Below are 55,114 nucleotides of genomic sequence, written 5' to 3' on the forward strand. Positions count from 1 at the left end.
ATCGTTACTCGCGACACATAAGGAGMAGCCATGAGCATGAATGCCAACGCCGGGCTATACGAGCAGAAGCTGGGCTACAACCGCAGCGCGGGACCATACCAGTCCTTGTCCTTGCCGTGGTGGGTGCGCACGCCGGAGAAGGTCTATGTGCCGCGCCATGGCTGCGAACTGGAGCCGGTGATTTGCGGCGAGAACCTGTTTCGCAGGCTGGAGCAGGATATCCGCAATGCCAGGCRTTGCATCGACATTATCAGCTGGGGATTCGATCCGGGCATGGTGCTGGTGCGCGGCGCGGCTGCCCAGGCTGGGCAGCGCGCGGGTGAACTTCTGCGCGAAGTTGCCAGCCGCAAGGACCATCCGGTGCAGGTGCGGATAGTGATCTGGCACGACGATGTCGCGGCGCAGTTCCTGATGAAGAACGTGCCCGGATACTATGGCTTGCAATTCCCGGCGATAGGCTGCTTGCGCAGTGGGTATTACAGCGAAGACCACCAGTTCTACAACGCCGAATGGTTCGAGAAAGCWTGCGCTGGTGAGTTGGCCAACATCGAATTCCGGATCAGAAAGGTGCCCGCAAGTCTGCTCAAAAAGTCTCTCGCAGGAGAGTCTGCGCCAGGCGGATTCTCGGCGACGGCCGCGAAGCTCTATGCAAGCCACCATCAGAAGATGATGCTGATTGACTATCTGGAGCCATCCATTGCGGCAGGTTATGTGATGGGTCACAATTTCGTCACCGACTTCTGGGACACCGAGCAGCACCKSTTTCGCGATCCACGCCGCGAGCGCTTTCATAAAAAAGACCCGTCACATGCCTGGAAACAGGGGCAGGTCTTCGCTCCCGGCGCGCCCGGCTACCAGCCCACCGAAGACGAGATCATTAGAAAGCAGCGTGCGGTCCAGGCCTACCTGGAGCAGGACAGTTGGGTTGTGAAGCCGTATCAGGACGTCTCCTGCCGNCCCACCGAAGACGAGATCATTAGAAAGCAGCGTGCGGTCCAGGCCTACCTGGAGCAGGACAGTTGGGTTGTGAAGCCGTATCAGGACGTCTCCTGCCGWGTGCGCGGCCCTGTGCTATGGGACTTGAACCACAATTTCTGCCAGGCGTGGCARGAGTCGGAGCGGCCCAAGTCACTGCTGGGGGAGCTGGGCTCCWGGACACCGCCTGCGGTTCGGCTTGCGCAAAAGGCTACAAAAGTTGTGGTGGACGCTGTTGTTCCGCAGCGTGAACCCGAGTTCATCGCGCAGCGCAACGCGTTGCCGTCGTCCGCGTTCAAGCTGGCGCGAGGCCAGCACAGCGCCCAACTGCTGCGCACGCAGCCACTGCATGGCGAGAAGTCGATCAAGGAGTGCTACGCCAACATCGTCCGCGTTCAAGCTGGCGCGAGGCCAGCACAGCGCCCAACTGCTGCGCACGCAGCCACTGCATGGCGAGAAGTCGATCAAGGAGTGCTACGCCAACATGACGCGGCAGATCCAGCATTACATCTTCATTCAGAATCAGTACGTGCAGTACGAGCCGTGGGCCGAGCATTTGAAACAGTGCGTGCAGCGCTTGCGCGACGGCGGGTTTCTGAAGCCGATCTNCTTCATTCAGAATCAGTACGTGCAGTACGAGCCGTGGGCCGAGCATTTGAAACAGTGCGTGCAGCGCTTGCGCGACGGCGGGTTTCTGAAGCCGATCTATGTGTTCATTCTGACCTCGACGCCGGAGAGCGACGGCATGGATCTGCCGACCTATGACGTGGCCGAGAAGCTGGGACAGAGTGAGACCATGGAGTATGAGCATAACGAGGCGTTGGAGCGTGCGAAGAGCGGCAAAGCGCCGAGGCCCGCCACCCCCGAGGAGTTGGCTGAATCTGGCATTAACGTCGTCATGGGATCGCTCTGGACATGTGCTGCGCAGCCCAAGGTCGGCGTACTCAGGGCGACTGACTATGAAGAAATCTACATCCACACCAAAGTGGCGATAGTCGACGACGCTGCCTTCACTATCGGCTCCGCGAATCTTAATCTGCGCAGCATGGCGCTGGACAGCGAACTGAATGTGCTGAGTGACGCCATGGATGTCGCGTACAAGCTCCGCTGCGACCTCTTCGTACAGTGTACTGGAAAGCCAGGACCTCCGCAGTTTGCAAGCATGGCGCAGACCTTCTTGTCCTGGCGTGACGCAATGCAGGAAAATGAGGATAGTAAGGCAAGCGGTCGGGCGCTAAACGGACAATTGATGAGGTTTCATGTTGGCCGTAAGCCGGGAAAACCGGTGGTGTAGCCATGTATGCGAACTCAAAACGCTTAGGCTTGGTGGCGCTTGCAGGTGTTCTAACCGCCACAGCTATCTACTTTTATATTGACCATGTAAGGTACAAAGCCATGCATGCCTTCCCTCCTGGCCTTTTCCGATTTGATGTAACTGCGCCCGTTCCGACCTGTGATCGTTGGAAAGCACACATGCCGAAAATACGGGATCCTGAACCATACCAAATGTATATCGAGGCAAGGAATCGATGGCGCAGCAAGATTGCGTGGCAGTTCACCAAGGATGAATTGACGCAAATTCTTGCAGACGTGAGAGCTGCGTCTGATAAGGGGGACTGGGGAGCGCGGGCATTGCTGGCGCATTTCTACTTGTACGGGTTGGGGCCTCTGCCAAAGAACAAGGTCCTGGATCAAGATGAGTTCAAATCGGTCGCTATCGCGCGCATGGCGGTGGAAGCCGGGCAACCGTGGGGATACTACGACGTGGGAGTCGCCCATCAATATGGATATGGAGGGGCGTACTATGATTGGGATATTGCCTGGGCATACTATCTTAGAGCCGCTGAGTTGGGGAGCCCCGATGCGCAAATGGCATTGGCGGAAGCATATCGCGATGCCGGAAGGCATGATGCCGAGGATAAGATGATTCGATGCGCTTATCTGCAAGGGCATGGACCCGCCGCAACCCTTCTTGGCAGGAGGGCCCGCGGGCAATCGCACTACATGGAGGCTCTGCGCTTTCATCAAGATGCTGTTAAGTTCGGCAGTAAGGATAGCGCGGCACATCTGTATCTGGCTTTCGGGAGCGAGGCGGGTGAGAGTCAGCGGGAGGGGCTGCTGACTCCGTTGGGTCTTGGCATTGACATGGAACGATATCGGCGCTATTTGGAAATTGCGGAGGCCCTCGACCTCAATCCTGATCTGAGATTTGGCCGTTTGGATTTACTCCTCCCCCTACCGCCTGCTGAACTGCCGGAGTGGCGAGGAATTCAGGACGCGATGGATCCCGACCCTGCCGGGCCACCCAGTTACTGAAGGAGTCCCAAATGCCTTTAAAAATCATCGTCGTCGGGGACTGCACCGACCATGGCGGAAAAGTGATCAGTGGGTCGCCGACGCATGACATAGGCGGCAAGGCTATCGCGCGGTTGGGGGACCAGGTTAGCTGCCCCCAGATCTACCCGGGTGGCAAGCCGCACGGCATCAACAAGATCGTCACAGCACATGAGACGCTGACTGCGGGCGGCAAGCCGGTGGCTGTCCACGGCTGCAAGACCGAGTGTGGCTGCACGCTGATTGGCCGCGTCAACGCCAGCGTGGGATAGCGAAACAAATTGTAATTCTTCGCATTCGCGCCTATCGCGCGGCCTAAGATTAGCCATCGATTGCGCAAGGAGAGCATGATGGGCTACATACTGGACGGCACCGACTGGGACGACAACCTCGACGGCACTGCGGGCGACGACGACATCTACGGCTACGCCGGCTACGATTCCCTGTTCGGCGGCCGGGGCGACGACTATCTGAACGGCGGCACCGGCATCGACGAGGCCTTCTACAACGGCTACCGCGACGAGTATTCGGTGCTGGCCGACGGCGGGCAGTTCTGGGTGAAGGACCTGGTCGGCGACGACGGGCTGGACTTGCTGCTGAATGTCGAGCGCCTGAATTTCGCGGATGGCGCGGTGGCGCTGGACATCGACGGCAACGGCGGCGAAGCCTATCGCCTGTACCAGGCGGCGTTCAACCGCGAGCCCGACGAGGTGGGCCTGGGCTTCTGGATTTCGCACCTGGACCACGGCGACAGCCTGCGCGCGGTGGCGCAGGGCTTTGTCAACTCGGATGAGTTCCGCGCCACGTACGGCAGCAACGCCAGCGCGGTGGACATCGTGGTGCGGCTGTACGCCAACGTGCTGCACCGCGCGCCGGAGCCGGCCGGCTTGGAGCACTGGGTCAACATCCTCACCACCGGCAAGGATACTGTGGCTGGCGTGCTGGTCGGCTTCAGCGAGAGCGCAGAGAACTACGCCCAGCTGATCGGCAAGATGCAGGACGGCGTGGATTACCAGCCTTTCGTCTAACCCTTACTTGCTGAGCATGCGCATGGCCCGTTCCAGGCCTTCTATGGTGAGCGGGAACATGCGGTTGTTCATCAGCTGGCGGATGACGGCGATCGACTGCCGGTACTGCCACAGGCCTTCCGGTTCCGGATTGAGCCAGATGAACTTGGGGAAGGTGCTGGTGAAGCGCGCCAGCCATTCGGACCCGGCTTCCTCGTTGTTGTACTCCACCGATCCGCCCGGCTGCAGAATTTCGTAGGGGCTCATGGTGGCGTCGCCCACGAAGATCACCTTGGTGTCCGGCGTGTATTTGCGCAGCACGTCCCAGGTGGGGAAGCGCTCGGCGTTGCGGCGGCGGTTGTTCTTCCACAGGTAGTCATAGACGCAGTTGTGGAAGTAGAAGAACTCCATGTTCTTGAATTCGGTCTTGGCGGCCGAGAACAGCTCTTCGGTGCGTTCGATGTGGTCGTCCATGGTGCCGCCCACGTCGAGCAGCATCAGCACCTTGATGTTGTTCTTGCGCTCGGGCTGCATCTTGATGTCGAGGAAGCCGGCGTTGTTGGCGGTGGCGCGGATGGTCTGGTCCAGCGCCAGCTCGTCCTCGTGGCCTTCGCGCGCGAACTTGCGCAGGCGCCGCAGCGCCACCTTGATGTTGCGCGTGCCCAGCTCGCGCTCGGAGTCATAGTCCTTGTAGGCGCGCGCCTCCCATACTTTCACCGCCGTGCGGTTGCCGCCCTTGCCGCCGATGCGGATCCCTTCCGGGTTGGTGCCGCCGTTGCCGAACGGCGAAGTGCCGCCCGTGCCTATCCATTTGCTGCCGCCCTCGTGGCGCTCCTTCTGTTCCTTTAGCAGCTCGTTCAGGCGGTCCATCAGCTTGTCGTAGCCGAACTTCTCCAGCGCGGCCTTCTGCTCGTCGCTCAGCTCGCGCTCCATGCGCTTGATCAGCCAGTCCAGCGGAATGGCGCTGTTGGTGTCGAAGGCGCCGTTGATGCCCTTGAAGTACTGGGCGAAGGCGCGGTCGAACTTGTCGTAGTGAGCCTCGTCCTTCACCAGCGTCAGCCGCGACAGATAATAGAAGTCGTCCATCGAGGCGTCGATGACGTTCTTCTGCATCGCTTCCAGCAAGGTCAGGAACTCCTTGATGGAGACGGGGATCTTCGCGTCTTTCAGCGTGAAAAAAAAATCGATCAGCATGTCAGTCTCTGCTTAGCTTGTAGCGCAGGTGCGCTTTGATTTCCGGCCATTCGCCGCGCACGATGCTGTAGATGACGGTGTCGCGCACGGTGCCGTCGCGCCGCAGCGCGTGGTGGCGCAGCACGCCGTCCTTCTTCGCGCCCAGGCGTTCGATGGCGGCTTGCGAGGCGTGGTTGAAGTTATCGGTGCGGAAGCCCACCACGGCGCAGCCCAGCGTTTCGAAGGCGTGCGTGAGCAGCATCAGCTTGCAGCTGGTGTTGACGTAGCTGCGCTGGCGGCTGCGCGCGTACCAGGTGTAGCCGATTTCCACGCGGTCCAGCGCGGGCACGATGTCGTGGTAGCTGGTGGTGCCGATCACCTCGTCCGTCACGCTGTCGATGACGGCGAAGGCAAAGCGGCCGGGCCGCATCTCCAGCGCCGTGGCGATGTAGGCGTCCAATTGCTCCGGCTCGGGCACCGAGGTGATGCGCAGCTTCCACAGCTGGCCGTCGCTGGCGGCGGCCAGGAGGCCGGCCGCGTGCTGCGGGCCGAGCGGCTCCAGGCGCACGCCGTTCAGTTCCAGCGTGACGGCAGCGAAGTTGGCCAGGGCACCGTTCATCAGCGGTTGGTCCGGTTCATGAACACCAGGCGTTCGAACAGGTGCACGTCCTGTTCGTTCTTCAGCAGGGCGCCGTGCAGCGGCGGCACCGCGGCCTTGGCGTCCTTGCTGCGCAGCGCTTCGGGCGGAATGTCTTCGGCCAGCAGCAGCTTGAGCCAGTCCAGGAACTCGGAGGTGGACGGCTTTTTCTTCAGGCCGGGCACGTCGCGCACTTCGTAGAAGGTCTGCAGCGCAGTGGCCAGCAGTTCCTGTTTCAAGGTCGGGTAGTGCACCTTGACGATCTGCTCCATCGTGTCCTTGTCCGGGAATTTGATGTAGTGGAAGAAGCAGCGGCGCAGGAAGGCGTCCGGCAGTTCCTTCTCGTTGTTGGAGGTGATGATGACCAGCGGGCGGTGCCTGGCCTGCACCATTTCGCGCGTCTCGTAGACGTAGAACTCCATGCGGTCCAGCTCGCGCAGCAGGTCGTTGGGGAATTCGATGTCGGCCTTGTCGATCTCGTCGATCAAGAGCACCACCGGCTCGGGCGCGGTGAAGGCTTGCCACAGCACGCCCTTGACGATGTAGTTGTGGATGTCGCGCACGCGCTCGTCGCCCAGCTGCGAGTCGCGCAGGCGGGACACCGCGTCGTATTCGTACAGGCCCTGCTGCGCCTTGGTGGTGGACTTGATGTGCCACTGCATTAGCGGCATGTCCAGCGCGGCGGCCACTTCCTCGGCTAGCATGGTCTTGCCGGTGCCTGGCTCGCCCTTGATGAGCAACGGACGCTGCAGCGTCAGCGCGGCGTTCACCGCCAGTTTCAAGTCATTGGTGGCAACGTAGTTCTCGGAACCCTGGAAGCGTTGGCCTTGGCCCTGGTTTGCTTGCATAAAATGGCGTCTCTTAGTGGAAAATGAATGCCCCGAGTATATGCCAGAACGCTATACCACACTGTGGGCGGATGATGTGGACTCGCAACTTGTTATTGGGTTAGAATCGTTGGCTGGTAGTGTAAAAGTCAACTTTTGCGACTACTGTATCACGCAGTATCAATAAATATTACTGACGTTAACCTAGCCATCCACCATGAAAAAAATCTACGCAGTTCTCGTGCTCGCAGGCATCGCCAACGTTGCCGCAGCGGCGGACATCGTTGGAAACGCCAAGGCGGCTCCAGCCAAGATCGAAATGTGTATCGGTTGCCACGGCATCCCCGGCTACAAAGCCACCTTCCCGGAAGTGTTTCAGGTGCCCATGATTGGTGGCCAATCGGCTAAGTACATCGAGAACGCGTTGCAAGGCTACAAAAAAGGCGAGCGCAAGCATCCTTCCATGAAGGGCATCGCCGTCAGCCTGTCGGATCAGGACATCGCCGACATCGCTGCTTACTATTCGCAGCAGACCCAGAAAACCGCGCAGAAATGAGGCTTAACGACATGAAAAAACTGATCATCGCCCTGTTCTGCGCATCCGCTTCCTTCGCCGCCACCGCCGGCGGCAACGTCGACGCCGGCAAGGCGCTGGCCGAGAAATACAGCTGCGCGGCCTGCCACGGCAAGGACTACAATTCCCCGATCGACCCGTCGTATCCGAAGCTGGCGGGCCAGCACAAGGATTACCTGCAGCACGCGCTGACGGCCTACAAGCGCGGCGACGCCGCCAACGGCCGCAGCAACGCCATCATGACGGGCCAGGTGAAGCCGCTGACCAACCAGGACATCAAGGATCTGGCGGCTTATCTGAACAGCTTGCCGGGTACGCTGGCCGTGCATCGCTGATACGGCGCTGGAGCATGGACAAAGCCACGCATTGCGTGGCTTTTTTTACGCCGCGTGCGGCGGGTTACGCGCTGCCGCGCTAACCCGCCCTACGGGATGCCACGATGCCAGGATGCCAGGATGCCACGATGCCACGATGCCACGATGCCACGATGCCACGATGGCGGATGCCGCGTGGGGCGCATGGGGCGCATGGGACGCATGGGACGCATGGGACGCATGGGACGCATGGGACGCATGGGACGCACGGGGCGCGTGGGACGCATGGGGCGTGTAGGGCGGGTTAGCGCGCAGGCGCGTAACCCGCCGGCTCCGCCTGCACCGTCAGCCGCTTGATGCTGGCGTTCTTGCCGTAGGTGGCCAACACTTGCAGCGGGGCGGGGCAGCGCACCCGGTACAGATAGCTGCGCTCTTCGCCGTCCACGCTGCGGCGCAGCAGCTCCAGCTGCAGCGGCACCGGACAGGCGCGCAGCTGCGCCGCGTCCGCCGTGCCCGCTTCGGCGCTCTTGCGCGCCAGCGCGGCAGCCACTTCCTTCGTCACTTCCGGCTCCGCGTCCTCGATGGCTGCCGCAGGCGCGGCGGCGCGCTGGGCCTGGGCGGGCGGCAGGGCGCAGCCGGCGGCCAGCGCGCTGGCCAGGGTCAGGGAAATCAGTCGTCGCATAGGCCTTGCTCCTTGTCAGTTGGCCCATCTTAGCCCGCCCCGGCGCGTTCGCCAAATTGTCTCAAATTGAACAAAACGCAGCATTCTGTCTAAAAAGGCCCGCTTTTACAAAGGCGCAAAACGCGTGGCTATACTCGGCTGCACCATTCAACCGAACCGACAGGAGTCATTGCCGCATGCGCCACTTTGCCCGTCCCATCCTCGCTTCCCTGATCGTCCTCGCCTACGCCGGCGCCGCCCATGCGGACAGCCGCGCAGTGGACAACCTGACCCTGTTCTCCAATACCAAGGCCGGTTCGGCCGAGGACGCGCTGCGCCAGAACGCGGCCCGCTTCGGCCTGCCCGCCTCGCTCAACAACCTGGTGCTGGTGAAGGTGCAGGAGTCGCTGACCGGCAAGCATTACCACTACCAGCAGATGCTGCGCGGCTTGCCGGTGGACCGCGCGGTCATCATCGTGTCGATCAGCAAGGGCGGGCAACTGCAGAAGATCTTCAACGAAACCCGCCATATCTCGGACGAGGTGGACGCCAAGGCCGTGAACCAGCTGTACAACCAGTCGCAGATTTCGGAAGACCAGGCGCTGGACAAGGGCTGGAACAATATGAAGGTGCAGCATCCGCTGGTGGACGTGCCGCGCACCGAGCTGGTGTGGGTGCCCAGCAAGGACGGCGTGCAGCTGGCGCGCAAGGTGAGCATCGAAGCGCAAATGCCGACCGGCGGCTTCGTGCAATACCTGAACGCGCATGACGGCAGCCTGATCGATTCCTACTCCACCTCCATCCCGCGCAAGGGCGAGCGCTCGCTGGAAGCACGCGCCAAGGCTGGCGGTGCCGTGCTGGACCGCCGCAGCGCCACCAAGGCCGCAAGCGACGCCCAGTCCACCCGCACCGCGCTGCGCGCCACCGCACCGGCCGCCACGCTGGCCTCCGGCATCAACGGCTCGGGCTACGCCTTCGATCCAGACCCGCGCACCACGCTGAACACCGAGGCGCTGACCGACACCTCGGCCGCGTCCGCCTTTGACGCCGCCTATTCCAACAAGACCCTGCGCGACCTGACCGTGGTGGGCAGCAACTACACGCTGACCGGCCCGTACGTGAACATCAAGAACATCGAAGCGCCCAACACCGCGCCCTCGACCACCACCAACGGCGTGTGGACCGCCAAGCGCGGCAGCAATGCCTTCGACGACACCAACGTCTATTTCCACCTGGACCAGAACCAGCGCTACATCCAGTCGCTGGGCTTCACCGGCACCAAGTCCATCATCAACCGCCCGCTGGACGTGGACACCGACGGCCTGAACGGCGACGACAATTCGCACTACAGCTATAGCGGCAGCACCGACTACCTGGCCTTCGGCCACGGCTGCGTGAACGACAGCGAAGACGCGGACGTGATCCTGCACGAGTATGGCCACGGCATCCACCGCAACATCAACTCGGGCTGGAGCGGCGGCGACACGGGCGCCATGGGCGAAGGCTTCGGCGACTACTGGGCCGCCTCGTATTCCTACAGCACCCCGAACGGCAAGACCTTCCACCCGGAATGGGCCTTCAGCTGGGACGGCCACGGCGCCTGCTGGGCCGGCCGCATGCTCAACCGCACGGACGCCAAGTACAACAGCGGCAAGACCTACGGCGCGCACCAGTCGGTGACGGAAAACGGCGTCACCTTCCAGTCCGACGAGCTGTGGTCGGCGCCGCTGTACCAGTCCATGGTGGCGCTGATCGCGGCCGGCAAGCCGCGCGGCAATATCGACCAGATCATCCTGGAAGCGCACTTCGGCCTGGGCAGCAACATCAAGATGCCGGCCATGGCTACCGCCATCGTCAACGCCGCCAAGACCCTGTACCCGTCCGACCTGAGCTACGCCAACACCTTCCAGGCCAAGTTCGAGGCGCAGGGCATCCTGTCGTCCACACCGAGCGGCCCCACCATCGCTGAAACGGAGAGCAACGACAGCACCGGCACCGCGCAGGTGATCAGCACGGCCGGCACCACGGTGAACGGCACCATCAGCGCAAATGCGGACGTGGATTACTACAAGGTGACCCTGCCGACCGGCAAGACGCTGACGGTAACGCTGACCCCGAACGCCAGCTCGGACTACGACCTGGAGCTGTACAACAGCGCCGGCACCAAGCTCACCTCCAGCACCAAGGGCACCGGCCTGGTGGATACCGTGACCAGCACGGCGGCGGGCGTGCTGTACGCCAAGGTGATCCGCTACAGCGGCGGCACCGGCGCCACCAGCGGCAAGTACACGCTGTCGGCCAGCTGGTAAGGCCGCGTGCGGCGGGTTACGCGGGGCGCGCCCCGCTGTGCGCGGGAAACGGGAACGTAGGGCGGGTTAGCGCGTCAGCGCGTAACCCGCCGCTGCACCGCCTCAATATAGGCCAGCCCATCCAGCGGCTGGCCGCTGCGCTGGGCGTTCCAGATCATCTCCCCCAGGCACTCCATGATCTGGTGCTGCGCCTCGTGCGCCGAATCCAGCTTCAAGGTCAGCGCCGTGGCTGCCGCGCGGATGCCGGGCGGCTGGTCGATGGAAATCTGCTCGTCGATCGACAAGTGCATGGACAAGTGCAGGAAAGGATTGGTCTGGCCGGAGTCGACCGAATAGTCGCGCGCCAGGGCCGCATCCACGTCGCTGAGGACGTCTTCGTATTCGGGGTGGTGGCGGATCCAGTCGCCCGCCATGGTTTCCAGCGGCGTCAGGATCTCGTTGGCGCGCAGCTTCTGGTACACGGCGCAGAAGAAGCGGCGCACGTCGTCGGAGGACGGATTAAACATAAGAGGGAGGCAAGGCTGCGGATAAGCCGATATTGTACCTTGGCGCGGATTTGTGTACGCTGCACCGATCCGCCCTTGTACTTTTGACCATCTTTCCCGGAGGCCGCATGCTGGACCAAGACGCACTCGATACCCTTTTCCAACAAGCCCATACGCACCAGGGCTGGCAGCCGCGCGACGTCAGCGACGCCCAGCTGCACCAGCTGTACGACACGCTGAAATGGGCACCGACTGCCTTCAACGGTTCGCCGGCGCGTTTCGTGTTCGTCAAGTCGGCCGAGCAGCGCGCCCGGCTGGCCGCCTGCGCCTCGGCCGGCAATGCCCCCAAGATCGAGCAGGCGCCGGTGACGGTGATCGTGGCCATGGATCTGGCCTTCTACGAGCAGTTTCCGCTGCTGTCGCCGCATGTCGACGGCCAGGCTTTCTTTGCCGGCAAGAGCGCCGCGATCGACACCTTTGCCATGCGCAACTCATCGCTGCAGGGCGGCTACCTGATCCTGGCGGCGCGCGCGCTCGGTCTGGACTGCGGCCCCATGTCCGGTTTTGATGAGGGCAAGGTCAACGAAGCCTTCTTTGCCGGCACCACGCTCAAGGCCAATTTCCTGTGCAGCCTGGGCTATGGCGTGCCGGAAAAAGTGCGCCCGCGCGCGCCACGCCTGCCGTTCGACCAGGCGTGCAAGATCGTTTGAGCATAAAAAAACGGACGCCGAAGCGTCCGTTCTTGTCTGCTGACTTGCTGACTAGCTTATTCCTGGCCCGGCAGCACGATGCGGGGCGCATCGTCCGGGGTGCAACCGCAGGGATCGCCCCCCACCAGTTCCGGCGCACCCATCGCCGCTGCCGCGTTGGCGGCATTGGCTGCCACCGCGGCACTGGCCTTGCTGGCATTGTTGCCGGCATTGCCACCGCCGCCATTGTTGCCGCCGCTGCCATTCCTGGGAGCATGCGGCTGGCGCAGGTAGCGCGACGTATGGTGGCGGTTGCCATTGCCATGCGCCGGCCACGTGAGGAAGCGGGACAGCTCCTGCAGCGCGCGCTGGTACACGTCGCGCTTGAATTCGATCACCACATCCAGCGGCACCCAGTATTCATGCCAGCGCCAGGCGTCGAACTCGGGGTGGTCGGTCAGGCGCAGGTTGACGTCGTTGTCGCGCGCACACATGCGCAGCAGAAACCAGATCTGCTTCTGGCCACGGTAATGGCCGCGGATCTCGCGCTTGATGAAGTGGTCCGGCACTTCATAGCGCAGCCAGTCGCGGGTGCGGCCGACGATCTTGACGTGTTCCGCCCGTAATCCTATTTCTTCCTCAAGCTCCCTGTACATCGCCTGTTCAGGCGTTTCGCCGTACTTGATCCCGCCCTGCGGGAACTGCCAAGAGTGCTCGCGCACCCGCTTGCCCCACCACACCTCGTTATGGGCGTTCAGCAGGATGATGCCGACGTTGGGCCGAAACCCTTCACGGTCGAGCATGTTGCACCTCAAACTTTCTGCTTGCAGTACGTCCTTCTTATATTTTTGCCCACAAACCTGCGCGCCAGCCCGGTTTTCGGGGTACGAAAACCGTCGGCGGGCCATCTAATGAACGCATTTGTATAAAGTATGGACGCATCAGCCAGCTAATCCTTTAAAATTAGGTTGATTATAACTCTCTCTTTTTAAAAAAGAATTCACCGTATGCGTGCCTCCCGATTTTTTATTTCAACTCTCAAAGAAGCGCCTGCCGACGCGGAGATTGTCAGCCACAAACTGATGATGCGCGCGGGCATGATCAAACGCTTGGGCTCCGGTATCTACACCTACATGCCGATGGGCTTGAAGGTGATCCGCAAGGTCGAAGCCATCGTGCGCGAAGAGATGAACAATGCCGCCGCCATTGAGCTGCTGATGCCGCTGGTGCAGCCGGCCGAGCTGTGGCAGGAGACCGGCCGCTGGGACAAGATGGGGGCCGAACTGATGCGCGTCAAGGATCGCCATGGCCGCGAATTCGCCATCCAGCCGACGTCCGAGGAAGTGATCACCGATGTTGTTCGTTCGGAAATTAAATCCTACAAGCAGCTTCCGTTGAATTTTTACCACATTCAGACCAAGTTCCGCGACGAGCGCCGTCCGCGTTTCGGCCTGATGCGCGGCCGCGAGTTCACCATGAAGGACGCCTACTCCTTCGACCGCGACCTGGCCGGCATGCAACAGTCCTACCAGGTCATGTTCGACGCCTACACCCGCATCTTCACGCGCTTCGGCCTGAAGTTCCGCGCGGTGGCGGCCGACAACGGCGCCATCGGCGGCACCGGTTCGCATGAATTCCACGTGATCGCCTCCACCGGCGAGGACGCGCTGGTGTACTGCCCAACCTCGGACTACGCGGCCAATATGGAAGCGGCCGAGGCCCTGGCCAGCGGCACCCGTCCTGCGCCCGGCGCGGAACTGGTGAAGGCGTCCACGCCAAAGGCCGCCAAGTGCGAGGACGTGGCCAAGCTGCTGGGCACCGAACTGAGCAAGACGCTGAAGACCCTGGCGCTGACCGTGGAGCAAGAGGGTAAAAATGGCGACGTCAGGAAGGACTACTTCATGGTCCTGCTGCGCGGCGACCATGAGCTGAACGAAGTGAAGCTGGGCAAGGTGCCCGGCCTGGGCAACTACCGCTTCTCCACCGAGGCGGAAATCCTGGAAGTGTACGGCTGCGTACCGGGCTACCTGGGCCCGATTGGCACCAAGGCGCCGGTCACCGTGGTGGCCGACCGCACCGTGGCCAACATGGCCGACTTCATCACCGGCGCCAACGAGGAAGACTTCCACTACACCGGCGCCAACTGGGGCCGCGACGTGGCCGAGCCGGCCCTGGTGGCCGACCTGCGCAACGTGGTCGAAGGCGATCCTTCGCCGGACGGCAAGGGCGTGCTGGCAATCGAGCGCGGCATCGAAGTGGGCCACGTGTTCCAGCTGGGCACCGCCTACTCCGAGTCCATGAAGGCTACCTTCCTGGACGAGAACGGCAAGGCCGCGCCGCTGCAGATGGGCTGCTACGGCATCGGCGTGACCCGCATCCTGGGCGCCGCCATCGAGCAGAACTTCGACGACAAGGGTATCATCTGGCCGACCTCGCTGGCGCCGTTCGAGCTGGTGCTGTGCCCGATGGGTTACGACCGCAGCGAGCTGGTCAAGGAAGAGACCGACAAGCTGTACGCCGCCGCGCAGGCAGCCGGCATCGACGTGATCGTGGACGACCGCGGCCTGCGCCCGGGCGCCATGTTCGCCGACTGGGAACTGATCGGCGTGCCGCACCGCGTGGTGATCGGCGAGCGCGGCCTGAAGGAAGGCAACCTGGAATACCAGGGCCGCCGCGAAACCGAAGCGACCGCCGTGCCGCTGGCCGACGTGGTCGAGTTCATCAAAGGCAAAGTGCAGCAGTGAGCACCGCCGCCCATCAGCGCAGGGGCGCGGAACGGCGCCGGTTCTGGGCCCGCCCCCTGCGCTGGTGGCACGTGCTGGCCTTCTCGACCGGCGTGCTGAGCGCGCCGTTCGGCTTTGCCGGCAACCAGCAGGAAGAAGCGCTGGCCGACTCGGTGCGGCTGGCGCTGTCGAATGCCATCCTGGACGCCCGTCCGCCCAAGCCATCGTTTGCCAACGCGGCCGACCGCCAGCGCTACGAGCTGTGGCTGGGGCAGATGTCGGCGCGCCTGAAGCGCAAGCTGCCGGACGAGCAGCTGCGCACCGAGTTCCTGGAAACGGCGTGGTACGAAGCGCGCCGCGCCGGGCTGGAGCCGGGCCTGGTGCTGGGACTGATCCAGGTGGAGTCGGCCTACCGCAAGTACGCGGTGTCCGTGGTGGGCGCGCGCGGCTACATGCAGGTGATGCCGTTCTGGACCAATGTGATCGGCGACAGCGACCGCCGCAAGCTGTTCAACATGCAGACCAATCTGCGCTACGGCTGCGCCATCCTGCGCATGTACATCGACATGGAGAGCGGCAACCTGTTCCTGGCGCTGGGCCGCTACAACGGCTCGCGCGGCCGGCCGGACTACCCGAACGCGGTGCTGGCGGCCTGGAACAACTGGAAAGTCATCCCCCCGATCTGATTCTCCGCAGTGCCGAATTCAGATAAGATGGCTGCCTTTGCGATACGAGGGCAGGCCATGAAAAATCGGATTCAGCGCGCGCGGGCATTGGTTGCCGCGAGCGCCATTGCAGCGATTGCAGCGACCCTCGCCGGTTGCGCAGGCACCGGCTCGCCAAAGAGCCCGCAGGTACAGGCGCCCCAGCCGCCGGCCATGCCGCCAGAGTCCGCGGCGCTCAAGCACATCATCTTCCTGGTCGGCGACGGCATGGGCTTCAACACGCTCACGGCCGCGCGCAATTACGCGGTGGGCGAGTCGGGCGACTTGGCCATCGACACGCTGCCTGAATCGGCTTACGTGAAAACCTATTCCCACGACATGCAGGTGACCGATACGGCGGCTGCCATGTCGGCCTATATGACGGGCCTGAAGGCCAACAACGGCCAGCTTGCCGTCACCGGTTGCGCGCCGGCCGGCGGCGCCGCCGCGCCGCGTGCGCCGGCCACGCTGCTGGAGCTGGCGCGCAAGCGCGGCTGGGCGGCGGGCGTGGTCAACGCGGCCAGCGTCACCGACCCGCTCACGGCGGCGGGCTATGCGCACACTTGCCAGGCCTCGCGCAACGAGGAGATCGCGGCCGCGCTGGTGCCGGGCGGCGCAGGCTATAACGAGCAGCTGGCCGGCGGCCTGGACGTGGTGCTCGGCGGCGGCGCGCAGTACTTCCAGAAGCGCGCCGACGGCCGCGACCTGCTGGCCGAACTACGCGCCCAGGGCTACACGCAGGCGGCCGACGCGGCCGCGCTGGCGGCGCTCGCGGCGGCGCCGGGCGCTGGATCTGCCACATCCGTCGCATCGGCTGCACCGGCCACATCGGCTGCACCGGCCACATCGGCTGCCTCACCTGCTGCTGCGGCCGCGGCGAACAATCGGCGCGTGGTTGGCCTGTTCAACGGCGCGCTGCACGCGCCGTCCGCGACGGCGACGGCTGGCGCTGGCGTGTCCGCGAACGGCAAGGAGCCCTCGCTGCCGGGCATGACCTCGGCCGCCATCGACCTGCTGGCCAGGAGCGGCAAGGGTTTCTTCCTGGTGGTGGGCAACGGCCAGATCGGCCACGCCCAGCGCGCCTCGACCGCGCGCCGCGCCCTGGATGAAACCGTGGCACTGGACGCCGCGCTGAAGACGGCCATCGCCAAGATGCAGGCCATCGACCCAGGCCTGAAGCGCACCCTGATCGTCATGACCGCCAGCAGCGACAGCACCCTGATCCTGAACGGCTACTCCATCCGCACCGGCAAGACCACCGCCACCGAACCGGGCGTGCTGGGCCTGGTGCGCAAGTACACGGACGGCCAGTACTACAAGGACCTGGACGACGTCCCCTACACCATCATCGGCTACGGCAATGGCGTCAACCGCGTGCAGGGCAGCCGCGCCGGCGGCTCGCTGCTGAGCGACGCCATCGTCTCGGAAGCGGCCTACCGCCAGGAAGCCACGGTGCGCATGGCGCCCGGCGCGGCCACCAACGGCGGCACCGACGTCTACCTCGGCGCCATCGGCGCGCGCGCGGCGGACTTCCGGGGCACGCTGGAGAACACGCAGGTGCACACGCTGATCAAGAACGCAGCCGGCTGGTAAAAAGGATTTATATCATATGAAACGCAAGCTGATCATCCCGGCGCTGCTGGCCGCCACCGTTGCCACGGCCGCCGCCGGCGCCCACGCCGGCGAAGCGAAGAACATCATCTTCTTCCTCGGCGACGGCATGGGCCCGACCGCCATCACCGCCGCGCGCATCTACCAGTACAAGGAAGAGGGCCTGCTCAAGTTCGAGCGCATGGAGCGCGTGGCGCGCATCAAGACTTACTCGCAGGACGCACAGACCACCGACAGCGCGCCCTCCATGGGTTCCTACATGACCGGCGTTAAGATCCAGAACGAGGTGATCTCCATGTCGCCCGACACCAAGGCCAGCGCGCCGAAGAAGGATGCGCACGGCAACCTCACCATCGACACCTGCGCTGCCGCCAACGGCCGCCCGGCGGCGACGATACTGGAGCTGGCCAAGGCGCACGGCAAGGCGGTGGGCGCGGTCACCACCACCGAAGCGACGCACGCCACGCCGGCGTCGACCTACGCACACAGCTGCCACCGCAACAGCGGCTACGCCATCGCGGTGCAGGCGGTGCCGGGCGGCGCAGGCTACAACAGCGCGCTGGGCGACGGCCTGGACGTGCTGATGGGCGGCGGCCTCCACCACTTCACGCCCTACAGCGCCGACAATACCAAGGGCCGCGCCGACGGCCGCGACCTGCTGGCCGAACTGGCCGCGCGCGGCTACGCCGTGGCCACGGACCGCACGCAGATGGAGGCGGCCAAGCCGGGCCGCAAGTTCATCGGCCTGTACGCCAAGGAAGACCACCTGGCCTATGAGCTGGAACGCAGCGCCCGCAACGCGAAAGGCGAGGCGGCCACGCAGCCGTCGCTGTCGGAGATGACGTCCAAGGCCATCACGCTGCTGTCGGAGAAGCCCGAGGGCTTCTTCCTGATGGTCGAAGGCGGCAAGATCGACCACGGCCTGCACGACTCGAACGCCAAGCTGGCCCTGGTGGACCTGGTGGCGTTCGACGACGCCATCCAGACCGCCATCGACCGCATGCAGCTGCTCGACCCGGGCCTGCGCAACACGCTCATCGTGGTCACGGCGGACCATGACCATACGCTGGCCTTCAACGGCACGGCGCGGCGCGGCAATCCCATCCTGGACATCGTGCGCAACGCGGACGGCACGCCGGCGCGCGACGCGGATGGCCGCAGCTACACGGCGCTGGTGTTCGGCAACGGACCGAACCGGCCCAATGCGCGGGCGGATGTCGCCAGCGAGACTGCGCTGGGCGACCACTACCACCAGGAGACGGGCGTCCGCATCAAGGGCGAAACCCACGGCGGCGGCGACGTGAAGCTGTACGCGGCCGGCGCGGGCGCGCAGCGTTTCAAGGGGACGATGGAGAACACAAGGGTGTTCGAGCTGATGAAGCAGGCTTTCGGCTTTTGAAGCACGGCGGGTTACGGCGTTCCGCCTAACCCGCCCTACCGTGCGTGCGTAGGGCGGGTTAGCGAAGCGTAACCCGCCAAAGCTGCGGGCGAAAAAAAGGCCCCGGCCGCGCGTGCGACGGGGGCTTGATGTGCGCTGCGCACGCGCAGGCTCTTATTTCAAGTGATCGGAAATCAGCTTGGTCATTTCGAACATGGATACTTGGGCTTTGCCGCCGAAAACGGCTTTGAGCTTGTCGTCTGCGTTGATCATGCGGCGGTTGGCCGCGTCTTGCAGGTTCAGCTTCTTGATGTAGTCCCACACTTTCTTGGTCACTTCGGTGCGTGGCAGAGGGGAGGCGCCCACCACGGCGGCCAGCGAGGCCGATGGGGTCAGTTCCTTCATGAAGGCGGCGTTCGGCTTGCGAGGTGCTGCTGCTTTCTTGGCGGCGGCTGGTTTGGCGGCGGCGGTTTTGGCCGGTGCTGCCTTCTTGGCCGCAGGCTTTGCTGCTGCTTTCTTTGCTGGTGCTGCTGGGGTTTTCTTGGCTGTTGCCATATTCGAGCCTCCTTAACGAACACAGGGAAAAGTTGCGCAATTCAATCGCACGGCTAATATTGGTGGGGATTTGCCGACTATGCAAGTGTTTTTCGAGTTTTTTCTCGGAAACGCCACGTAAAGGCCGCCAGAGTGAAAAAAAGGGGTCAGGGTTAGTTTAAAACGGCTTCAAAACTAACCCTGACCCCTTTGTTCATGCGGCTTGCGCCGCCGCGCAAACCCTTAGCGCAGGCCCGGCATCATGCCCTTCATGGAGCGCATCATCTTCATCATGCCGCCGCCGGAGAGCTTTTTCATCATGGTCTGCATCTGCTCGAACTGGTTCAGCATGCGGTTCACTTCCTGCACCTGCACGCCGGCGCCGGCCGCGATGCGGCGCTTGCGGGTGGCCTTGATCAGCTCCGGCTTGGCGCGTTCGGCCGGGGTCATGGAGTCGATAATGCCGACCATGCGGCGCACCTGCTTGTCCGCCTGGTCCATATTGGCGCCGCCGGCGGCTTGCTGGAACTGGGCCGGCAGCTTGTCGACCAAGCTGGCCATGCCGCCCATTTTCTTCATCTGGCCCAGCTGCGCCTTGAAGTCGTTCATGTCGAACTTGCCGCCCGACTTGACCTTGGCGGCCAGGTCGGCAGCGGCCTTGGCGTCCACGCCTTTGCGCGCTTCTTCCACCAGCGCCATGATGTCGCCCATGCCCAGCACGCGGCTGGCCATGCGGGCCGCGTCGAACGCTTCCAGGCCGTCCAGCTTTTCGCTCACGCCGGCGAACTTGATCGGCTTGCCCGTCACGTGGCGCACCGACAGCGCGGCGCCGCCGCGCGAGTCGCCGTCCAGCTTGGTCAGCACGATGCCGGTCAGCGGCAGCGCGTCGTTGAAAGCCTTGGCGGTGTTGATGGCGTCCTGGCCCAGCATGGCGTCGACCACGAACAGGGTCTCGATCGGCTTGACCGCGTTGTGCACGGCGGCGATCTCTTTCATCATCTCTTCGTCGATACCGAGGCGGCCGGCGGTGTCGATGATGAGCACGTCGTGGTAGTGCTTTTTCGCCCAGTCCAGCGCGGCCAGCGCGATGTCGACCGGCTTGTCCTGCGCGGTGGAGGGGAAGAAGTCGGCGCCGACCTGGCCGGTCACCGATTGCAGCTGGGCGATCGCGGCGGGACGGTAGACGTCGGCCGAGACGGTCAGCACTTTCTTCTTCTTTTCTTCCTTGAGGTATTTGGCCAGCTTGCCGACCGTGGTGGTCTTACCCACACCCTGCAGGCCGGCCATCAGGATGATGGCGGGCGGCTGCTGGGCGAACGAGAGCTGCGACGCTTCCGGGCCCAGGTCGGCGCCCATCAGGGCGGCCAGCTCGCGCTGCACCACGCCCACCAGGGCCTGGCCCGGCGTGAGCGAGGAGATCACTTCCTCGCCCAGGGCTTTTTCCTTGACCTTGGCGATGAAGTCGCGCACGGCCGGCAGGGCCACGTCGGCCTCCAGCAGCGCCATGCGCACTTCGCGCAGCATCTCGGCGGTGTTGGCTTCGGTCAGGCGCGCCTCGCCGCGCATGGTCTTGACGACCTTGGCAAGGCGCTGGGTCAGATTGTCTAGCATGGTCAACCTACTAATTAATATGCATGGTCCGGCGGCAGGCCGGAAAGGCGCCATTTTACCTCATGCGCGCCTTTCTTTCGCTTAGTGCGGCAACGCTATTGCGGCAGCACCAGGCGCAGCACGGCGCCGCCGGAAATGAGCACCAGCACGCCGGGGCCGGCGCTGGCCACGGCCGGGGTGTAGTCCAGGCCGCCGGGCAGGGCGCCCAGCTTGGTGCCGGGCACGCCGTTCACGCCGGCCACCACGGCCTGGCTGCCGTCCGGCCTGGTGCGCAGCACGGTGTAGTTGCCTGGCGTGTAGCGGTTGCCGTCGGGCGCGTTCTGCAGGCCTGCCGGGAGCGCGGCAATGGTGGTGACGACGGCGGCCGGCGTGATCTTGCGGTACACGGGCACGGTGGGCGTGCTTTCCGAGAATTCCTGCACATACAGATTGCCGGCACCGTCGATGCCGGCCAGTGTCGGCGAATAGAAGCGCGCGACCGGGCCGGTACCGTCCACGCGTTCCGGATCGCCGCTGGTGTAGCTTTCCGCGCCGGCGAACAGCTCCAGCTTGCCGGCCGCGCCGATTTTATAGATGGCCCCTCCGCGCCCCGGCTGGTAGCGCACGCGCGCCGGATGCGTGGACAGGAAGAGGTTGCCGGCGCGGTCAACCGCGATCCCGGTGGCGCTGTGCAGCAGGCCGTCGTTGCGGTAGCCGGTGACGACCGTGCCGTCGGACGTGATCTTGCGCAGCGCCAGGCCGTAGGGCTCGGGGAAGTCGACGCTGACGTCGCCGGTCAGGTCGGCCACGTAGACATTGCCGACCGCGTCCACCGTCAGCAGCGACGGGTGCTTGAAGCGCGCCGCCGCGCCCTGGCCGTCGGCCAAGGCGCCGCTGTCGGCAGGGCTGCCGGCCAGTAGCGACAGCCCGGGCGTGCCGGGTGAAGGGAAGAGCTCGAAGCTGAGCACCTTGCCGGTGCCACCGGCGCGCACCAGGATGGATACGGTGGTGGCGTAGTCCACGCTGGCCGGCGGGATGTAGTTCACGCTGGGGCCGCTGGTGGCCGACAGGCTGCCGGGTGAGCCGCTCAGCAGCTGCCAGGTGGCGACGGCCGCGTGGCCCGCCTGCGCGCTCAGCGCCACCGGCGCACCGCCGGCCAGCACCGGCACGGCCGGCCCGGTCACCGACAGGGTGGGTGGGGCGTAGGGGATGCGCGGCACGGTCAGCTTGACGATGCGCTGTCCGGAGAACAGCGCGTAGGTGGCCGGTCCGGCGGGGATCAGGCCGACGGGGCCGCTGAGCAAGCCGGGCAGCTCGCCCAGCACTTCGCCGCCCTGGCCGCTGATGCCGGCGATCACCGTCTTGCTGCCGTCCGCATTCAGGCGCTGCACCACGCCCTCGGCAGGCACGGCGGCGTAGCGCTCGGTGCTGCCGTCGGGCAGGCCGGTGACGTCGGCGGGCGGCGCGCTCACGGTACTGACCTCGCCTGCCGGCGTGATCTTGCGGTAGGGCCAGCCGCTGGCGACGCGCGGGACGTCGAACAGATAGAGGTTGTTCTCGGCGTCGAAGCCGGCCAGCGCCGGGGCGTCGAAGCGGGCCGCAGCCAGCGGGCCGTCCACCAGCGCGTCGCTGGCGGTCTTGTCGTGCGGGGCCACGCCGGCCACCAGCACCGGCTTGCCGTCCGCGCCCAGTTTATACACGGCGCCGCCGTACGCGTTCAGGTGCATCAGCGAGTGGCGCGCGCCGGTGGTCAGGTAGACGGTGCCGTCGCGGTCGGCCATGATGCTGGTGACCGATACCGGGAAGCCGGGCGCCAGGTCGTTGCCGGTCGACAGGGTGGTGACCTGGCCGGCCGCGCTCACGCGGCGCACGCTGAAGCGGTTCTCCTGGGACGGCTGGCCGTCCTGGTCAATCACGTACAGCGAACCGTCCGGTGCGCTGGCCATCAACAGCGGACGGCTGAAGCGGGCCGCCTCACCCTGGCCGTCAATGGCGGGTGCGCCATCGGTGGGGCCGGTGCGGCCGGCCACCAGGGCCAGGCCGGGCTGGCCGGGGTCCGGGTACACGGTCAGCTTGATGGCCTTGCTCAGGCTGCCTACGGCAGCGTGCACGGTGACCTGGGTGATGGCGGCCACGTTAGCGGGCGGCACATAGGTGACAGCCGCGCCGCTGGCGGCCGACAGGCTGCCGGGACTGCCCGCAGCCAAGGTCCAGGCCGGCACGGTGCCGGTGGCGGTGCTGGCGGCCAGGCCGATGGACTTGCCGCCTGCGCTGGTCTGCCATACCGGCGCCGATACGGCCAGCGTTTCAGCGGTGGCGGGCGGCGTGGGGCCGGGGGCGGCCGGCGTGCCGCCGCCGCCACCGCAGGCGCCTAGCGCGAGCAGCGCGGCCAGGCCGGCCAGCTTGGCCGCGCTCGGCAGCCAGGAAATACGTACTGTCATTGATGTCTCCGTGGTGGCAGGTGAAGGAGTTGTCCCATGCGCCAGCATATTGAAAGAGAAATGCAGGCGGCGCGCTGACTGTACCGTGTCCCGGCGGCGCACAAACTCACGCAATGTCACACCGGTGCGGCGCTTTTGTAACGAAGCGTGACAGCGCGGCGCGGCGGCGTGAAAAAATTGTTCTGGATTGCGGGCAACGCTTGTACTATTAATGCAGAAGAAAAATTGGCGTAACAGCACGGTTTGTCATCCACAGGAGACCTTGATGAAATTCAAAGCAATCGCAACGGTAATGGCAATGGCGCTGCTGGTGGCGGGCCAGGGAGCGGCGCAGGCCCAGGAAGTGGTGCGGCTGGGTAACCTGAAGTTCGCCCACTACGGCGCCGTCTCCTATATAAAAGAGATCGCGCCCAAGTGCGGCATCAAGGTTGAGGAACACATGTTCGCCAAGGGGCTGGACGTGATGCAGGCCATTATCGCCGGCGAACTGGACGTGGGCACCACCGCGTCCGAGGCGGCTATTTCCGGGAGGGCCGGCGGCGCGCCCATCGTGGTGGTGGCCGGTTTCGCCAAGGGCGGCGCGCGCCTGGTGGGACGCAGCGACCTGAAGCTCAAATCGGTCAAGGACTTGAAGGGCAAGCGGGTGGGCGTGACGCGCGGGGGCATCCAGGAAGTGCTGCTGCTGGCCGAGCTGCAGCAGGCCGGGCTGACCGCCTCCGAGCAGCCGGGCAAGGATGTGCAGCTGGTGCTGCTGGCCTACGCGGACTTGAACCAGGCGCTGCTGGGCAAGAACATCGACGCCATGATGCAGTCCGAGCCGCAGTCCTCGCAGGCGCTCAACAAGGGCTTCGGCACGGAAATCCTGAAGCCCTACGACACCCCGATCGGCGAGCCGATCCGCACCATGGTGATGACGGAAAAATTCTACAAGGAACGCCGCCCGCTGGCCGAGAAGTTCATGCGCTGCTTCGTCGAGGCCACCAAGACCTTTATCGACCAGCCGGCCGTGGCCGAGAAATACGTGCGCGAGGTGGTGTTCAAGGGCCAGATCAGCAGCGACGACTTCCAGGACGCGATCAGCAATTCGCCGTATTCCTACGACATCACGCCCGAGCACATCCAGACCACCACCGACGTCATGGTGAAAACCGGGGTCGGCAAGATGGCCAAGCCGCCCGTGGCCAAGGACTGGGTCAAGACCGACTTGCTGGACGCGGCCAAGAAAAGCCTGAACGTGAAATAAGGAGGCGGCATGGGACGCATCGCGTGGCGAGAAGTGGGCGTGGGCCTGGTGGTGCCGGCGCTGGTGATCGCGCTATGGCAGGCGGTGGCCATGCTGGGCTGGGTCAACCCGCAGGTGCTGCCCTCGCCGCTGGCGGTGGTGGAGAAATGGATTGCCTATCTGCTGCCGATGCAGCCCTACACCGAAGGCAACTGGCTGCTGTGGGCGCTGTCGGGCGAACTGATCCACGATTCGCTGGGCAGCTTGTACCGCGTGGTGGTGGGTTTTGCCATCGGCGCCGGGCTGGCGCTGCCGCTCGGCCTGTCGATGGGCGCCAGCGCGCGCGTGTACGCCTGGCTCAATCCCCTGGTCCAGCTGCTGCGCCCGATTCCGCCCATCGCCTACATTCCGCTGTCCATCCTGTGGTTCGGGCTGGGCAACCCGCCGGCCGTGTTCCTGATTGCGCTGGGGGCGTTCTTTCCGGTGCTGATGAACACCATCGCCGGCGTGCGCCAGGTCGACAGCATCTATATCAGAGCGGCGCGCAACCTGGGCGCCTCGGGCAGCACCATGTTCCTGCGCGTGATGCTGCCGGCCGCCGTGCCCTATATCCTGTCGGGGGTGCGCATCGGCATCGGCACCGCCTTCATCGTGGTGATCGTGTCGGAGATGATCGCGGTGAACAACGGGCTGGGCTTCCGCATCCTGGAGGCGCGCGAATACTTCTGGTCCGACAAGATCATTGCCGGCATGATCACCATCGGCCTGCTGGGCCTGGCCATCGACGTGGGCATGAACCGCCTCAACAACCACCTGCTGCGCTGGCACCGGGGACTGGAGCATTGATGGACGACCATATCGTCATTTCCAAGGTCAGCAAGGTGTTCCAGACCGCCGAGCGCGACGTGGTGGCGCTCAAGGACATCGACCTGGCCATTCCGCCGGGCCAGTTCGTCTGCCTGCTGGGACCGTCCGGCTGCGGCAAGTCCACCCTGCTCAACGCGGTGGCCGGCTTCGCGCCGCCGAGCAGCGGCCGGATCGTGGCCGGCGGCAAGCCGGTGACAGGGCCGGGGCCCGAGCGCGGCATGGTATTCCAGGAGTACGCGCTGTTCCCGTGGATGACGGTGGCCGACAACATCGCTTTCGGGCTGCAGATCAAGGGCCTGGACAAGGCCGCCATCGAGGCCACCGTGGCGCGCCTGCTGGCCATGCTGTCGCTGAGCGACTTCCGCAACCGCTTTCCCAAGGACTTGTCGGGCGGCATGCGCCAGCGCGTGGCCATCGCGCGCGTGCTGGCGCTCGACTCGCCCATCATGCTCATGGACGAGCCCTTCGGCGCGCTGGACGCGCTCACGCGGCGCAACCTGCAGGACGAGCTGCTGCGCATCTGGTCCGAGCTGAAGAAGACCATCCTGTTCGTCACCCACAGCATCGAGGAAGCCATCTACCTGGCCGACCGCATCGTCGTCATGACCTACCGGCCCGGCACCGTCAAGCGCGACCTGCTAGTGGACTTGCCGCGCGGGCGCGACCCGGCCGCCGCCGGGTTCAACGCCCTCAAGCGCGAGCTGGGCCAGCTGGTGATGGAAGAGCAGCAGCGCCACCACAACGACGAACTGCGCATGGCGGCGGCAGATTAGCCGCCGCCGCAAGCAGCAGCCCCGTAGGGCGGGTTAGCGCAGAGCGCGTAACCCGCCGGACCGCCGCCGCAAGCAGCCAGCCCCGCCAGCCAGCCCCGCCAGCCAGCCGCCGCATGCAGCAGCCCCGCATAGTGTAAACTTAGCCCATGCAGACCTATTTTCTGATCGCAGCCGCGCTGCTGTACATCGTATGTGCCGTCCTGCCCTCGCGCCGGACCGGCTGGATTTCCGGCGCCACGGCGGCAGCCTGGCTGCTGCACGGCGCCAGCCTGTGGCTGGCCGTCTCGGCGCCCGGCTCGCTGCGCGTGGGCTTTGCCGCCATGCTGTCCTCGGCGCTGTGGATCTCGGTGGCCGCCTACTGGCTGGAAAACCGCAACTTCGCGCTGGACGGCCTGCGCCGCATCGTCATGCCCAACGCGGCGCTGGCGGTGCTGTTGCAGGCGGCCTTCCCGGGCGCGCTGGTGGCGCTGGACGGCAACGCCCGCATGCTGGGCTGGCACATCGCCATCGCCACCCTGGCCTACAGCACCCTCACCATTGCCGCCTTCCACGCCGTGCTGATGGCGCTGCAGGAAGCGCGCCTGCACACGCGCGGCGAGCGCGCCGGCTTCCTGTCGGCCGCGCTGGACCAGCTGCCGGCCCTGCTGACCATGGAAAAGCTGCTGTTCCGCCTGATCGCCTTCGGCTTTGCGTTGCTCAGCCTGACCGTACTGTCGGGTATCGTGTTTTCCGAGGAGCTGTTCGGCAAGGCGCTCAAGTGGGACCACAAGTCGGTCTTCACCCTGCTGTCCTGGCTGCTGTTCGCGGCGCTGCTGGCGGGGCGCCACTTCCGCGGCTGGCGCGGCAAGACGGCGCTCAGTTTCACCCTGGCGGGCTTCGCCACCTTGCTGCTGGCCTATGTCGGCAGCCGTTTTGTCCTGGAAGTGGTTTTGCATCGAGGTATGGCATGACACGTATTTTGTTCTGGCTGGCGCTGATTTTCCTGGTGGTGGCGGCCATTCGCAGCAAGCTGCGCGCGGCTGCGCGCGCCCAGCAGATGCAGGCCGATCCGCGCCGCGAGGCCGAGCGCATGGCGGCCGCGCGCGCCGCCGCCGAGGCCGAGGCGCTGGCCGCCGAGCGCGCCCGGCAGGCCTCGCCCCAGGCGCAGGCGCGCGCGCGCGCCGTGGCCGAGGCCGAGACCATGCTCAGCTGCGCCCATTGCGGCGTGTTCTTTCCCGCCTCCGAAGCGGTGCAGCGCGGCGGGCGCGATTTCTGCAGCCAGGCGCACGCCGAGCAGCCGGCGCCCTGAGGTGAGCGGGTGAGCGCGCGCCTGCAAGCGCTGTCGGCCGCGTCGCGCGACACCTTCTGGCGCTCGCTGTACACGCTGAACGGCACGCGCATCGTGATTGCGCTGGTGCTGCTGGCCTACCTGAGCGTGGACACGCGCGGCTGGCGCGGCGCCGGCCTGCCCTATGCGCAGCTATGCGTGCTCTACCTGCTGCTGGCGCTGGGCTTCGCGGCGCTGGCCAGGCTGCGGCGCCGCTTCCTGGCCCAGCTGCTGTTGCAGATCGCCTGCGACCTGGCCCTGATTTCCCTGCTCTACCTGGGCGCCGGCGGGGTGCGCAGCGGCCTGGCCATCCTGTACCTGTTCCCGCTGGCCGGCCTGGCCATCCTGGCGCCGCTGGTGCTGGCGCTGTTCTGCGCCTCGCTGGTGGCGCTGTTCATGCTGGGCACCAGCCTGTGGCAGATCGCGGTGCAGGACGCCGACAGCACCCTGGTGCAGGCCGGCCTGTTCGGCGCGGCCTTCCTGGCCGCCGTGCTGGTGGTCAACCGCATGGCCGCCAAGCTGATCGGCCAGGAAGAGCTGGCCGCGCGCCGCGGCGTGGAAATCGGCGTGCAGCAGGCGGTCAACCGGCTGGTGATGGCGCACATGAGCGACGGCATCGTGGTGTTGGGCACGGACGGCACCGTGTACGCCGGCAACCCGGCCGCGCAGCAGATGCTGGGGCTGGCCGGCGAGCCGCCGTTCAGCCTGGAGGCGGCGCCGGCGCTGGCGCCGCTGGCGCGCGCCTACCGCGACTGGCGCGCCGATCCGGCCCAGGCCACCGCGTTCTTGACCATCAAGCCCTACGCCGACCCGGCCCTGCAGGACACCACGGCAGCCTGGCGCGCGCGGCGCGAGCTGGCCGCGCACCTGAAGGTGCGCTTCGCGGCGGTGGAGACGGCCGGCCTGGAGGTCGAGCGCAGCGTGATCTTCCTGCAGGACGTGACCGCCATCGAAAACCAGGCGCAGGACTTGAAACTCGCTTCCATGGGGCGGCTCACGGCCAGCATCGCGCACGAGGTGCGCAACCCGCTGTCGGCCATCGGCCACGCCACCTCGCTGCTGAGCGAGGACCTGGCCGGGCCGGTGCACACCCGCCTGCTCAAGATCGTGGCCGACAATGTGGCGCGCGTGAACCGCATGGTGGAGGACATCCTGCAGCTGTCGCGCAAGGTGCAGCCGCACTGCGAGCCGCTGGCGCTGGCGCCCTTCCTGGCCGAGCTGGCGGCCGAGTTCCAGGACACGCACGCGCTGGCGCCCGGCATCGTGCAGCTGGACGCGGCTGCGGCGGCCGGCGGCGCCACGGTGCGCTTCGACGGCCTGCACCTGCGCGAAGTGGTGCTCAATCTGCTCAACAACGCGGTGCGCTACGCCAGCGGCGGGCCGGCCAGCATCCGCCTGTTCGTGATGGGCGGGCGCGGCGGCCAGGCGGGGACGGCGCTGGAGCTGCACGTGCAGGACGACGGCCCCGGCATTTCGCCCGAGGTGCGCGCGCACCTGTTCGAGCCCTTCTATACGACCTCCAGCAAGGGAACCGGCCTGGGCCTGTATCTGGCGCGCGAATTGTGTTTGAATAACGAGGCCATGCTGGACTATGAATACCGCTACGACCGCGGCGTGCTGGCCGACGGCAGCCGCCAGTCCAGCGGCCGCTTCGTGATCACGTTTGCCAGGCCGGGCACCTGAACCACCTACTATATATAGAGAAGGACACCCATGAGTGCTCCCCGCAGTTCCCCGCGCGTGCTGGTCGTCGACGATGAAGCCGACCTGCGCGAGCTGCTGGAAATCACCCTGCTCAAGATGGGGCTGGACGTGGACAGCGCTGAAAACCTGGCGCAGGCGCGCGCCTACCTGGCGCAGGCGGCAGCCGGCGAGGCGGCAGGCGCAGGGACCGGGCCCGGGCCGTATGCCCTGGTACTCACCGACATGCGCCTGCCCGACGGGCTGGGCCTGGAGCTGGTGCGCGAGGTGTCGGCGGCCTTCCGCAACACGCCCATCGCGGTGGTGACCGCCTACGGCAGCGCGGACAACGCGGTGGTGGCGCTCAAGGCGGGCGCGTTCGACTACATCAGCAAGCCGGTGGCGCTGGACCAGCTGCGCGTGATGGTGCAGTCGGCGCTGCGCCTGAACGCGCCGGCGCCGGACGCGCCGGACGCGGGGCCGGGCGGGCCCAGCCGGCTGAAGGGCGACTCGGCCGTGATGCAGGCGCTGCGCGCGCAGATCGCGCGCCTGGCGCGCTCGATGGCGCCGATCGCCATCAACGGCGAATCGGGCAGCGGCAAGGAGCTGGCCGCGCGCGAAATCCACGCGCAAAGCTCGCGCGCCGGCAAGCCCTTCATCGCCGTCAACTGCGGCGCCATTCCCGAGGCGCTGATGGAAGCCGAGTTCTTCGGCTACCGCAAGGGCGCCTTCACCGGCGCGGCCGACGAGCGCGACGGCTTCTTCCAGGCCGCCAACGGCGGCACCCTGATGCTCGACGAGGTGGCCGACCTGCCGCTGGCCATGCAGGTCAAGCTGCTGCGCGCCATCCAGGAGCGGCGCGTGCGCAAGATCGGCGCCACGGCCGAGGAGGCGGTGGACGTGCGCATCATCAGCGCCACCCACAAGAACCTGGAGCAGCTGGTGGCGCAGGGCGCCTTCCGCCAGGACTTGTTTTACCGCCTCAATGTGATCGAGCTGAGCCTGCCGCCGCTGCGCGAGCGGGCTGACGACCTGGGCCTGCTGACCGACGCCATCCTGGCGCGGCTGGGCACCTTCGAGCAGAAGGTGGTGCTGGGGCCGGGCGTGCTGGAGGCGCTGCGCGGCTATGCGTTTCCGGGCAATGTGCGCGAGCTGGAGAACATCCTGGAACGCGCGCTGGCGTTTGCCAACGACGGCGTGATCGAAGTGCGCGACCTGGCGCTCAAGGGCAGCCGCGCGGCCGACATGCCGCCAGGCTATGTGCCGCCGCCCGCCGAGCTGGGCGGGGAGGCTGCCGCGCCGCCGGGCCCGGCCTCCGCGTCCACGTCCTCGCCCACGCCCCCGTCCAGCTCCACGTCCAGCTCCATCCTGCGCGGGGCGCCCGCCGTGCCGCAAGGCTTCATGCCGCTGCCGTCCGCGCCGCGCCACCCTGCCGCCGGCGCGTCCGCTACGGTGGCGGCGCCAAGCGCCGCCGCGCCGGCCTTGCCGCCGCTGGACGCGCTGCCGAGCAACCTGCCCGACTACCTGGCCCAGGTGGAGCGCGACATCATCCTGCGCGCGCTGGCGCAGACCCAGTACAACCGCACCCAGGCCGCCAGCCTGCTGGGCATCAGTTTCCGCCAGCTGCGCTACCAGATGCAAAAGCTCAACATCCAGGAGCCCGAGGCGTGAACTACGCAATAGGCGCGGACGGCTGGCTGGCGTCCAGCGACGGGCAGGGCGGGGCGCGCTACGACTCGCCCTACTTCAACGCGCGTCCGGACGGCGCCACGGTCGAGCTGCTGGTGGTGCACAACATCAGCCTGCCGGCCGGGCGGTTCGGCGGGCCGCACGTGTCCGACCTGTTCACCGGCCGGGTAGACTATAATGCTGACCCGTCGTTCGCCGACCTGTGCGGGCTGGCGGTGTCGGCGCACTTTTTCGTGCGCCGCGACGGCCGCCTGGTGCAATATGTTTCTTGCAACGACAGGGCCTGGCACGCGGGCGTGTCGTCCTTCCAGGGCCGGCCCAACTGCAATGATTTTTCAGTGGGCGTAGAATTGGAGGGAAGCGACAATGTTGCTTTTTCGCCAGTGCAATATCTGGTGCTGGCGGCCCTGGCGGCGGCCTTGCAAAAGCGCTACCCTTTACAGTATGTCACCGGGCACGAGCACATCGCTCCCGGCCGCAAGACCGACCCCGGGCCCTGTTTCGACTGGGCCGAGCTGGACCGGCTGCTGAAGGAAAAGGCAGCGCAAAACGGCGGGTTAGTGCTTGCTATCCCGCTACGGCCTGAACGCTAGGGCGTCTCAAAATGTCAATAGAAATTTTGCCCTGAAGAGCCAAATTTCCCCCTTGTCTAGACCCCACAGGCTCACTACAATTAGTGCCACAATTTGACTGGTTCACTAGATGTAGTGCTAAAACTTGGCAAACGTTCAAAGATGCTTTTGGGCAATCGACGAACTTTATTCTCACAAAACACGCGCGCAGCACGCTGCTAACCGGGAGCTTCAATGCAATCTACTCAAGACATCACCAACAATCCGGCACCACAAGTGCCGGCATCGGCGGGCGCAGTCAGCGGCCTGGCCACGGCTGCCAGCGCCCTGGGCGATTACCGCATCATCCGCCGCAACGGCGCGGTGGTGGCGTTCGAACCGTCCAAGATCAATGTCGCCATGACCAAGGCTTTCCTGGCCGTGCACGGCGGCCAGAGCGCCGCGTCCGCCAGTGTGCGTGAGATCGTCGAAGAGTTGACCAACAGCGTGGTGTCGGCACTGGTGCGCCGCCAGCCGTCCGGCGGCACCTTCCATATCGAAGACGTGCAGGACCAGGTGGAACTGGCCCTGATGCGCTCGGGCCAGCACGACGTGGCGCGCGCCTACGTGCTGTACCGCGCCAAGCACATGGAAGAGCGCCGCCTGAAAAAGGCCGCGCAGGGCACCGCCGCCTCGGCCGCCGAGCCTGAGCTGAGCGTAACCGAGAACGGCGTGCGCCGTCCGCTGGTGATGCAGGAAGTGCGCGACCTGATCGGCGCGGCCTGCTCCGGCCTGGAAAAGCACGTGGACGCGGACGCCATCCTGGCTGAAACCGTCAAGAACCTGTACGACGGCGTGCCGGTCGAAGAACTGCACAAGTCCGCCATCCTGGCCGCCCGCGCGCTGATGGAAAAAGACCCGGCCTACTCGCAAGTGACGGCCCGCATCCTGCTGCACACCATCCGCAAGGAAGTGTTCGGCCACGAAGTGCCGCAAGCCAAGGCTGCCGCCGAGTACATCACCTACTTCCCGCAATACATCGCCAAGGGCATCGAGAACGAACTGCTGGACACCGAGCTGGCCAAGTTCGACCTGGCCAAGCTGGCCAAGGCCCTGGTGGCCGACCGCGACCTGCAGTTCGGCTACATCGGCCTGCAAACCCTGTACGACCGCTACTTCCTGCACGTGCGCGAAGTGCGCATCGAGATGCCGCAAGCGTTCTACATGCGCGTGGCCATGGGCCTGGCGCTGCGCGAAGAAAACCGCGAAGCGCGCGCCATCGAGTTCTACAACCTGCTGTCGACCTTCGACTTCATGTCGTCCACCCCGACCCTGTTCAACTCGGGCACCCTGCGCTCGCAGCTGTCCTCGTGCTACCTGACCACCGTGTCGGACGACCTGGAAGGCATCTACGACGCCATCAAGGAAAACGCGCTGCTGGCCAAGTTCGCCGGCGGCCTGGGCAACGACTGGACCCCGGTGCGCGCGCTGGGCGCCCACATCAAGGGCACCAACGGCAAATCGCAAGGCGTGGTGCCGTTCCTGAAAGTGGTCAACGACACCGCCGTGGCGGTCAACCAGGGCGGCAAGCGCAAGGGCGCGGTGTGCGCCTACCTGGAAACCTGGCACATGGACATCGAGGAATTCCTCGACCTGCGCAAGAACACCGGCGACGACCGCCGCCGCACCCACGACATGAACACGGCCAACTGGATTCCCGACCTGTTCATGAAGCGCGTGATGGAAAAGGGCGACTGGACCCTGTTCTCGCCGTCCGAAACCCCGGACCTGCACGACAAAGTGGGCAAAGCCTTCGAGCTGGCCTACACCGGCTACGAAGCCAAGGCCGCCGCCGGCGAGATCCGCGTGTTCAAGAAGATCGCCGCGCTGGACCTGTGGCGCAAGATGCTGTCCATGCTGTTTGAAACCGGCCACCCATGGATCACCTTCAAGGATCCGTGCAACATCCGTTCGCCGCAGTCGCACGTGGGCGTGGTGCACTCGTCCAACCTGTGCACCGAGATCACCCTGAACACCGGTCCGGACGAAATCGCCGTCTGCAACCTGGGTTCGGTGAACCTGCCGGCCCACATGAAAGAGGGCAAGCTGGACCACGTCAAGCTGCAGAAGACCATCCGCACCGCCATGCGCATGCTGGACAACGTGATCGACATCAATTACTACGCCGTGGACAAGGCCCGCAACGCCAATATGCGCCACCGTCCGGTCGGCCTGGGCGTGATGGGCTTCCAGGACTGCCTGCACATGATGCGCGTGCCGTTCTCGTCGGATGCTTGCGTGCAATTCGCCGACACCTCGATGGAAGCGGTGTGCTACTACGCCTACCTGGCCTCGACCGAGCTGGCCGAAGAGCGCGGCCACTACGAGTCGTACAAGGGTTCGCTGTGGGACCGCGGCATCCTGCCGCAGGACTCCATCGCGCTGCTGGCGCAAGAGCGCGGCGAAGGCTACCTGGAGCAGGACCGTTCGGCTGCCATGGACTGGACCCCGGTGCGCGATCGCATCAAGAAGTTCGGCATGCGCAACTCGAACTGCGTGGCGATCGCCCCGACCGCGACCATTTCCAACATCATCGGCGTGTCGGCTTGCATCGAGCCTACGTTCCAGAACCTGTACGTCAAGTCCAACCTGTCGGGCGAGTTCACCGAGATCAACTCCTACCTGGTGCGCGACCTGAAGGCGCGCGACCTGTGGGACGAGGTCATGATTGCCGACCTGAAGTACTTCGACGGTTCGCTGACCAAGATCGACCGCGTGCCGCAAGACCTGCGCGACATCTACGCCACCGCGTTTGAAGTGTCGCCAACCTGGCTGGTGGAAGCGGCTTCCCGCCGCCAGAAGTGGATCGACCAGGCCCAGTCGCTGAACATCTACATGGCCGGCGCCTCGGGCAAGAAGCTGGACGAGACCTACAAGCTGGCCTGGCTGCGCGGCCTGAAGACCACCTACTACCTGCGCACCATCGCCGCCACCCACATGGAGAAATCGACCTCCAAGACCGGCGCGCTGAATGCGGTGGCCGTGGACGGCGGCATGTCGGCCAGCGCCATCGCGGCTGCGGCCCCTGCGGCAGCGGCAGCAGCAGCCTCGGCCGCCGCCGTGGAAGACGGCGCCGCCTGCTACCTGCGTCCCGGTGACGACGGTTTCGAGGAATGCGAAGCCTGCCAGTAATGTGGCGGCGGCGGGTTACGGCGGCTGGCGCCGCCTAACCCGCCCTACGGTCTACAATATATACATCCGCCCGCGCGTAGGGCGGGTTAGCGCAGAGCGCGTAACCCGCCGATCCGCGCCGCAACAATTAACGAAGGAAACATCATGCTGTCCTGGGACGAAGACACTGCGCCTGCCGCGCAACCCCAAGCACCACTCAACGCCGAAGGCACTGCCGAGCAGATCGCCCGCCGCGTGAACGCCGACGACAAGCGCGTCATCAACGGCCAGACCGACGTCAACCAGCTGGTGCCGTTCAAGTACAAATGGGCCTGGGACAAATACCTGGCCGGCTGCGCCAACCACTGGATGCCGCAGGAAGTGAACATGCAGCGCGACATCGAGCTGTGGAAGAACCCGAACGGCCTGTCCGAAGACGAGCGCCGCCTGGTGAAACGTAACCTGGGCTTCTTCGTCACCGCCGACTCGCTGGCCGCTAACAACATCGTGCTGGGCACCTACCGCCACATCACGGCGCCGGAATGCCGCCAGTACCTGCTGCGCCAGGCCTTCGAGGAAGCCATCCACACCCACGCCTATCAGTACATCGTGGAGTCGCTGGGCCTGGACGAGCAGGAAATCTTCAACGCCTATAACGAAGTGAAGTCGATCCGCGACAAGGACGAGTTCCTGATTCCGTTCATCAACACGTTGACCGACCCGGCCTTCACCACCGGCACCGTGGAAAACGACCAGAAGCTGCTGAAATCGCTGATCGTGTTCGCCTGCCTGATGGAAGGCCTGTTCTTCTACGTCGGCTTCACCCAGATCCTGGCGCTGGGCCGCCAGAACAAGATGATGGGCGCTGCCGAGCAGTACCAGTACATCCTGCGCGACGAGTCCATGCATTGCAATTTCGGCATCGACCTGATCAACACCATCAAGATGGAAAATCCGCTGCTGTGGACGCCTGCCTTCAAGGAAGAGATCAAGGGCCTGTTCCTGAAGGCCGTGGACCTGGAATACGCCTACGCGGAAGACACCATGCCGCGCGGCGTGCTGGGCCTGAACGCAGCCATGTTCAAGGGCTACCTGCGCTTCATCGCCAACCGCCGCGCCACCCAGATCGGCCTGGAAACGCTGTTCGACCAGCCTGAGAATCCATTCCCATGGATGAGCGAGATGATCGACCTGAAGAAGGAACGCAACTTCTTCGAGACCCGCGTGACCGAATACCAGACCGGCGGCGCCCTGAACTGGGACTGATCCGTTTCAGCCTCATCCGCATCTCCAAAACCCGGCCACGCGCCGGGTTTTTTCATGGGCGGCCGGCGTGCCGCTGCCGCCTCCTCTGCCTAACGTGTCGATTCCGTGTGCCTAATTTTGCGCACGTCCGGCAGTACGCTGAGCATCTCGGAGGCGCTCAGGCTGGCCATCAAGCACTGGATTGACGCCCAGCGCGCCGGCGCAGAACCGGTGGGCGGCTGGCAATGGAAGCGGCTGTTCCTGCCATTCGGCAGCTTGATCCGGATGCGCCATGAGGAGCGTGAGCACGTCGCCGAGGTGGTGTGCGACGAACTGCGCTACCGCGGCGTGCCGGTCTCGCCGCGGCAGTTCGCGCTCATGGTGGCCGGCCACGGCCGCAATGCCTGGCGCGACGTCTGGATGCGGCTCAACGGTGAGCGCCACTGGACCCAGGCTAGCCGCCTGAAGCGCGCGCTGGAGCAGCAACCGGTGGCGTTATCCCCGGTCGAGGCCATGGCGGCCGCCGCCCGCGCCATGAGCGACGCGCTGCAGACCACCCTGGCCCTGGTCGAGCACGCGCACCACAAAGCCGCGCTGCGCCCCGAGCAGCGCATCCCCAAGCGCCGCCGCCAGGAGGACTTGCTCCCGGATGAGTGATGCAAGAAACGCCCGTGGCGAATTGGGGGCAGCGGAGCGCCGGATGGGCAGGGTTGCATTTCGCCGCCGCTGAACTAGCCGGCGGCAGCGATCGCCTCGATCTCTATCATCGCCTCCGGCGCGTACAGCGCCGCCACCTCGACGATGGTGTCGGCCGGGTAGGGCGGCGCGAACCACTGCCGGCGCAGTTCGACGATCTTGCCGAAGTGCGCCATCGACGTCAGGTAGATGGTCACCTTGATGACGCGCTGCAAGCTCGACCCGCCGGCCAGCAGCACCCGCTCCAGGTTGCGGAAGGCCTGCGCCGCCTGCGCGTCGAAATCGTCCGCGCCGACGATGGCGCCGTCGTCGCCCACGCCGGCCTGGCCGGATATATAGAGCAGCCCGCCGGCGCGGATCGCCTGCGACAGCAGGTAGGGCGCGTACGGGTCGGGCATGGTGTGGATTTGTTCGAGCTGCATGGCGACTCCCTCAAGGTAAGCTGATGACTGAGTTAAAATGAACCGAAGTCCATTATGCGAACGCCGCTCCATGGCGGCAAACGATCATTCCTCATCTGACAGGTGAGCAAAACTAATCCATAGCCACGATGAGAAAACTGCCCGCCATCGGCGCGCTGCGCGTGTTCGAAGCGGCCGCGCGCCGCCTCAGCTTCAAGGACGCGGCTGAAGAGCTGAACGTCACGCCCACCGCCGTCAGCCACCAGATCAAGCACCTTGAGCAGGCCATCGGCGTCGCGTTGTTCGAGCGCGGCCCGCGCCGCGTCACCCTCACCGCCGCCGGCCGCCAGCTCTTCCCCACCTTGCGCGACGGCTTCGACAGCATCGAGCGCGCCATCGAGCAGCTGGTGCGCTCGCAGGGCGCGCAGGTGGCGCGGCTGTCGTCGACGGTGGCCTTCATGGCCCGCCGCCTGGCCACCCGCGCCGGCGCCTTCCGCGACGCCTATCCCGACTGGACCCTGCGCCTGGACGCCTCCAACGAACTGGTCGACCTCGACGCCGACGCCGACGCCGCCATCCGCTACGGCACCGGCCTGTATCCCGGCCTGCTGGTCGAGCATCTGTTCGAAGACCGCTTCGCACCGGTCTGCAGTCCGCTGCTCAACATCCGCAGCATGCGCGAGCTGCGCCGCGCCACCCTGATTCACTTCGAGTGGGGCGACGCGGTGCGCGGCGACGAGCGCGCCGTCGAGTGGCGCCAGTGGCTGGCCGCCGCCGGCGCCGCCGGCATCGACGCCGACACCGGCGTGTCCTTCAGCGAAGAGCTGCACGCAGTGCAGGCCACCATCGCCGGCCAGGGCATCGGCTTGCTGAGTCTCACGCTGGTGGAGGAGGAGCTGGCCGCCGGCGTGCTGGTGCAGCCGTTCGAGCTGGCGCTGGAGAGCTTCCGCTACGACCTCGTGTACAGCGCGCGCGCCGCTGCGCGGCCGGCGACGACGGTGCTGCGCAACTGGGTGCGCGAGCACTTCGGCGTGCACTGACCCTGTGCATGCATCGGCGCGCGAACTGCTCCGCGATTCGCGTGCGAACCGCCCGGCAATCGGCGCGCGAAAGTGCGCCTGTGCGCGCAAGGCTTCCTTGCCCGCGCACCGAAAAAACGCGCGCGCATTTTTTGAATTCGCGCGCGTGCACCAACGCGATCGCGCGTGCCTAACGCGCGCGAAAAACGCCGCGCGGCGTCTTCAATTGGCGAACTAATGTGCGATAGCGCGCCTAACGTGCAAAAAAGAGTGCGAAAGTGAGTTGTGCCGGTTGCGCACCGACAAGGTTTTCGTGTACTTTACGAGATTGAATTTGCGTGATTTTTTTTGTGCGGTTTTTTCGGCCGCGCGCACCCGCAAAACGATCAACAAAATGGGATACGAACACGCACAAGTATGCACAAGACCACACCGATTTTTCGCTGACCGCCTCGCCTGAGAACGACTCAGGCCGGGCGGTTTTTTCTTCGAAAAACAAAACGTGATGTGGCTGCGATGGGGGACGACTGGAGCTGAACGCACGCCCGCGGACCGCGACCATCGCAACAAGATTTAGTGCGCCGGCCGTTCATAGCGAACGCCGGTGCCGGGGCTGAAGCGCTGCAAACGTGAGGAGTTGCAGCAGTTCAGCTGGTGCCGAATTCATTAGCGCAAACCGTCGTTTGCGCCGATGAATAATTCGCCTGGCCAGGGGGCCGGACGGGTTTAAATCTTGTGCGTAATTCTCATCTCTAGATGAAGGAGAGACCAAAATGGCTACAGCAAAAGCAAAGAAAGAAGTAAAGAAACCAGCGGCTAAACCAGCCGCTGCCGCCAAACCAGCCGCTAAGAAAGCCGCTGCCAAACCGGCAGCCAAGCCAGCGGTGAAAGCTGCTGCGAAACCAGCAGCCAAGCCAGCTGCTAAGAAAGCCGCCGCCAAACCGGCAGCCAAGCCAGCCGCGAAAAAAGCCGCCGCCAAGCCAGCCGCCAAGCCGGCAGCAAAAGCAGCAGCCAAGCCGGTAGCGAAAAAAGCAGCAGCGAAGCCAGTGGCGAAGAAAGCCGCCGCCAAGCCAGCCGCCAAACCGGCCGCCAAGAAAGCAGCAGCTAAGCCGGCAGCGAAGCCAGCCGCCAAGAAAGCCGCCGCTAAACCGGCAGCGAAAAAAGCCGCTGCCAAACCAGCAGCTAAACCGGCAGCGAAGAAAGCCGCCGCTAAACCAGCAGCCAAGCCGGCAGCCAAAAAAGCCGCCGCTAAACCAGCTGCCAAGCCAACAGCCAAGAAAGCTGCAGCTAAACCAGCAGCCAAGCCGGCAGCGAAGAAAGCTGCCGCTAAGCCAGCAGCCAAAGCCGCCGCCAAACCGGCAGCGAAGAAAGCCGCCGCTAAACCAGCAGCCAAGCCTGCAGCGAAAAGCGCTGCCAAGCCGGCCGCTAAACCAGCCGCCAAAGCTGCTGCTAAACCAGCTGCCAAGCCAGCCGCTAAAGCTGCTGCCAAGCCTGCCGCCAAGCCTGCGGCCAAAGCAGCAGCCAAGCCTGCGGCGAAAGGCGTCGCCAAGCCAGCAGCAAAAAAGGCCGTTAAGGCAGTTGCCAAGCCGGCAGCTGCCAAGCCAGTAGCCGCCCCTGCTGCGCCAGCAGCAGCTGCGCCGGCCGCTGCAGCCGCGCCAGCGCCAGTCGCCGCCAAACCGGCAGTGAAAAAACCGGCTGCGCCGAAAAAGCCTGCTGCTCCCAAGAAGGAAGCCGCCAAGCCAGCCGCGCCTGCCGCCACCGCCGCTGCCGCTCCTGCTGCCGCGCCAGCTGCCAAGACCGTGCCAACCCCGGCTGCCGCATGGCCGTTCCCGACCAGCACCCGTCCATCCTGAGCTGAGTCGTCGCTAGCCTTATGAGGCGAGGCCGCTGTGTGAGACAATCACACAGCGGTTTTTTTATGGAGGGAGCCTGTGTTTAGTATCGTCATGCTGATCGTGGACACCATCGCCGGTTTGCTCGGCGCTGTCCTGTTGTTGCGCTTCTGGATGCAAGCCATCCGCGTGCGTCCGCCCTCGTCGGTGGCGCAATTCACCTTCCAATTGTCCGACTGGCTGGTGCGCCCGTTGCGCCGCGTGGTGCCGGGCGTGGGCGGCTTCGACTGGGCCAGCCTGATCGGCGCTTTCCTGATCGTGTTCCTGGCCACCTCGGTGCTGTTCTTCGTCGGCCAGCCCTGGCAGGTGGTGCTGCTGGCGGCGCTGCACCGCTTCCTGCAGTGGATACTGTACGGCTTCATGGCCATGCTGGTGATCGAAGCGATCTTCAGCTGGGTCAACCCGCACGCCCCGCTGGCGCCCTTCATCCGCGCCCTCAACGAGCCGCTGCTGCGCCCCCTGCGCAAGGTGGTGCCGCTGGTTGGCAACCTGGACCTGTCGCTGCTGGTAGCCCTGATCCTGCTGCAGATCGCGCAGCTGGTCTTGGGCATGCTGTTCGGCCGGTAAAAAAAAGGCGGGTTACGCGCTTTGCGCTAACCCGCCCTACGCGGCCAGCGCCGCATGTACACATTTACCGTAGGGCGGGTTAGGCGTCAGCCGTAACCCGCCATTTTTTTACTCGTAACGGTAACCGAAAGCCGCCTCGAAGCGGTCGCCGATCTGCGCCGTCGTCAGCACATGGTTCTGCGCGCCCTTGTGCGCGATCTTGATGGCGCCCAGCAGGCTGGCCAGGCGGCCCGTGGTCTCCCAGTTCAAATCGTGCGTGATACCGTACAGCAGGCCGGCGCGGTAAGCGTCGCCGCAGCCGGTCGGGTCCAGCACCGCCTCGGCCGTCACGGCCGGGATGTCGATGCGCTGGCCGCCCGTATAGATCTCCGAACCCTGCTCGCCGCGCGTGACGATCAGCGCTTCCAGGCGCGAAGCGATGTCCTGCAAGGTCAGGCCGGTCTTCGACATCAGCAGCTCGATCTCGTAGTCGTTGCAGGTGACGTAGGTGGCCTTGTCGATGAAGGCGATCAGCTGTTCGCCGCTAAACATCGGCATCTGCTGGCCCGGATCGAACATGAAGGGGATGTTCAGCGCAGCCAGGTCGTCGGCGTGCTTGAGCATGCCCAGGTGGCCGTCCGGCGAAATGATGGCCACCCGCGCCGGGCCGGCGTTGGCCACCGGGTTCTCGTGCGCGAACGACATCGCGCCCGGGTGGAAGGCGTTGATCTGGTTGTTCTCGCTGTCGGCGGTCACGAAGCACTGCGCCGTGTAGGCATCGCCCTTGATCAGGATGTTGGCCGTGGAGATGCCCAGCTTCTGCAGGCGCGCCAGGTAAGGGCCGCTGTCCTGGCCCATCACGCCGACGATGCGGCCTTCGCCGCCCAGCAGTTTCAGGTTGTAGGCGATGTTGCCCGAGCAGCCGCCGAATTCGGTACGCATGGTCGGCACCAGGAAGGACACGTTCACTTTGTGCAGCTGGTCGGCCAGCAGGCTGTCGGCGAAACGGCCTTCATGCTGCATGATGAAGTCGATGGCGAGCGATCCGCAGATCAGGGAAGTCTGGTTCATGATAGTGTCTTATGGGTAGAAAACTGCGATGTGATAGCCCGATGCCTTGATTTGGGCCAGTTCGAAATACAGCTTAACCGATTGCTCGGAGCGCGGCGCAAAACCCTGCGCCATGGCGGCCGGGCTGACGGCGCCGGCCAGGTACTCGCGCGGCGCGAACACGCGCCGCAGCACCGGCTTGCCGGCGTCGTCGTTCAAAATCAGTTCGATGTGCGGCCAGGCCTGCGCGCTGCGCGCGCCGTTGCGCAGGGTGGTGGAGAAGCTGAAGACATTGTCGGCCAGGGTCTGCAGCTCGCCCTGTTCGATGCTCAGCGCGTCGATCTGGGCCGGCAGCTCCACCGTGCAGCCGGCCAGGGCGCAGGCCGACACCAGCGCCGGCTTGAGCGCCGGCACGGCGGCCGCCAGCGGGTTGCGGAAGGTGCCCAGCACCTGCGCCGCCAGCGCGGCCAGCAGCAGCGGAATGCCCAGCGCCATGGCGACACGGGCGGCCTTGCCGACTTGCTGGCGGCGGCGATCGCGCTTGACGAAGCCCGGCTCGTCGTCGTCCGCGAGGTCCGCGCCCAGGCCAGCCGAGAGCGGCGTGGCAGGGACGCTGCCGGCGGCGCTGGACTCGGCGGCAGGTTCGGGTTCATGCTCGGCATCGGCATCGGCATCGGCATCGGCATCGGCATCGGCATCGCCATCTGCATCGGCTCCGGCTCCGGCGTCCGCACCGGCGTCGGCATCTGTATCCGCCAGGGCGTCGACGCTGGCCTCGGCATCGGCACCAACGCGGCTGGCGGCGGACAGTGTCACCACGTCGTCATCCAGGTCATCCGCCGGGGGCGTGCCCTCGTCGCGGTCGTCGCTGCGGGCCGGGTAGGCGTCCAGTTCAAAGCTGTCGTGCAGCGCGACGGCGGTCAGGTGCTCGTCGACCTCTTCCAGCGGCGGGCTGTCTTCGCCTTGCTGCCGGCTGCTTTGTTCTTCCTCCTCGCCGATCACCAGCGCATCCTCCAGCTCCTCGTCCTCGTCGGGCAGCTCGCCAGCCGGGGCAGGGGCAGTGGCAGGGGCGGGGCCCGGCGCGGATTCGTCATCGATGTCGACGTCGAGGTCCAGGTCGAACGCCTCGCCATCCCCGGCCTCCGCGGCGCGCGCGTCCAGCGTGGTGATCAGGGCTTCCAGTTCAGGGGAGGAGGTGGGCGCCGGAGTCGGCGCCGAGGGCAGGTCGATGATGACGGGCTGCTTCAGCGCCGGTTCCACCAGCGCCGCATTCCCGTCGAATACTTCATTGCAGGCGCCGCAGCGCACTATGCCCCCACGTAATTTCAGCTGGTCGTGGGCGACCCGAAATATCGTGTTGCAGTGGGGGCATTTGGTGGCGAGCGCCATCGTGCTAGCGTGAGCTTAGCGGGCTTGCGGTGCAGTATCGCTGCCAAGTACGCCGTGCAGCGCAACCCAGCCGTCCAGTTCCGCCCACACGCCCAGCTTGATGAAGGGCGCATATGCGGCCGCCACTTCCTCCGCCTGGCGCGCCAGCACGCCCGACAGGATCAGCGCGCCGCCCTCGGCCACCCGGCCTGACAGCATCGGCGCCATCAGCTTCAATGGGCTCGACAGGATGTTGGCCACCACGATGTCGAAGCGCGCATGCGCGTGCGCCGACTGGGCGAAGGTATCGGGCAGGAAGTATTCAATCTCGCCCACCTGGTTGCGCGCCGCATTGTCGCGCGCCGACTCGATCGCCTGCGGATCGATGTCCACGCCCGCCACCGCGCCGGCGCCCAGCTTGCGCGCCACCATGGCCAGGATGCCCGAGCCGCAACCGTAGTCCAGCACCGTCTTGCCCGGCGCAGGGTGCGCCTCCAGCCACTCCATGCACAAGCGCGTGGTCGGATGCGAACCGGTGCCGAAGGCCAGGCCCGGGTCCAGCTCCAGGATCAGCGCGTCCGGGTCCGGCGCCTCGTGCCAGCTCGGCACCACCCAGATGTTTTTGCCGATATGGATGGGATCGAACTGCGACTGCGTCAGGCGCACCCAGTCCTGCTCCTCCACGCCGCGCAGGGTGTACTTGGGCACCTCGGCCAGGCTGATGGCGGCGGCCGCCTCGGCCACGATGGCCGCCTGGTCGGCGTCCTCGCCGGTCAGGGCCACCACGCGGGAGTGATCCCACGCGGCTTCTTCCGGCTCCATGCCCGGCTCGCCGAACAGCGGCTTCTCGGCGTCGGTGCCCTCATCGGCATCTTCCACCGAGACCGACAGCGCGCCCGCTTCCATCAACGCGTCCGACAGCGCCTCGGCGTGGTCGCGCGCGACCTCGATGACGATTTCTACGTAATTCATTTGTCCGCCTTGGGCATCGCTGCCAGTTTCTGTTCCAGGTAATGGATGTTGGTGCCGCCCTCGATGAAGCGCGCGTCCACCATCAGCTCGCGGTGCAGCGGGATGTTGGTCAGGATGCCCTCGACCACCATTTCCGACAGCGCGATCTGCATGCGGCGGATGGCCTGCTCGCGGGTGGCGCCGTAGGTGATGACCTTGCCGATCATCGAATCGTAGTGCGGCGGCACGTAGTAGCCGGCGTAAGAGTGCGAGTCGACGCGCACGCCAGGACCGCCCGGCGCGTGCCAGGAGGTGATGCGGCCCGGCGACGGCGTGAACTTGAACGGGTCTTCGGCATTGATGCGGCACTCGATGGCGTGGCCGGCCAGCATCACGTCGCGCTGGCGGAAGCGCAGCTTCTCGCCGGCGGCGATGCGGATCTGCTCCTGCACGATGTCGATGCCGGTGATCATTTCGGTCACCGGATGCTCCACCTGCACGCGGGTGTTCATCTCGATGAAATAGAACTCGCCGTTCTCGTACAGGAACTCGAAGGTGCCCGCGCCGCGGTAGCCGATCTTGCGGCACGCTTCGGCGCAGCGGTCGCCGATTTTTTCAATCAGCTTGCGCGGGATGCCAGGCGCCGGCGCCTCTTCAATCACTTTCTGGTGGCGGCGCTGCATCGAGCAGTCGCGCTCGCCCAGCCACACGGCGTTCTTGTGCTCGTCGGCCAGGATCTGGATTTCCACGTGGCGCGGATTTTCCAGGTACTTCTCCATATACACTTCCGGATTGCCGAACGCGGCGCCGGCTTCCGCCTTGGTCATGGCCACCGCGTTGATCAGGGCCGCCTCGGTGTGCACCACGCGCATGCCGCGCCCGCCGCCGCCGCCGGCCGCCTTGATGATGACCGGGTAGCCCACCTTGCGCGCGATCTGCACGATGGCTTTCGGGTCTTCCGGCAGCGCGCCTTCGGAACCGGGCACGCACGGCACGCCAGCCTTGATCATGGCCTGCTTGGCCGACACCTTGTCGCCCATCATGCGGATCGATTCGGCGCGCGGGCCGATGAACACGAAGCCGGATTTCTCCACGCGCTCGGCGAAGTTGGCGTTCTCCGACAGGAAGCCGTAGCCCGGGTGGATGGCTTCGGCGTCGGTCACTTCGGCCGCGCTGATGATGGCCGGCATGTTCAGATAGCTCAGGGTGGAAGCGGCCGGGCCGATGCAGACCGACTCGTCGGCCAGCTTCACGTACTTGGCGTCCTTGTCGGCTTCGGAGTGGACCACCACCGTCTTGATGCCCATTTCTCGGCAGGCGCGCTGGATGCGCAGCGCGATTTCGCCGCGGTTGGCAATGAGGATTTTTTCAAACATGGCAGGTTCTGTGTTTGTGGGGAGCGGCTGCTCCAGGGTGTAGAGAGAGTGCGGAACCAGATCGGGGCGGCCGGCGGAAGCGTCCACAGGCCGCGCGCCCGATTTAGCCGATCACAAACAGGGGTTGGCCGAACTCGACCGGCTGGCCGTTTTCCACCAGGATCTGGGTCACAACGCCGGACACGTCCGCGTCGATTTCATTGAGCAGCTTCATCGCTTCGATGATGCACAGGGTGTCGCCTTCCTTGATGGACTGGCCCACTTCGACGAAGGCGGCAGCGCCCGGCGCGGAGGAGCGGTAGAAGGTGCCCACCATGGGCGACTTGACCACGTGGCCGGTCGGCTCAGCGGGGGCAGCCGGAACGCTGGCGACTGGCGCGGCCACCGGAGCGGCGGCGTGCTGCTGGTACTGCGGCTGCATGCCTTGCGGTTGCATCATCACAACCTGGTTTTGCGGCATGGCGGACGACTTGACGATGCGTACTTTGCTCTCGCCTTCCGTCACTTCGAGCTCGGCAATATCCGATTCAGCGACCAAGTCAATCAACGTCTTGAGCTTGCGTAGATCCATCTGAGACTCCCTGTGTATCTTTGTTATGTGATTGGGGCAGCAAGCCTTTGTGGGGCGTCGCCGCGATAAATGCGCGCAGATCGCGTAGATTAACGGTTTTTAAGGGCAAAGTCGATGGCTAAGCGATACCCGTCCGTGCCCAGGCCGCAGATCGTTCCTTGCGCGACCGCGCTGAGAAAAGAATGGTGGCGGAATTCCTCGCGCCGGTAAATGTTCGAAATATGGACTTCCACAAACGGGATCGCCACCCCGGCCAGCGCATCGCGCAGGGCCACGCTGGTGTGCGTCAGGCCGCCCGGATTGATGACGATCATGTCCACCCCTTCGCCGCGCGCGGCGTGGATGCGGTCGATCAGCGCGCCCTCATGGTTGCTCTGGAAACAAGCCAGCTGCGCGCCTGCTGCCTGCGCCTGCGCTTGCGCGGCCCGTTCCACATCGGCCAGCGTGTCGCTGCCATACACCTCAGGCTCGCGCGTCCCCAGCAAATTCAGGTTGGGGCCATTCAGTAGCAGGAGGTTTTTTGCCATGGGTTCAGACCGTTTTCCGCGAAAGTTTCGCATTTTGCCGCCAACAGCGACCCTTGGCAAGTGAAAATATATTGCCGAAATTATTACATGCTTGCAAGATCCGCACGCAGCTGATCGAACTTCAGGCGGCCCAGATAGGTCTTTTTCACCTGGCCGTCGGCGCCGATCAGCACGGTGAACGGCAGGCCGCCATGGGCGTTGCCCAGCTGGCGCGACAAGTCGGTGCCACTCATGCCGCCCACGTACACAGGATAGGCGATTTTGTGTTTTTCGGCGAATTCGGCGATGTTGGCGGGGCTATCGATGCCGATGCCGATGATTTGCCAAGCCTTGCCGGCCTGTTCGCCCTGCAGGGCCGACAATTCCGGCATTTCCTCCACGCAGGGCGCGCACCAGGTGGCCCAGAAGTTTACCAGCAGCGGCTTGCCCTGCCACTGCGCCAGCGCCTGCTCCACGCCCTTGCCGTCCTTGAGTTTCTGCTGGTACAGCGCCGCTACCGGGCCGGCAGCGGCCGCACCTTGTGTTGCCGCGCCCGCAGCCGCCGGGGCCGCCGGCCTGGCGGTCTTCAGGCTGGCCCACACGCCGGCCGCGCCGCAGGCGATAGCGATCGCTGCGTATATTAGATAGTTCTTTTTAAACATTATATTTCTTCATGAGTACTTGCTATTAATAGAGCCCGCACGCCGGCCAGGTCCGCGCGCAACGGTTTGCCGTCGCTGCGCGCCTTCAGCGCCCCGCGCATATCGTCCAGTTCATACAGCGCCGCGTGCACGCCTTCCTTCTGCCACAGGAAGCTCACCGTCTCCACCGGCGCGTAGCGCGGCCCTTTGAAGTGCGGCGTCTCCGAAATGTCGATATTGACGTTCTTATTCAGCAGGAAGATCTCCACTTCCTTGGCGCTGTCGGCAAACAGCTGCAGGTGGATATCGTCGTGCGGCCCGGCCGTGCCGTTCAGCACGGCGCCGGTCAGGAAGGGATTGTACTGCTCCAGGTGTTCCATCACCTGCAAGGCAATGGTGCGCAGGCGGAACAGGCGCGCCGGCTGCGTGTCCGCATTGAACAGCGCGTGGTACAGGCGCACCTCGTCCTCGATCTGCTGGTTGTCCGGCAACACGGCTGCGCCCGCGCTGGCGCTCTGCTCGCCCAGGATCTGGCGCGCCGCCTTGCGCTTGGCCGTGCCGTAGTCGGCGCCGTCGGCTGCAATCAGGCGCGCCGCCGCTGCCGCCACCTGCGCGCGCAGCAATTGAATCTCATCGTTTGGGGGTAGCGTCATGTCCGAGATCATACTCTGAACCGGAAGAGGGCACGCGTCGGGTAAAATCACCGTCCTGACAGTTTGTTCGACCTTTGTTTCTACGCACCCCAACATGCATATTCATATACTCGGTATTTGCGGCACCTTCATGGGCGGCCTGGCCGTGCTGGCCAAGGAGGCGGGCCACCGCGTCACCGGCTGCGACGCCAACGTCTACCCGCCGATGAGCACCCAGCTCGAAGCCCAGGGCATCGAACTGATACAGGGCTTCGGTCCGGAACAGGTGGCGCTCAATCCCGACCTGTATGTCATCGGCAATGTTGTCTCGCGCGGCAACCCGCTGGTCGAAGAGATCCTCAACCGCAGCCTGCCCTACGTGTCGGGCCCGCAGTGGATGGGGGAGCACATCCTGCGCAACCGTTGGGTGCTGGCCGTGGCCGGCACGCACGGCAAGACCACGACCTCGGCCATGCTGGCCTGGATCCTGGAGGACGCCGGCTACGCGCCCGGCTTCCTGATCGGCGGCGTGCCGATGAACTTCGGCATCTCGGCCCGCCTCAGCGGCACGGTGGACGGCAAACCGGCCGACTCCGCCTTCTTCGTCATCGAAGCGGACGAATACGACACCGCCTTCTTCGACAAGCGCAGCAAGTTCGTGCACTACCACGCCAAGACTGCCGTGCTCAACAACCTGGAATACGATCACGCCGACATCTTCCCCGATCTGGGCGCCATCGAGACCCAATTCCACCATCTGGTGCGCACCGTGCCCGGCATTGGCCGCGTCATCGCCAACGCCGACGAAGCGTCGCTGGGCCGCGTGCTCAAGCGCGGCTGCTGGAGCGGGCAGGAACGCTTCGGCGGCGTGCCGGGCGCCGACTGGACGCTGAAGGAACACGAAGACGGCAGTTTCGACGTGCTGTTCCAGGGCGCTGTGGCAGGCAAGGTGCAGTGGGAACTGACAGGCAAGCACAACCGTTCCAACGCGCTGGCCGCGATTGCCGCCGCGCGCCACGTCGGCGTGCCGGTCGCGCAGGCGGCCGAGTCGCTGGCGCGCTTCGTCAGCGTCAAGCGCCGCATGGAAGTGCGCGGCGTGGTCAACGGCGTCACCGTGTACGACGATTTCGCCCACCATCCCACCGCCATCGCCACCACGGTCGGCGGCCTGCGCCAGAAGCTGGGCCGCGCCGCCGCAGCCGGTTCCGCAGCCGGGCGCATCCTGGCGGTGCTGGAACCGCGCTCCAACACCATGAAGCTGGGCGCCATGAAGGACGCCTTGCCGGGCAGCCTGGCCGAAGCCGACCTGGTGTTCGGCTACGGCAGCGAGCAGGCGCTGGGCTGGAGCCTGGGCACGGCGCTGGCCCCCATGGGCGATATCGCCAGCGCCTACGAAGACATCGGCGTCATGGTGCAAGCCATCAAGGCGCAGGCCCGGCCGGGCGACCACATCGTCGTCATGAGCAACGGCGGCTTCGGCGGCGTGCACCAGCAACTGCTGGAGGCCCTGGCCTCATGATTTTGTACCTGCACGGATTCCGCTCCTCGCCGCACTCGATGAAGGCGCGGCTGATGGGCGAACGCATGGCAGCGCTGGGCCTGGGCGCGCAATACGCCTGCCCGCAGCTGCCGGCTTCGCCCCGGCAGGCGATGGAACTGGCGCTGTCGCTGGTGGAGGGCGTGCCGGCCGGCGAGCTGGCCATTGTCGGCTCCTCGCTGGGCGGCTACTACGCCACCTGGCTGGCCGAGCGCCTGGGCTGCCGCGCGGTGCTGCTCAATCCCGCCATCGTGCCGCGCCAGGACCTGCAGAAGCACGTCGGCGTCACCACCCAGTACCATTCCGATGAACCGTTCGAGTTCAAGCCTGAATATATAGACGAACTGCGCGCGCTGGACGTGGCGCAGATCAGCCGCCCCGAGCGCTATTTCCTGATTGCCGCCACCGGCGACGAAGTGCTGGACTACCGCGACATGGTGGCGCACTATCGGGGAGCGCGCCAGCTGGTGATCGAGGGCAGCGACCACGGCATCAGCGAATTCGCCGACTATATGAATGAGGTGCTGGCGTTCTGCCGTGTGGACCTGGCAAGCGCCGCCGGCGGTCCGCAGTGAAGGGCCGCTCGCTGCGTCTTGCGAACTGGCACCGCCACGTCATCGCCGTCAATCCGCCGGAAGCCCTGCGCCACTGGCTGGCCGGCGGCGGCTCGCTGACCAACAAACTGAAAGCGCACAGCCGCGCCTTCCGCGTGCAGAAGCTGCACCAGAGCCCGGCGCTGTGCCTGGCCGACGAGGCGGCCGCCATCGGCCTGCACCGCCCCAGCCGCGTGATTGAACGCGAGGTGCTGCTGCGGTGTGATAATACGCCCGTGGTGTTCGGTCACACCGTGGTGCCGACCTCGGCCGACGCCGGCGACTGGCCGCTGTTCAGCGCGCTGGGCGAGCGCTCGCTCGGCTCCACGCTGTTCGGCGACCCGCAAGTGCGGCGCGGCGAACTGGAATTTGCGCGCCTGCGTCCCAGCCACCCGCTGGCACGGCGCGCCCGGGCCGCTGCGGGATTGCAGGACGAACAACTGCAGGGCGAACAACTGCAGGGCGAACAACTATTGTATGCACGGCGCTGCCTGTACCAGCGCCACCATGGCTTGCTGCTGGTGACCGAGGTCTTCCTGCCTGGCGTGCTGGACCTGGTGCCCGCCGTGGCGAATTCGGCCGCGGCACATTCGACTTTTGAGAACATAAAATAATGAACGTATTTTTCGAAGAATCCGGCGACTTCAAGGTCGGCTCCATCATGTCCCACGCGGGCGAGGCTTATCAGGTGGAAATGGCCAGCGGCAAGCGCAACAAGGTCAAGGCCAAGGACGTGCTGCTGCAGTACGAAAAGCCGGCCCCGGCCGAACTGCTGGAGCAGGCCAAGGCGGTTGCCGCCGACATCGACCTGGAATTCCTGTGGGAAGTGGCGGGCGAGGAAGAATTCGGCTTTGCCGAACTGGGCGCCGAGTACTTCGGCCACGCCCCGCTGCCGCACGAAGCGGCCGGCCTGATCCTGGGCCTGCACAACGCGCCCATCTATTTCTACAAGAAGGGCCGCGGCCGCTACAAGAAGGCGCCCGAGCAGTCGCTGCGCGCCGCGCTGGCCGGCATTGAAAAGAAAAAGCAGCAGGCCGTGATCCAGGCCCAGTACGTGGAAGAGCTCAAGGCCAACAAACTGCCCGACAGCATGAAGGCCATCGTCCAGCAGCTGCTGTTCAAGCCGGACAAGAACACCATCGAATACAAGGCGCTGGAAGCGGCCTGCAATGAAACGCACCAGAGCCCGCAGCGCCTGATGCTGGCCGCCGGCGGCATCGCGTCGCCCAAGGACTTGCACATGTCCAAGTTCCTGTTCGAGAACTTCCCGAAAGGCGCCGGCTTCCCTGACGTGGCCGTGCCGAGCGCACCGGCCAACCTGCCGCTGGCGGCCGTGGAAGCGTTCTCCATCGACGACGTCACCACCACCGAGATCGACGACGCCTTCTCCGTCACGCACCTGGCGGACGGCAAGGTCAAGGTCGGCATCCACATTGCCGCGCCCGGCCTTGGCATCCGTCCGGACGACGCGGTCGACAAGATGGCGCGCGCGCGCATGTCCACCGTCTACATGCCCGGCGACAAAATCACCATGCTGCCGGACGCCATCGTCGAAGCGTTCACCCTGGCCGAAGGCAAGACCTGCCCGGCGCTGTCGCTGTACGCCACGCTGGACCCGGCCGACTGGAGCGTCATCAGCACCGAGACGCGTGCCGAGCTGGTGCCGATCGCCAACAACCTGCGCCACAACACGCTGGACGACCTGGTCAACGAGGAGACCCTGGCCAGCGGCGCAGGCGAGTATCCGCGCAAGGCCGAGCTGGGCCTGCTGTGGAAATGGGCGCTGCAGCTGGAAGCGGGCCGCATGGTCAAGCGCGAAGGCTTCGGCCTCAAGCCCGAGCAGAACAACCGCGTCGACTACAACTTCTACGTGGAAGACGACGTGGTGACCGTCGCCCGCCGCAAGCGCGGCGCACCGCTGGACAAGATCGTCGCCGAGCTGATGATCTTCGCCAACAGCACCTGGGGCAAGCTGATGCACGACCACGGCGTGCCCGGCATCTACCGCAGCCAGGGCCAGGGCGTGGGCGGCTGGGCCGCCAAGATGCAGGTGCGCATGCTCACGCACGCCGCGCCGCACCAGGGCCTGGGCGTGGACCAGTACGCGTGGAGCACCTCGCCGCTGCGCCGCTACACCGACCTGGTGAACCAGTGGCAGATCCTGGCGGTGGCGGAGAAGGGCGTGGCCGCCCCGTTCGTGGCCCCGTTCAAGCACAAGGACGCCAACCTGTTCGCCATCGTGTCCGCCTTCGACGCCGCCTATTCCGCCTACAACGACCACCAGAGCAATATGGAACGCTACTGGTGCCTGCGCTGGCTGGGCCAGCAGGAGCAGCGCCAGGTGGAAGCGGTGGTGCTCAAGGATGAAGTGTTGCGCCTGTCCGACATCCCGCTCATTATCCGCTTGGCCGGTATGCCGCCTGCTGCGCGCGGCGCCCAGGTCAAGCTGGACATCCTGCGCTGGGACGAGGTGGACCTGAGCATCGAGGCGCGCCTGCTGGAAATCGTCACCGCCCCGGCGGCGGCCGATGCCGAGCTGGACTACGAAGAGGAAGAAGAGACCCCGGCCGAGCACGAGCAAGCGCTGGCCGAGGCGGCCGCACCGGCCGATGAGCAAGCGGAAGTGGCCGAGCTCGCGAGTGAGACGGCCGTGACCGAACCCGCCCCTGAGCAGGGCGCATAAGGCGCCGGTCCGCATGCATGGCGGGTTACGCGCTGCGCGCTAACCCGCCCTACGTGCTGCCGGCAATCGTAGGGCGGGTTAGGCGCATGCGCCGTAACCCGCCAATGCCCCGCCGCATGTCGTAGAATGTGCCATCTTTGATGTTGCTGACGGTCCCTGCGTGAAGTCTTTCCAAGAAAACCGCTTCCTGTATTTCGCAACTGGCGTATCCCTGCTGGCGCATGGCGTATTGCTGGCCGTGACTTTCGTCGCGCCGAAAAACTTCAAGGTCGAACCCACCGACCCCGGGCTGGAAGTGATCCTGGTGAACGCCAAGCACGACAAGGCGCCCCTGAAGGCCGACGCCCTGGCGCAGGCCAACCTGGACGGCGGCGGCAAGGCCGAAGCCGGCCGCGCCAAGTCGCCGCTGCCGGATATGCGCAAGAATGAAACCGGCGAGAGCGTGAAAGCCACCCGGCGCCGCATCGCCGAGCTGGAAGAAGCCCAGCGCAAGCTGCTGACCCAGGCCGCCAGGCCGAACCCGCTCACTGCCGCGCCCGTGACGGAAAAAGCCAGGCCCGATCCGCTGCCCACCGGCGCCGACCTGCTGGAAAGCAGCAAGGCCATCGCCCGCATGGCCGCCGAGATCACCCAGACCATCGACGATCAAAGCAAGCGCCCCAAGAAAACCTTCATCACCCCCAGCACGCGCGAAGTGGGCTACGCCATGTACTACCAGCGCCTGCAGCGCAAGGTGGAAGAGGTGGGCACGCTGAACTTCCCGCAGAAGAACGGCCGCAAGCTGTACGGCGAACTGGTGGTCTACATCCCCATCTTCCAGGACGGCACCATCTACGAAAAGGAAGGCGGCGTGCGCGTGGAAAAGAGCTCGGGCAACGACGCGCTGGACGAGGCGGCGCTGCGCATCGTGCGCCGTTCGGCGCCGTTCGGCAAATTCCCGCCCAACATGCTGTCCAGCGAGCGCGACGATTTGTGGGTCATCATCACCCGCTTCAAATTCACGCGGGAAGAAAAACTGGAATCCGACCTCACCGGATCGAACTAAAAAAACCATGGATTGCATAAATGGATAAGTATTGCGTTTTCGGCAACCCGATCGCCCACAGCAAATCGCCCGACATCCACGCCGCCTACGCGCTGCAGACCGGCCAGCAGCTCAGCTATGAGAAGCGCCTGGCGCCGCTGGACGGCTTCCCGGCCGCCGTGCGCGCCTTCGTGGCCGAGGGCGGCAAGGGCGCCAACGTCACCGTGCCCTTCAAGCTGGAAGCGCACAAGCTGTGCGGCGCGCTCACCATGCGCGCGCAGGCCGCCGGCGCGGTCAACACCCTGCTGTTTACCGAGGACGGCACCATCGGCGACAACACCGACGGGGCCGGCCTGGTCAACGACATCGTGGCCAACGCGGGCGTACCCATCACGGGCAAGCGCGTGCTGCTGCTGGGCGCCGGCGGCGCCGCGCGCGGCGTGGTGCTGCCCATCCTGGAACACCATCCGGCCCAGCTCACCATTGCCAACCGCACCGTGGCTACCGCAGAGGCGCTGGTGGCGCAGTTCGCCGCGCTGTCCGGCGGCGCCGCCTTGTCCGCCTGCGGCTTCGACGCCCCGCGCGGCCGCTACGATATTGTCATCAATGCGACCTCGGCCAGCCTGAGCGCCGACCTGCCGCCGGTGCCGCCCGACGTGTTCGGTCCCGGCACCCTGGCGCTGGACATGATGTACGGCAAAGAGCCGACCGTGTTCATGCAGTTCGCTGCGGAGCACGGCGCAATCGTGCGCGACGGCCTGGGCATGCTGGTCGAGCAGGCCGCCGAGGCCTTCCTTGCCTGGCGCGGCGTGCGCCCTGAAACCACGGAATTGTTGGCCCATCTGCGTTCAAAACTATGACAAAAACGCGCAAACCGGCTGCGGCACGCGGCAAATGGTGGTGGGTTAAGTGGATCTTCATCGCCCCGGTGCTGCTGTTCCTGGCGATCCAGCTGTATTTCCTGCTGCAGATCTGGTGGTGGGTGGGCCACAATCCCACCACCACCGCCTTCATGCGTGCCCAGCGCGAGGCCCTGCAGGAGGTCAACCCGAACGCCAACATCCAGCAGCAGTGGGTGCCGTACGCGCGCATTTCCAACAACCTGAAACGCGCGATTATCGCCTCCGAAGACGCCAATTTCTCGGGACATGAAGGGGTGGACTGGGAGGCGCTGCAAAAGGCCTACGAGAAGAACAACAAAAAGAAGAAAGTGGTCTCGGGCGGCTCCACCATCACCCAGCAGCTGGCCAAGAACCTGTTCCTGTCCGGCTCGCGCAGCTATCTGCGCAAGGGCCAGGAGCTGATCATCACGTATATGCTGGAAGCGCTGATGGACAAGGAGCGCATCTTCGAGATCTATCTCAACGTGGTGGAATTCGGCAAAGGCATCTTCGGCGCTGAAGCGGCCGCCAAGCACTACTACGGCATCAGCGCGTCCAGGCTGGGCGCGGCCCAGGCCGCCAAGCTGGCCGTGATGCTGCCCAACCCGCGCTTTTACGACAAGCACCGCGACTCCAACTACCTGGCGCGGCGCACCGGCATTATTTTGAGACGCATGGGCTCGGCTGAGTTACCATAGGGCATCTTTTTAGTGGGGAAGCGCCATGCGCGAGCGGCAACGCGGTATCAGTCTGATCGTGGTGGCGGTGCTGATGGCCGGCGTGGCCGCGCTGGCCATGGCCGCCATCTTCTCCATGCGCTATGAGCGCAACTTGTTTGCCGAAGGCCTCGCGCGGCTGACCGGCAAGCCTGCGGCAGGGCAGGGCGCCGCCGCCGTGCCTTCCGCCCCCGCCGTGCCCGGAAATCAGCTGCGCCGCTGCACGGTGAATGGCAAAACCGTGTTCTCCGACACCGAATGCAGCCCGGCCAACGCCACCACCCAAAACGTTGTCGTTCATGAAACAAAAGGAGTGGAAGCACCCAAGGCGCCCAAGCCGGACCGGTCCGGCGCCGCCCCGCAGGACCTGCGCGCGAAAATGATGGAAAACGCCACCCGCTGAGGCAAAAAACAGCAAGCAAAGGTGGCCGAAAAAAGGCCATGCGGGTACACTTGCGCTGTTTCGTTCCCACCGCTGGCTGAGAGTGCCTATGATCAATGTCTTCGTCTTACAAAATGGCCGTCTCAACCAGGTTCCCATCGAATCCCGTGAAGACCTGG

General features: G+C 65.3%; 54 protein-coding genes (1 of these 54 cut by a window edge). 35 read left to right on the forward strand and 19 right to left on the reverse strand.

What is annotated here, in order from left to right:
• Positions 1 to 1,873 precede the first annotated feature (1,873 nt).
• From ASC94_RS34220 to ASC94_RS07565, 4 genes are all read left to right on the forward strand, one after another.
• Positions 1,874 to 2,269 carry a phospholipase D-like domain-containing protein gene (locus tag ASC94_RS34220; protein ID WP_373888109.1) on the forward strand — a complete coding sequence of 132 codons (396 nt, stop codon included), beginning with the start codon at positions 1,874 to 1,876 and terminating at the stop codon, positions 2,267 to 2,269.
• Positions 2,270 to 2,448: 179 nt separating this feature from the next.
• Entirely contained in the window at positions 2,449 to 3,291 is an 843-nt protein-coding gene (locus ASC94_RS07555; protein ID WP_229417201.1) for a tetratricopeptide repeat protein, read from the forward strand.
• An 11-nt stretch (positions 3,292 to 3,302) separates the two neighbouring features.
• Positions 3,303 to 3,581 (forward strand): PAAR domain-containing protein, encoded by a 279-nt coding sequence (locus ASC94_RS07560; protein WP_056392908.1) that lies wholly within the window; start codon positions 3,303 to 3,305, stop codon positions 3,579 to 3,581.
• Positions 3,582 to 3,656: 75 nt separating this feature from the next.
• Complete coding sequence (locus ASC94_RS07565) at positions 3,657 to 4,337, forward strand: DUF4214 domain-containing protein (protein ID WP_082616344.1); 681 nt, start codon at positions 3,657 to 3,659, stop codon at positions 4,335 to 4,337.
• A gap of 3 nt (positions 4,338 to 4,340) precedes the next feature.
• Here ASC94_RS07565 and ASC94_RS07570 read toward each other — a convergent pair whose 3' ends face one another.
• From ASC94_RS07570 to ASC94_RS07580, 3 genes are read right to left on the reverse strand one after another with little or no spacing between them, the layout of a single operon-like run.
• Positions 4,341 to 5,510 carry a VWA domain-containing protein gene (locus tag ASC94_RS07570; protein WP_056392913.1) on the reverse strand — a complete coding sequence of 390 codons (1,170 nt, stop codon included), beginning with the start codon at positions 5,508 to 5,510 and terminating at the stop codon, positions 4,341 to 4,343.
• Between the two features lies 1 nt (position 5,511).
• Positions 5,512 to 6,108: a GNAT family N-acetyltransferase gene (locus ASC94_RS07575; protein WP_056392915.1), complete on the reverse strand. Its 597-nt coding sequence runs from the start codon at positions 6,106 to 6,108 to the stop codon at positions 5,512 to 5,514.
• Positions 6,108 to 6,974: a MoxR family ATPase gene (locus ASC94_RS07580; RefSeq protein ID WP_056392917.1), complete on the reverse strand. Its 867-nt coding sequence runs from the start codon at positions 6,972 to 6,974 to the stop codon at positions 6,108 to 6,110. Before ASC94_RS07580 ends, ASC94_RS07575 begins: the two co-directional genes overlap by 1 nt.
• A 196-nt stretch (positions 6,975 to 7,170) precedes the next feature.
• On the opposite strand from ASC94_RS07580, the gene ASC94_RS07585 reads away from it, so the two are divergent.
• On the forward strand, positions 7,171 to 7,509 hold the full coding sequence (locus ASC94_RS07585) for a cytochrome c (RefSeq protein ID WP_056392919.1): 339 nt from the start codon (positions 7,171 to 7,173) through the stop codon (positions 7,507 to 7,509).
• An 11-nt stretch (positions 7,510 to 7,520) separates the two neighbouring features.
• Complete coding sequence (locus ASC94_RS07590; RefSeq protein ID WP_056392921.1) at positions 7,521 to 7,862, forward strand: cytochrome c; 342 nt, start codon at positions 7,521 to 7,523, stop codon at positions 7,860 to 7,862.
• A 283-nt stretch (positions 7,863 to 8,145) separates the two neighbouring features.
• Here the strand turns inward: ASC94_RS07590 and ASC94_RS33585 are convergent, their stop codons facing one another.
• The gene (locus ASC94_RS33585; RefSeq protein WP_056392923.1) at positions 8,146 to 8,523 is read right to left on the reverse strand and encodes a hypothetical protein; all 378 of its coding nucleotides are present in this window, start codon (positions 8,521 to 8,523) and stop codon (positions 8,146 to 8,148) included.
• Between the two features lie 176 nt (positions 8,524 to 8,699).
• Here ASC94_RS33585 and ASC94_RS07600 point away from each other — a divergent pair, with 176 nt between their 5' ends.
• Complete coding sequence (locus ASC94_RS07600) at positions 8,700 to 10,811, forward strand: M36 family metallopeptidase (RefSeq protein ID WP_056392925.1); 2,112 nt, start codon at positions 8,700 to 8,702, stop codon at positions 10,809 to 10,811.
• Positions 10,812 to 10,885: 74 nt separating this feature from the next.
• On the opposite strand, the gene ASC94_RS07605 is transcribed toward ASC94_RS07600, so the two are convergent.
• Positions 10,886 to 11,317: a DUF1841 family protein gene (locus ASC94_RS07605; RefSeq protein ID WP_056392927.1), complete on the reverse strand. Its 432-nt coding sequence runs from the start codon at positions 11,315 to 11,317 to the stop codon at positions 10,886 to 10,888.
• A 107-nt stretch (positions 11,318 to 11,424) separates the two neighbouring features.
• Here ASC94_RS07605 and ASC94_RS07610 point away from each other — a divergent pair, with 107 nt between their 5' ends.
• A complete protein-coding gene (locus tag ASC94_RS07610) occupies positions 11,425 to 12,006 on the forward strand; it encodes a malonic semialdehyde reductase (RefSeq protein WP_056392929.1) in 582 nt (193 codons plus the stop codon).
• Between the two features lie 56 nt (positions 12,007 to 12,062).
• On the opposite strand, the gene ASC94_RS07615 is transcribed toward ASC94_RS07610, so the two are convergent.
• On the reverse strand, positions 12,063 to 12,788 hold the full coding sequence (locus tag ASC94_RS07615; RefSeq protein ID WP_229417202.1) for an RNA pyrophosphohydrolase: 726 nt from the start codon (positions 12,786 to 12,788) through the stop codon (positions 12,063 to 12,065).
• A gap of 204 nt (positions 12,789 to 12,992) precedes the next feature.
• Between ASC94_RS07615 and ASC94_RS07620 the strand changes: the two genes are divergently transcribed.
• The 4 genes from ASC94_RS07620 to ASC94_RS07635 are packed head-to-tail and all read left to right on the forward strand — an operon-like array spanning position 12,993 to position 18,422.
• Positions 12,993 to 14,729 (forward strand): proline--tRNA ligase, encoded by a 1,737-nt coding sequence (locus tag ASC94_RS07620; protein ID WP_056392931.1) that lies wholly within the window; start codon positions 12,993 to 12,995, stop codon positions 14,727 to 14,729.
• A gap of 56 nt (positions 14,730 to 14,785) precedes the next feature.
• Positions 14,786 to 15,394 (forward strand): lytic transglycosylase domain-containing protein, encoded by a 609-nt coding sequence (locus ASC94_RS07625; RefSeq protein ID WP_056394917.1) that lies wholly within the window; start codon positions 14,786 to 14,788, stop codon positions 15,392 to 15,394.
• A gap of 57 nt (positions 15,395 to 15,451) precedes the next feature.
• Positions 15,452 to 17,005, forward strand: a complete 1,554-nt coding sequence (locus tag ASC94_RS07630) for an alkaline phosphatase (protein WP_056392933.1) — start codon at positions 15,452 to 15,454, stop codon at positions 17,003 to 17,005.
• 16 nt (positions 17,006 to 17,021) lie between these two features.
• The gene (locus ASC94_RS07635; protein ID WP_056392935.1) at positions 17,022 to 18,422 is read left to right on the forward strand and encodes an alkaline phosphatase; all 1,401 of its coding nucleotides are present in this window, start codon (positions 17,022 to 17,024) and stop codon (positions 18,420 to 18,422) included.
• 153 nt (positions 18,423 to 18,575) lie between these two features.
• On the opposite strand, the gene ASC94_RS07640 is transcribed toward ASC94_RS07635, so the two are convergent.
• From ASC94_RS07640 to ASC94_RS07650, 3 genes are all read right to left on the reverse strand, one after another.
• The gene (locus ASC94_RS07640; RefSeq protein WP_056392937.1) at positions 18,576 to 18,956 is read right to left on the reverse strand and encodes an SWIB/MDM2 domain-containing protein; all 381 of its coding nucleotides are present in this window, start codon (positions 18,954 to 18,956) and stop codon (positions 18,576 to 18,578) included.
• Between the two features lie 222 nt (positions 18,957 to 19,178).
• A complete protein-coding gene (gene ffh, locus ASC94_RS07645) occupies positions 19,179 to 20,546 on the reverse strand; it encodes a signal recognition particle protein (RefSeq protein ID WP_056392938.1) in 1,368 nt (455 codons plus the stop codon).
• 95 nt (positions 20,547 to 20,641) lie between these two features.
• Positions 20,642 to 22,966, reverse strand: coding sequence for a hypothetical protein (locus ASC94_RS07650; RefSeq protein ID WP_056392940.1), 2,325 nt, complete (start codon positions 22,964 to 22,966; stop codon positions 20,642 to 20,644).
• Between the two features lie 265 nt (positions 22,967 to 23,231).
• Here ASC94_RS07650 and ASC94_RS07655 point away from each other — a divergent pair, with 265 nt between their 5' ends.
• The 11 genes from ASC94_RS07655 to ASC94_RS07705 all read left to right on the forward strand — a co-directional run bounded on the left by ASC94_RS07655 (position 23,232) and on the right by ASC94_RS07705 (position 36,127).
• Positions 23,232 to 24,209, forward strand: a complete 978-nt coding sequence (locus tag ASC94_RS07655) for an ABC transporter substrate-binding protein (protein WP_056392942.1) — start codon at positions 23,232 to 23,234, stop codon at positions 24,207 to 24,209.
• Positions 24,210 to 24,218: 9 nt separating this feature from the next.
• Positions 24,219 to 25,034 (forward strand): ABC transporter permease, encoded by an 816-nt coding sequence (locus ASC94_RS07660; RefSeq protein WP_056392944.1) that lies wholly within the window; start codon positions 24,219 to 24,221, stop codon positions 25,032 to 25,034.
• Entirely contained in the window at positions 25,034 to 25,828 is a 795-nt protein-coding gene (locus tag ASC94_RS07665) for an ABC transporter ATP-binding protein (RefSeq protein ID WP_056392947.1), read from the forward strand. Before ASC94_RS07660 ends, ASC94_RS07665 begins: the two co-directional genes overlap by 1 nt.
• Positions 25,829 to 25,974: 146 nt before the next feature.
• Entirely contained in the window at positions 25,975 to 26,778 is an 804-nt protein-coding gene (locus tag ASC94_RS07670; RefSeq protein ID WP_056392948.1) for an inner membrane protein YpjD, read from the forward strand.
• Complete coding sequence (locus ASC94_RS31630; RefSeq protein WP_082616345.1) at positions 26,775 to 27,116, forward strand: PP0621 family protein; 342 nt, start codon at positions 26,775 to 26,777, stop codon at positions 27,114 to 27,116. The genes ASC94_RS07670 and ASC94_RS31630 overlap by 4 nt, the downstream gene beginning before the upstream one ends.
• Positions 27,117 to 27,125: 9 nt before the next feature.
• A complete protein-coding gene (locus ASC94_RS07680) occupies positions 27,126 to 28,817 on the forward strand; it encodes a PAS domain-containing sensor histidine kinase (RefSeq protein WP_056392950.1) in 1,692 nt (563 codons plus the stop codon).
• A gap of 30 nt (positions 28,818 to 28,847) precedes the next feature.
• The gene (locus ASC94_RS07685; protein ID WP_056392952.1) at positions 28,848 to 30,485 is read left to right on the forward strand and encodes a sigma-54 dependent transcriptional regulator; all 1,638 of its coding nucleotides are present in this window, start codon (positions 28,848 to 28,850) and stop codon (positions 30,483 to 30,485) included.
• Positions 30,482 to 31,096: a 1,6-anhydro-N-acetylmuramyl-L-alanine amidase AmpD gene (ampD, locus tag ASC94_RS07690; protein ID WP_056392954.1), complete on the forward strand. Its 615-nt coding sequence runs from the start codon at positions 30,482 to 30,484 to the stop codon at positions 31,094 to 31,096. The genes ASC94_RS07685 and ampD overlap by 4 nt, the downstream gene beginning before the upstream one ends.
• Before the next feature lie 213 nt (positions 31,097 to 31,309).
• Complete coding sequence (locus tag ASC94_RS07695) at positions 31,310 to 34,246, forward strand: ribonucleoside-diphosphate reductase subunit alpha (protein ID WP_056392956.1); 2,937 nt, start codon at positions 31,310 to 31,312, stop codon at positions 34,244 to 34,246.
• 144 nt (positions 34,247 to 34,390) lie between these two features.
• Entirely contained in the window at positions 34,391 to 35,491 is a 1,101-nt protein-coding gene (locus tag ASC94_RS07700; RefSeq protein WP_373888103.1) for a ribonucleotide-diphosphate reductase subunit beta, read from the forward strand.
• Positions 35,492 to 35,596: 105 nt separating this feature from the next.
• Complete coding sequence (locus ASC94_RS07705) at positions 35,597 to 36,127, forward strand: hypothetical protein (RefSeq protein ID WP_056392960.1); 531 nt, start codon at positions 35,597 to 35,599, stop codon at positions 36,125 to 36,127.
• A 74-nt stretch (positions 36,128 to 36,201) separates the two neighbouring features.
• Here the strand turns inward: ASC94_RS07705 and ASC94_RS07710 are convergent, their stop codons facing one another.
• Positions 36,202 to 36,588, reverse strand: coding sequence for a RidA family protein (locus ASC94_RS07710; RefSeq protein WP_056392962.1), 387 nt, complete (start codon positions 36,586 to 36,588; stop codon positions 36,202 to 36,204).
• Positions 36,589 to 36,716: 128 nt separating this feature from the next.
• Between ASC94_RS07710 and ASC94_RS07715 the strand changes: the two genes are divergently transcribed.
• A complete protein-coding gene (locus ASC94_RS07715) occupies positions 36,717 to 37,607 on the forward strand; it encodes a LysR substrate-binding domain-containing protein (protein ID WP_056392964.1) in 891 nt (296 codons plus the stop codon).
• Positions 37,608 to 38,175: 568 nt separating this feature from the next.
• On the opposite strand, the gene ASC94_RS33115 is transcribed toward ASC94_RS07715, so the two are convergent.
• The gene (locus ASC94_RS33115) at positions 38,176 to 39,186 is read right to left on the reverse strand and encodes a hypothetical protein (RefSeq protein WP_200955607.1); all 1,011 of its coding nucleotides are present in this window, start codon (positions 39,184 to 39,186) and stop codon (positions 38,176 to 38,178) included.
• Positions 39,187 to 39,268: 82 nt separating this feature from the next.
• On the opposite strand from ASC94_RS33115, the gene ASC94_RS33120 reads away from it, so the two are divergent.
• The gene (locus tag ASC94_RS33120) at positions 39,269 to 39,439 is read left to right on the forward strand and encodes a hypothetical protein (protein WP_200955609.1); all 171 of its coding nucleotides are present in this window, start codon (positions 39,269 to 39,271) and stop codon (positions 39,437 to 39,439) included.
• Positions 39,440 to 39,532: 93 nt separating this feature from the next.
• Entirely contained in the window at positions 39,533 to 40,045 is a 513-nt protein-coding gene (locus ASC94_RS07725; RefSeq protein ID WP_056392968.1) for a YggT family protein, read from the forward strand.
• 108 nt (positions 40,046 to 40,153) lie between these two features.
• Here ASC94_RS07725 and ASC94_RS07730 read toward each other — a convergent pair whose 3' ends face one another.
• The 8 genes from ASC94_RS07730 to ASC94_RS07765 all read right to left on the reverse strand — a co-directional run bounded on the left by ASC94_RS07730 (position 40,154) and on the right by ASC94_RS07765 (position 47,140).
• A complete protein-coding gene (locus ASC94_RS07730; RefSeq protein ID WP_056392970.1) occupies positions 40,154 to 41,095 on the reverse strand; it encodes a carbohydrate kinase family protein in 942 nt (313 codons plus the stop codon).
• Between the two features lie 9 nt (positions 41,096 to 41,104).
• Positions 41,105 to 42,463, reverse strand: a complete 1,359-nt coding sequence (locus ASC94_RS07735; protein ID WP_082616347.1) for a DUF3426 domain-containing protein — start codon at positions 42,461 to 42,463, stop codon at positions 41,105 to 41,107.
• Positions 42,464 to 42,478: 15 nt separating this feature from the next.
• The gene (gene prmA / locus ASC94_RS07740; RefSeq protein ID WP_056392976.1) at positions 42,479 to 43,414 is read right to left on the reverse strand and encodes a 50S ribosomal protein L11 methyltransferase; all 936 of its coding nucleotides are present in this window, start codon (positions 43,412 to 43,414) and stop codon (positions 42,479 to 42,481) included.
• Positions 43,411 to 44,769, reverse strand: a complete 1,359-nt coding sequence (accC, locus tag ASC94_RS07745; RefSeq protein WP_056392977.1) for an acetyl-CoA carboxylase biotin carboxylase subunit — start codon at positions 44,767 to 44,769, stop codon at positions 43,411 to 43,413. Before accC ends, prmA begins: the two co-directional genes overlap by 4 nt.
• 103 nt (positions 44,770 to 44,872) lie before the next feature.
• On the reverse strand, positions 44,873 to 45,340 hold the full coding sequence (gene accB, locus ASC94_RS07750; RefSeq protein WP_056392980.1) for an acetyl-CoA carboxylase biotin carboxyl carrier protein: 468 nt from the start codon (positions 45,338 to 45,340) through the stop codon (positions 44,873 to 44,875).
• A gap of 89 nt (positions 45,341 to 45,429) precedes the next feature.
• Positions 45,430 to 45,867, reverse strand: a complete 438-nt coding sequence (gene aroQ / locus ASC94_RS07755; RefSeq protein WP_056392982.1) for a type II 3-dehydroquinate dehydratase — start codon at positions 45,865 to 45,867, stop codon at positions 45,430 to 45,432.
• Positions 45,868 to 45,950: 83 nt separating this feature from the next.
• Entirely contained in the window at positions 45,951 to 46,508 is a 558-nt protein-coding gene (locus ASC94_RS07760; protein WP_056392983.1) for a TlpA disulfide reductase family protein, read from the reverse strand.
• Positions 46,508 to 47,140, reverse strand: a complete 633-nt coding sequence (locus ASC94_RS07765; RefSeq protein WP_056394920.1) for a hypothetical protein — start codon at positions 47,138 to 47,140, stop codon at positions 46,508 to 46,510. The genes ASC94_RS07760 and ASC94_RS07765 overlap by 1 nt, the downstream gene beginning before the upstream one ends.
• A 94-nt stretch (positions 47,141 to 47,234) precedes the next feature.
• On the opposite strand from ASC94_RS07765, the gene mpl reads away from it, so the two are divergent.
• The 9 genes from mpl to corA all read left to right on the forward strand — a co-directional run.
• Positions 47,235 to 48,638: a UDP-N-acetylmuramate:L-alanyl-gamma-D-glutamyl-meso-diaminopimelate ligase gene (gene mpl, locus ASC94_RS07770; RefSeq protein WP_082616348.1), complete on the forward strand. Its 1,404-nt coding sequence runs from the start codon at positions 47,235 to 47,237 to the stop codon at positions 48,636 to 48,638.
• The gene (locus ASC94_RS07775; RefSeq protein ID WP_056392986.1) at positions 48,635 to 49,231 is read left to right on the forward strand and encodes a YqiA/YcfP family alpha/beta fold hydrolase; all 597 of its coding nucleotides are present in this window, start codon (positions 48,635 to 48,637) and stop codon (positions 49,229 to 49,231) included. The genes mpl and ASC94_RS07775 overlap by 4 nt, the downstream gene beginning before the upstream one ends.
• Complete coding sequence (locus ASC94_RS07780; RefSeq protein ID WP_056392988.1) at positions 49,228 to 49,863, forward strand: chorismate lyase; 636 nt, start codon at positions 49,228 to 49,230, stop codon at positions 49,861 to 49,863. The genes ASC94_RS07775 and ASC94_RS07780 overlap by 4 nt, the downstream gene beginning before the upstream one ends.
• Complete coding sequence (locus ASC94_RS07785) at positions 49,863 to 51,932, forward strand: ribonuclease catalytic domain-containing protein (RefSeq protein WP_056392991.1); 2,070 nt, start codon at positions 49,863 to 49,865, stop codon at positions 51,930 to 51,932. The genes ASC94_RS07780 and ASC94_RS07785 overlap by 1 nt, the downstream gene beginning before the upstream one ends.
• A 160-nt stretch (positions 51,933 to 52,092) precedes the next feature.
• Positions 52,093 to 52,977, forward strand: a complete 885-nt coding sequence (locus tag ASC94_RS07790) for a TonB family protein (RefSeq protein WP_056392993.1) — start codon at positions 52,093 to 52,095, stop codon at positions 52,975 to 52,977.
• A 20-nt stretch (positions 52,978 to 52,997) separates the two neighbouring features.
• Positions 52,998 to 53,816, forward strand: coding sequence for a shikimate dehydrogenase (aroE, locus tag ASC94_RS07795; protein ID WP_056392995.1), 819 nt, complete (start codon positions 52,998 to 53,000; stop codon positions 53,814 to 53,816).
• Complete coding sequence (mtgA, locus tag ASC94_RS07800; protein WP_056392998.1) at positions 53,813 to 54,535, forward strand: monofunctional biosynthetic peptidoglycan transglycosylase; 723 nt, start codon at positions 53,813 to 53,815, stop codon at positions 54,533 to 54,535. Before aroE ends, mtgA begins: the two co-directional genes overlap by 4 nt.
• Positions 54,536 to 54,560: 25 nt before the next feature.
• Positions 54,561 to 54,956, forward strand: a complete 396-nt coding sequence (locus tag ASC94_RS07805; RefSeq protein WP_056392999.1) for a hypothetical protein — start codon at positions 54,561 to 54,563, stop codon at positions 54,954 to 54,956.
• Positions 54,957 to 55,044: 88 nt separating this feature from the next.
• Positions 55,045 to 55,114, forward strand: the 5' portion of a protein-coding gene (gene corA / locus ASC94_RS07810) for a magnesium/cobalt transporter CorA (protein WP_056393003.1). It continues 896 nt past the right edge of the window; the window shows 70 of its 966 coding nt (coding positions 1-70); it begins with the start codon at positions 55,045 to 55,047; the stop codon falls past the right edge of the window.

The organism is Massilia sp. Root418 (genome assembly GCF_001425265.1).
Classification (GTDB): Bacteria; Pseudomonadota; Gammaproteobacteria; order Burkholderiales; family Burkholderiaceae_D; genus Rugamonas.

What these genes read in the sequence shown, in the direction of transcription:
- ASC94_RS07610 (WP_056392929.1), top strand. Translation starts at nt 11,425, where the DNA reads ATGCTGGACCAAGACGCACTCGATACCCTTTTCCAACAAGCCCATACG.
- ASC94_RS34220 (WP_373888109.1), top strand. Translation starts at nt 1,874, where the DNA reads ATGGGATCGCTCTGGACATGTGCTGCGCAGCCCAAGGTCGGCGTACTC.
- ASC94_RS07710 (WP_056392962.1), bottom strand. Translation starts at nt 36,588, where the DNA reads ATGCAGCTCGAACAAATCCACACCATGCCCGACCCGTACGCGCCCTAC.
- ASC94_RS07605 (WP_056392927.1), bottom strand. Translation starts at nt 11,317, where the DNA reads ATGTTTAATCCGTCCTCCGACGACGTGCGCCGCTTCTTCTGCGCCGTG.
- ASC94_RS07725 (WP_056392968.1), top strand. Translation starts at nt 39,533, where the DNA reads ATGCTGATCGTGGACACCATCGCCGGTTTGCTCGGCGCTGTCCTGTTG.
- ASC94_RS07715 (WP_056392964.1), top strand. Translation starts at nt 36,717, where the DNA reads ATGAGAAAACTGCCCGCCATCGGCGCGCTGCGCGTGTTCGAAGCGGCC.
- ASC94_RS07600 (WP_056392925.1), top strand. Translation starts at nt 8,700, where the DNA reads ATGCGCCACTTTGCCCGTCCCATCCTCGCTTCCCTGATCGTCCTCGCC.
- accC (WP_056392977.1), bottom strand. Translation starts at nt 44,769, where the DNA reads ATGTTTGAAAAAATCCTCATTGCCAACCGCGGCGAAATCGCGCTGCGC.
- ASC94_RS07660 (WP_056392944.1), top strand. Translation starts at nt 24,219, where the DNA reads ATGGGACGCATCGCGTGGCGAGAAGTGGGCGTGGGCCTGGTGGTGCCG.
- ASC94_RS07555 (WP_229417201.1), top strand. Translation starts at nt 2,449, where the DNA reads ATGCCGAAAATACGGGATCCTGAACCATACCAAATGTATATCGAGGCA.
- ffh (WP_056392938.1), bottom strand. Translation starts at nt 20,546, where the DNA reads ATGCTAGACAATCTGACCCAGCGCCTTGCCAAGGTCGTCAAGACCATG.
- ASC94_RS07765 (WP_056394920.1), bottom strand. Translation starts at nt 47,140, where the DNA reads ATGACGCTACCCCCAAACGATGAGATTCAATTGCTGCGCGCGCAGGTG.
- ASC94_RS07775 (WP_056392986.1), top strand. Translation starts at nt 48,635, where the DNA reads ATGATTTTGTACCTGCACGGATTCCGCTCCTCGCCGCACTCGATGAAG.
- ASC94_RS07730 (WP_056392970.1), bottom strand. Translation starts at nt 41,095, where the DNA reads ATGAACCAGACTTCCCTGATCTGCGGATCGCTCGCCATCGACTTCATC.
- ASC94_RS07565 (WP_082616344.1), top strand. Translation starts at nt 3,657, where the DNA reads ATGATGGGCTACATACTGGACGGCACCGACTGGGACGACAACCTCGAC.
- ASC94_RS07665 (WP_056392947.1), top strand. Translation starts at nt 25,034, where the DNA reads ATGGACGACCATATCGTCATTTCCAAGGTCAGCAAGGTGTTCCAGACC.
- ASC94_RS07570 (WP_056392913.1), bottom strand. Translation starts at nt 5,510, where the DNA reads ATGCTGATCGATTTTTTTTTCACGCTGAAAGACGCGAAGATCCCCGTC.
- ASC94_RS07700 (WP_373888103.1), top strand. Translation starts at nt 34,391, where the DNA reads ATGCTGTCCTGGGACGAAGACACTGCGCCTGCCGCGCAACCCCAAGCA.
- mtgA (WP_056392998.1), top strand. Translation starts at nt 53,813, where the DNA reads ATGACAAAAACGCGCAAACCGGCTGCGGCACGCGGCAAATGGTGGTGG.
- aroQ (WP_056392982.1), bottom strand. Translation starts at nt 45,867, where the DNA reads ATGGCAAAAAACCTCCTGCTACTGAATGGCCCCAACCTGAATTTGCTG.
- aroE (WP_056392995.1), top strand. Translation starts at nt 52,998, where the DNA reads ATGGATAAGTATTGCGTTTTCGGCAACCCGATCGCCCACAGCAAATCG.
- ASC94_RS07620 (WP_056392931.1), top strand. Translation starts at nt 12,993, where the DNA reads ATGCGTGCCTCCCGATTTTTTATTTCAACTCTCAAAGAAGCGCCTGCC.
- ASC94_RS07575 (WP_056392915.1), bottom strand. Translation starts at nt 6,108, where the DNA reads ATGAACGGTGCCCTGGCCAACTTCGCTGCCGTCACGCTGGAACTGAAC.
- prmA (WP_056392976.1), bottom strand. Translation starts at nt 43,414, where the DNA reads ATGAATTACGTAGAAATCGTCATCGAGGTCGCGCGCGACCACGCCGAG.
- ASC94_RS07560 (WP_056392908.1), top strand. Translation starts at nt 3,303, where the DNA reads ATGCCTTTAAAAATCATCGTCGTCGGGGACTGCACCGACCATGGCGGA.
- ASC94_RS07670 (WP_056392948.1), top strand. Translation starts at nt 25,975, where the DNA reads ATGCAGACCTATTTTCTGATCGCAGCCGCGCTGCTGTACATCGTATGT.
- ASC94_RS07640 (WP_056392937.1), bottom strand. Translation starts at nt 18,956, where the DNA reads ATGGCAACAGCCAAGAAAACCCCAGCAGCACCAGCAAAGAAAGCAGCA.
- ASC94_RS07585 (WP_056392919.1), top strand. Translation starts at nt 7,171, where the DNA reads ATGAAAAAAATCTACGCAGTTCTCGTGCTCGCAGGCATCGCCAACGTT.
- ASC94_RS07590 (WP_056392921.1), top strand. Translation starts at nt 7,521, where the DNA reads ATGAAAAAACTGATCATCGCCCTGTTCTGCGCATCCGCTTCCTTCGCC.
- ASC94_RS07580 (WP_056392917.1), bottom strand. Translation starts at nt 6,974, where the DNA reads ATGCAAGCAAACCAGGGCCAAGGCCAACGCTTCCAGGGTTCCGAGAAC.
- ASC94_RS07695 (WP_056392956.1), top strand. Translation starts at nt 31,310, where the DNA reads ATGCAATCTACTCAAGACATCACCAACAATCCGGCACCACAAGTGCCG.
- ASC94_RS07655 (WP_056392942.1), top strand. Translation starts at nt 23,232, where the DNA reads ATGAAATTCAAAGCAATCGCAACGGTAATGGCAATGGCGCTGCTGGTG.
- ASC94_RS07630 (WP_056392933.1), top strand. Translation starts at nt 15,452, where the DNA reads ATGAAAAATCGGATTCAGCGCGCGCGGGCATTGGTTGCCGCGAGCGCC.
- ASC94_RS31630 (WP_082616345.1), top strand. Translation starts at nt 26,775, where the DNA reads ATGACACGTATTTTGTTCTGGCTGGCGCTGATTTTCCTGGTGGTGGCG.
- ASC94_RS07805 (WP_056392999.1), top strand. Translation starts at nt 54,561, where the DNA reads ATGCGCGAGCGGCAACGCGGTATCAGTCTGATCGTGGTGGCGGTGCTG.
- ASC94_RS07615 (WP_229417202.1), bottom strand. Translation starts at nt 12,788, where the DNA reads ATGCTCGACCGTGAAGGGTTTCGGCCCAACGTCGGCATCATCCTGCTG.
- ASC94_RS07650 (WP_056392940.1), bottom strand. Translation starts at nt 22,966, where the DNA reads ATGACAGTACGTATTTCCTGGCTGCCGAGCGCGGCCAAGCTGGCCGGC.
- ASC94_RS07735 (WP_082616347.1), bottom strand. Translation starts at nt 42,463, where the DNA reads ATGGCGCTCGCCACCAAATGCCCCCACTGCAACACGATATTTCGGGTC.
- ASC94_RS07685 (WP_056392952.1), top strand. Translation starts at nt 28,848, where the DNA reads ATGAGTGCTCCCCGCAGTTCCCCGCGCGTGCTGGTCGTCGACGATGAA.
- mpl (WP_082616348.1), top strand. Translation starts at nt 47,235, where the DNA reads ATGCATATTCATATACTCGGTATTTGCGGCACCTTCATGGGCGGCCTG.
- ASC94_RS33585 (WP_056392923.1), bottom strand. Translation starts at nt 8,523, where the DNA reads ATGCGACGACTGATTTCCCTGACCCTGGCCAGCGCGCTGGCCGCCGGC.
- ASC94_RS07760 (WP_056392983.1), bottom strand. Translation starts at nt 46,508, where the DNA reads ATGTTTAAAAAGAACTATCTAATATACGCAGCGATCGCTATCGCCTGC.
- ASC94_RS07785 (WP_056392991.1), top strand. Translation starts at nt 49,863, where the DNA reads ATGAACGTATTTTTCGAAGAATCCGGCGACTTCAAGGTCGGCTCCATC.
- accB (WP_056392980.1), bottom strand. Translation starts at nt 45,340, where the DNA reads ATGGATCTACGCAAGCTCAAGACGTTGATTGACTTGGTCGCTGAATCG.
- ASC94_RS07635 (WP_056392935.1), top strand. Translation starts at nt 17,022, where the DNA reads ATGAAACGCAAGCTGATCATCCCGGCGCTGCTGGCCGCCACCGTTGCC.